The organism is Streptomyces sp. BRA346 (assembly GCF_052851135.1).
The window spans coordinates 114,863-160,453 of the sequence record NZ_JAIWIH010000018.1 but is presented as its reverse complement, the minus strand read 5'-3'; the positions used below and the strand labels follow the sequence as shown (position 1 = coordinate 160,453).

General features: G+C 71.6%; 40 protein-coding genes (1 of these 40 running past the window's edge). 10 read left to right on the top strand and 30 right to left on the bottom strand.

Annotated elements, in window-relative coordinates; genetic code table 11:
- The 3 genes from LCH29_RS21910 to LCH29_RS21900 all read right to left on the bottom strand — a co-directional run.
- Positions 1-1,410, bottom strand: a 1,410-nt coding sequence (locus tag LCH29_RS21910) for a glycosyltransferase (protein WP_446463439.1), incomplete at its 3' end; no start/stop codon positions are given.
- Between the two features lie 363 nt (positions 1,411-1,773).
- Positions 1,774-2,223, bottom strand: a complete 450-nt coding sequence (locus LCH29_RS21905) for a hypothetical protein (RefSeq protein ID WP_446463438.1) — start codon at positions 2,221-2,223, stop codon at positions 1,774-1,776.
- 90 nt (positions 2,224-2,313) lie between these two features.
- Positions 2,314-3,231, bottom strand: coding sequence for an RNA polymerase sigma-70 factor (locus tag LCH29_RS21900; RefSeq protein ID WP_446463437.1), 918 nt, complete (start codon positions 3,229-3,231; stop codon positions 2,314-2,316).
- A gap of 195 nt (positions 3,232-3,426) precedes the next feature.
- Between LCH29_RS21900 and LCH29_RS21895 the strand changes: the two genes are divergently transcribed.
- Entirely contained in the window at positions 3,427-3,912 is a 486-nt protein-coding gene (locus tag LCH29_RS21895; protein WP_446463436.1) for a carboxymuconolactone decarboxylase family protein, read from the top strand.
- Between the two features lie 36 nt (positions 3,913-3,948).
- On the opposite strand, the gene LCH29_RS21890 is transcribed toward LCH29_RS21895, so the two are convergent.
- Both LCH29_RS21890 and LCH29_RS21885 read right to left on the bottom strand, forming a co-directional pair.
- The gene (locus LCH29_RS21890; protein WP_446463435.1) at positions 3,949-4,593 is read right to left on the bottom strand and encodes a dihydrofolate reductase family protein; all 645 of its coding nucleotides are present in this window, start codon (positions 4,591-4,593) and stop codon (positions 3,949-3,951) included.
- Positions 4,594-4,647: 54 nt separating this feature from the next.
- On the bottom strand, positions 4,648-5,226 hold the full coding sequence (locus LCH29_RS21885) for a TetR/AcrR family transcriptional regulator (protein ID WP_446463434.1): 579 nt from the start codon (positions 5,224-5,226) through the stop codon (positions 4,648-4,650).
- A gap of 76 nt (positions 5,227-5,302) precedes the next feature.
- Here LCH29_RS21885 and LCH29_RS21880 point away from each other — a divergent pair, with 76 nt between their 5' ends.
- On the top strand, positions 5,303-5,890 hold the full coding sequence (locus LCH29_RS21880; protein WP_446463433.1) for a dihydrofolate reductase family protein: 588 nt from the start codon (positions 5,303-5,305) through the stop codon (positions 5,888-5,890).
- 13 nt (positions 5,891-5,903) lie between these two features.
- Here LCH29_RS21880 and LCH29_RS21875 read toward each other — a convergent pair whose 3' ends face one another.
- The 3 genes from LCH29_RS21875 to LCH29_RS21865 all read right to left on the bottom strand — a co-directional run bounded on the left by LCH29_RS21875 (position 5,904) and on the right by LCH29_RS21865 (position 9,223).
- Positions 5,904-7,124 carry a serine hydrolase domain-containing protein gene (locus tag LCH29_RS21875; protein WP_446463449.1) on the bottom strand — a complete coding sequence of 407 codons (1,221 nt, stop codon included), beginning with the start codon at positions 7,122-7,124 and terminating at the stop codon, positions 5,904-5,906.
- Positions 7,125-7,283: 159 nt separating this feature from the next.
- A complete protein-coding gene (locus tag LCH29_RS21870) occupies positions 7,284-8,264 on the bottom strand; it encodes an NmrA/HSCARG family protein (protein ID WP_446463432.1) in 981 nt (326 codons plus the stop codon).
- Positions 8,261-9,223 carry an NADP-dependent oxidoreductase gene (locus LCH29_RS21865; RefSeq protein WP_446463431.1) on the bottom strand — a complete coding sequence of 321 codons (963 nt, stop codon included), beginning with the start codon at positions 9,221-9,223 and terminating at the stop codon, positions 8,261-8,263. The genes LCH29_RS21870 and LCH29_RS21865 overlap by 4 nt, the downstream gene beginning before the upstream one ends.
- Before the next feature lie 127 nt (positions 9,224-9,350).
- On the opposite strand from LCH29_RS21865, the gene LCH29_RS21860 reads away from it, so the two are divergent.
- On the top strand, positions 9,351-10,346 hold the full coding sequence (locus LCH29_RS21860; RefSeq protein ID WP_446463430.1) for a GlxA family transcriptional regulator: 996 nt from the start codon (positions 9,351-9,353) through the stop codon (positions 10,344-10,346).
- Between the two features lie 41 nt (positions 10,347-10,387).
- Here the strand turns inward: LCH29_RS21860 and LCH29_RS21855 are convergent, their stop codons facing one another.
- From LCH29_RS21855 to LCH29_RS21845, 3 genes are all read right to left on the bottom strand, one after another.
- Positions 10,388-11,227, bottom strand: a complete 840-nt coding sequence (locus tag LCH29_RS21855) for a DUF1963 domain-containing protein (RefSeq protein WP_446463429.1) — start codon at positions 11,225-11,227, stop codon at positions 10,388-10,390.
- 118 nt (positions 11,228-11,345) lie between these two features.
- Complete coding sequence (locus LCH29_RS21850) at positions 11,346-12,731, bottom strand: IPT/TIG domain-containing protein (protein WP_446463428.1); 1,386 nt, start codon at positions 12,729-12,731, stop codon at positions 11,346-11,348.
- Positions 12,732-13,247: 516 nt separating this feature from the next.
- On the bottom strand, positions 13,248-13,694 hold the full coding sequence (locus tag LCH29_RS21845) for an ATP-binding protein (protein ID WP_446463427.1): 447 nt from the start codon (positions 13,692-13,694) through the stop codon (positions 13,248-13,250).
- 139 nt (positions 13,695-13,833) lie between these two features.
- Here LCH29_RS21845 and LCH29_RS21840 point away from each other — a divergent pair, with 139 nt between their 5' ends.
- From LCH29_RS21840 to LCH29_RS21830, 3 genes are read left to right on the top strand one after another with little or no spacing between them, the layout of a single operon-like run.
- On the top strand, positions 13,834-14,766 hold the full coding sequence (locus LCH29_RS21840; protein WP_446463448.1) for a helix-turn-helix domain-containing protein: 933 nt from the start codon (positions 13,834-13,836) through the stop codon (positions 14,764-14,766).
- A 4-nt stretch (positions 14,767-14,770) separates the two neighbouring features.
- Complete coding sequence (locus LCH29_RS21835; protein WP_446463426.1) at positions 14,771-14,953, top strand: DUF397 domain-containing protein; 183 nt, start codon at positions 14,771-14,773, stop codon at positions 14,951-14,953.
- Between the two features lie 3 nt (positions 14,954-14,956).
- On the top strand, positions 14,957-15,160 hold the full coding sequence (locus LCH29_RS21830) for a DUF397 domain-containing protein (protein WP_446463425.1): 204 nt from the start codon (positions 14,957-14,959) through the stop codon (positions 15,158-15,160).
- A 51-nt stretch (positions 15,161-15,211) separates the two neighbouring features.
- Here the strand turns inward: LCH29_RS21830 and LCH29_RS21825 are convergent, their stop codons facing one another.
- Positions 15,212-16,378, bottom strand: coding sequence for an alkaline phosphatase PhoX (locus LCH29_RS21825; protein WP_446463424.1), 1,167 nt, complete (start codon positions 16,376-16,378; stop codon positions 15,212-15,214).
- A 205-nt stretch (positions 16,379-16,583) separates the two neighbouring features.
- Positions 16,584-16,970 carry a glycosyl hydrolase gene (locus tag LCH29_RS21820; RefSeq protein WP_446463423.1) on the bottom strand — a complete coding sequence of 129 codons (387 nt, stop codon included), beginning with the start codon at positions 16,968-16,970 and terminating at the stop codon, positions 16,584-16,586.
- 130 nt (positions 16,971-17,100) lie between these two features.
- On the opposite strand from LCH29_RS21820, the gene LCH29_RS21815 reads away from it, so the two are divergent.
- Complete coding sequence (locus LCH29_RS21815; protein ID WP_446463422.1) at positions 17,101-18,024, top strand: GNAT family N-acetyltransferase; 924 nt, start codon at positions 17,101-17,103, stop codon at positions 18,022-18,024.
- Between the two features lie 24 nt (positions 18,025-18,048).
- On the opposite strand, the gene LCH29_RS21810 is transcribed toward LCH29_RS21815, so the two are convergent.
- A complete protein-coding gene (locus LCH29_RS21810) occupies positions 18,049-18,789 on the bottom strand; it encodes a VOC family protein (protein ID WP_446463421.1) in 741 nt (246 codons plus the stop codon).
- A 56-nt stretch (positions 18,790-18,845) separates the two neighbouring features.
- Positions 18,846-19,724 carry an NAD(P)H-binding protein gene (locus tag LCH29_RS21805; RefSeq protein WP_446463420.1) on the bottom strand — a complete coding sequence of 293 codons (879 nt, stop codon included), beginning with the start codon at positions 19,722-19,724 and terminating at the stop codon, positions 18,846-18,848.
- A gap of 95 nt (positions 19,725-19,819) precedes the next feature.
- Between LCH29_RS21805 and LCH29_RS21800 the strand changes: the two genes are divergently transcribed.
- Positions 19,820-20,530, top strand: a complete 711-nt coding sequence (locus tag LCH29_RS21800; protein WP_446463419.1) for a TetR/AcrR family transcriptional regulator — start codon at positions 19,820-19,822, stop codon at positions 20,528-20,530.
- A gap of 33 nt (positions 20,531-20,563) precedes the next feature.
- Here the strand turns inward: LCH29_RS21800 and LCH29_RS21795 are convergent, their stop codons facing one another.
- From LCH29_RS21795 to LCH29_RS21770, 6 genes are all read right to left on the bottom strand, one after another.
- Entirely contained in the window at positions 20,564-20,803 is a 240-nt protein-coding gene (locus tag LCH29_RS21795; RefSeq protein WP_446463418.1) for a hypothetical protein, read from the bottom strand.
- A 14-nt stretch (positions 20,804-20,817) separates the two neighbouring features.
- A complete protein-coding gene (locus tag LCH29_RS21790) occupies positions 20,818-21,711 on the bottom strand; it encodes a carbohydrate ABC transporter permease (protein WP_446463417.1) in 894 nt (297 codons plus the stop codon).
- Positions 21,708-23,075 carry an ABC transporter substrate-binding protein gene (locus LCH29_RS21785; protein WP_446463416.1) on the bottom strand — a complete coding sequence of 456 codons (1,368 nt, stop codon included), beginning with the start codon at positions 23,073-23,075 and terminating at the stop codon, positions 21,708-21,710. The genes LCH29_RS21790 and LCH29_RS21785 overlap by 4 nt, the downstream gene beginning before the upstream one ends.
- A 133-nt stretch (positions 23,076-23,208) precedes the next feature.
- Positions 23,209-24,204 carry a chitinase gene (locus LCH29_RS21780; RefSeq protein WP_446463415.1) on the bottom strand — a complete coding sequence of 332 codons (996 nt, stop codon included), beginning with the start codon at positions 24,202-24,204 and terminating at the stop codon, positions 23,209-23,211.
- A 163-nt stretch (positions 24,205-24,367) separates the two neighbouring features.
- On the bottom strand, positions 24,368-25,081 hold the full coding sequence (locus tag LCH29_RS21775) for a response regulator (RefSeq protein WP_446463414.1): 714 nt from the start codon (positions 25,079-25,081) through the stop codon (positions 24,368-24,370).
- 163 nt (positions 25,082-25,244) lie between these two features.
- Complete coding sequence (locus LCH29_RS21770) at positions 25,245-26,864, bottom strand: sensor histidine kinase (RefSeq protein ID WP_446463413.1); 1,620 nt, start codon at positions 26,862-26,864, stop codon at positions 25,245-25,247.
- A 164-nt stretch (positions 26,865-27,028) separates the two neighbouring features.
- On the opposite strand from LCH29_RS21770, the gene LCH29_RS21765 reads away from it, so the two are divergent.
- Positions 27,029-28,471 (top strand): cation:dicarboxylate symporter family transporter, encoded by a 1,443-nt coding sequence (locus LCH29_RS21765; RefSeq protein WP_446463412.1) that lies wholly within the window; start codon positions 27,029-27,031, stop codon positions 28,469-28,471.
- A 132-nt stretch (positions 28,472-28,603) separates the two neighbouring features.
- On the opposite strand, the gene LCH29_RS21760 is transcribed toward LCH29_RS21765, so the two are convergent.
- On the bottom strand, positions 28,604-28,798 hold the full coding sequence (locus tag LCH29_RS21760) for a hypothetical protein (RefSeq protein ID WP_179936868.1): 195 nt from the start codon (positions 28,796-28,798) through the stop codon (positions 28,604-28,606).
- Between the two features lie 144 nt (positions 28,799-28,942).
- Here LCH29_RS21760 and LCH29_RS21755 point away from each other — a divergent pair, with 144 nt between their 5' ends.
- Positions 28,943-32,170 (top strand): AfsR/SARP family transcriptional regulator, encoded by a 3,228-nt coding sequence (locus LCH29_RS21755; protein ID WP_446463411.1) that lies wholly within the window; start codon positions 28,943-28,945, stop codon positions 32,168-32,170.
- Here LCH29_RS21755 and LCH29_RS21750 read toward each other — a convergent pair.
- The 8 genes from LCH29_RS21750 to LCH29_RS21715 form a co-directional block, all read right to left on the bottom strand.
- Complete coding sequence (locus LCH29_RS21750) at positions 32,163-33,593, bottom strand: glycoside hydrolase family 16 protein (protein WP_446463410.1); 1,431 nt, start codon at positions 33,591-33,593, stop codon at positions 32,163-32,165. The genes LCH29_RS21755 and LCH29_RS21750 overlap by 8 nt on opposite strands.
- 101 nt (positions 33,594-33,694) lie before the next feature.
- Positions 33,695-36,016: a 1,4-alpha-glucan branching enzyme gene (gene glgB, locus LCH29_RS21745; protein WP_446463447.1), complete on the bottom strand. Its 2,322-nt coding sequence runs from the start codon at positions 36,014-36,016 to the stop codon at positions 33,695-33,697.
- A gap of 304 nt (positions 36,017-36,320) precedes the next feature.
- Positions 36,321-37,841, bottom strand: coding sequence for a maltokinase N-terminal cap-like domain-containing protein (locus LCH29_RS21740; protein ID WP_446463409.1), 1,521 nt, complete (start codon positions 37,839-37,841; stop codon positions 36,321-36,323).
- 1,139 nt (positions 37,842-38,980) lie between these two features.
- A complete protein-coding gene (gene treS / locus LCH29_RS21735; protein ID WP_446463408.1) occupies positions 38,981-40,720 on the bottom strand; it encodes a maltose alpha-D-glucosyltransferase in 1,740 nt (579 codons plus the stop codon).
- Positions 40,717-42,711 (bottom strand): alpha-1,4-glucan--maltose-1-phosphate maltosyltransferase, encoded by a 1,995-nt coding sequence (locus LCH29_RS21730; RefSeq protein WP_446463407.1) that lies wholly within the window; start codon positions 42,709-42,711, stop codon positions 40,717-40,719. The genes treS and LCH29_RS21730 overlap by 4 nt, the downstream gene beginning before the upstream one ends.
- Before the next feature lie 330 nt (positions 42,712-43,041).
- Positions 43,042-44,238: a S8 family peptidase gene (locus LCH29_RS21725; protein ID WP_446463406.1), complete on the bottom strand. Its 1,197-nt coding sequence runs from the start codon at positions 44,236-44,238 to the stop codon at positions 43,042-43,044.
- A 174-nt stretch (positions 44,239-44,412) separates the two neighbouring features.
- The gene (locus LCH29_RS21720) at positions 44,413-45,207 is read right to left on the bottom strand and encodes a pectate lyase (protein WP_446463405.1); all 795 of its coding nucleotides are present in this window, start codon (positions 45,205-45,207) and stop codon (positions 44,413-44,415) included.
- 41 nt (positions 45,208-45,248) lie between these two features.
- On the bottom strand, positions 45,249-45,591 hold the end of the coding sequence (locus tag LCH29_RS21715) for a rhamnogalacturonan lyase (protein ID WP_446463404.1). The gene runs 1,610 nt beyond the window's last position; only the last 343 of its 1,953 coding nucleotides appear in the window; the start codon falls outside the window, past its right edge; its stop codon occupies positions 45,249-45,251.

The window sequence follows — 45,591 nt, the reverse complement described above, 5'->3', positions numbered from 1 at the left end:
GTCGAGGTTGAAACCGAAGACGTACTCCAGGTGCTGCCACCGGCCCAGCAGGCTGCGCCGGTTGCCGACCTTGGTGTTCCCGCTCACCGCGCCGATGGCGGGCTGCGAGAGCGGCTGGATGAGCTGGCGGATGGCGTCCGGTTCGAAGACGGTGTCGGCGTCGACCATGACCACGATGTCGTGCTTGGCGTGCGCCAGACCGGTGTTGAGCGCGGTCGGCTTGCCCGAGTTGGGCTGACGGATCACCAGCACCCGGGAGTCGTTGCTGGCGGCGGCGATCTCGGCCGTCCGGTCCGTCGACCCGTCGTCGATCACGATGATCTGGAGCTTCTGGTGGGTGGAGGCCAGCAGCGACTGGATGGTCCCCTCGATGCCCGCCTCCTCGTTGTACGCGGGGACGAGCACCGTCACCGGGTCATTCACCACCGGAAGCTCCGGGGCGCCGGGCCGGTAGCGGGTCAGCCGCCGGACATGAGCGCGGGCAAACACGACGAGCAGCACCAGCCGCAGCACCCCCAGCGCGCCCGCGATGCCCAGCACCCACGTCATGATGGTCACGAAAGCGCGGCCGACGGCCGCGAGCGAGATCAGGGCGGTGCCCTCCCAGCGCTGCACGGTGGAGGACCGGGCCTCGACCGGCGGCACCCCGAGCCCGCCCGTCACCGTGGTGAACCGCTGCACCCGCGGGTTCTTCAGCAGCTTTTCCGTCTCCTGGTACGCGGTGTCCGTCTGCGACAGCTGCCGGATCATCCCCTGCGAGGGCCGCCGCGACGGCTTGTCGGCGGCGACCAGCGCGTACCCCTGCGCGGCGACCTTGCGCGCCGCCTGCCACTCGACGCCGCACAGCGTCTCCACGTCGGTGGTCAGCGGCATCCGCATCAGCCGCGGCTCGGCCCCCACGGTGCCCGCGAGCGCCGATTCGGTCAGCGACAGCTCCATCTTGGAGCGGACGGACGACGCCGTGCCCATGTCGGCGCCGGTGTAGGTGTTCGACCCGATCTCATGGCCCTCGGCTCTGATCCGCCGCACCAGATCCGGGTGCTCGGCCGCCTTGGCGCCGTTGAGGAAGAACGTCGCGCGCGCCTTGTTCCTGCGCAGCAGGTCGAGGATGCGCGGCGTCCACTCCGGGTCGGGCCCGCCGTCGTAGGTGAGCGCCACCGTCCCGGCGGGCATCCTCACCGTCTTCACCTGGCCGTTGTTGATCTGCACCACCGGCCCGCCGCCGACGATGTCCTTCGGCACCGGACTGGTGCACGCGGGCCGCGACTTCGCGGCGTCCACCTCGTGGGTGGTCCAGCCCTGGAACATCAGCAGGCCGAACATGAGGGGAAGGCTCAGGGAAAGCAGCAGCCAGTGCGCGCGCGGGTCACGGGACCGCTTGTGTCGGCCTCCTCGGATCGGGTGGCTCATCGGCTGGATCGTCCCCCAGAGGTCAGGGTCGCATGAGCCACGGGGCCAAACGTGGCACGTCTTCGGGCGGGGTCGGAGGATGCCGAAGCCGCCCGGGACGACCCACGCGGCATCGGACGGTCTCACCGTAATGAGGGCGGCTGAGCGCCCCGGCCCAACCGGCGGTAACGGATAAGAATCCGCCGACGCCGCCCTGTTGGGCTGCCGGATCACGTATCGTCTGTCGGCGGCCCACCCACGGCCCGGGAACGGCCCCCTCCGCGTTGACCAGCCGGCACCTTTGTGCCTGTTCCGGATAGTTGGGGATACCGAAAAGGCAACGGTCCGCCGACAGAATCGGCGGACCGTCATGAGAGAGCGAGGTCAGGCGACGGCTGTGGCTGTCGCCTTGTGGGCGGTGTTATTGCCCCAGTATTCGTAGACGACGATGCCGACGGCCGTGTCCTCGAGGAAGAAGTTGCCCTCAATGGATTCGCAGCGTCCATTGTTGGAGGGGTCGGACGTGAACACCCACACCGAGCCGGATCCGTCCCGACCGCTCACCTCGACCGTGATTCCGCGGCCGTCGGATCTGTTGTCGCAGACGGTGACCTTTTCCACGCCGGGGTGACCGTTGAGGTCGGCGTCGAAGAAGGCGGCGCCGCTCTGGTTACTCGTGTAGATCCAGCCGCTGTTCTGCGAGGCCTGTGCCTGGGTGGCGAGGCCCATCGTCGACATCACCGCGATGCCGGCCACGACCGAGGCCTTTCGTATTGCTCGCATGGTTCCCTCCCGTTTCGCCGCGCCTTCAGCCGAGGCGCGCCAGCGCGTCACCCTATGTACGGGATTTCACCGAAGGCAAGATATTTTTTCCAACTCCGTTGACCGAGCCTCCAGTTCGCTGACTTCCGGTGGGCTCCGGGCTCAGCGGTGCAGGGCGGTTTCCCGTCGCATGTGGGACAGCTTCTCGGGGTTGCGCACGGCGTACAGGCCGGTGATGAGGCCGTTGTCGATGCGCACCGCCAGAACCGTGTCGACCGCGTCGTCCTGCTGGAGGATCAGCGCTGGGTGGCCGTTGACGTGGGCGGGGCGCAGCGAGCCCACCTCGGACATCCTGCCGAGACCGGCGGCCAGCAGGCGGCCCACCTTGTCTGCGCCCACGACGGGCCGCGGGACGGCCTGCTTGATTCCGCCGCCGTCGCCCAGGAAGACGACGTCCGGGGCGAGGATGTCGAGCAGGCCCTGAAGATCGCCCGTTTCGGCCGCCCGCTGGAACGCGTCGAGCGCGTCGCGGGTCTCGGTCGGGGAAACGGCCCCGCGCGGGCGGCGCGCCGCGACGTGGGCCCGGGCCCGGTGGGCGATCTGGCGGACCGCGGCCGGGCTCTTGTCGACGGCGTCGGCGATCTCGTCGTACCCGAGGTCGAACACCTCGCGCAGCACGAACACCGCCCGCTCGGTCGGCGCGAGGGTCTCCAGCACCAGCAGCATCGCCATCGAGACGCTTTCGGCCAGCTCGATGTCCTCGGCCACGTCCGGGGCGGTCAGCAGCGGCTCGGGCAGCCAGGGGCCGACATAGGACTCCTTGCGGCGGCCGAGCGTCCGCAGCCGGCTCAGCGCCTGGCGCGTGGTGATCCGGACCAGGTACGCGCGCTGGTCCCGCACCTCGCCGAGATCGACGCCCGCCCACCGCAGCCAGGTCTCCTGGAGGACGTCCTCCGCGTCGGCGGCCGAGCCGAGCATCTCGTAGGCGACCGTGAACAGCAGATTGCGGTGGGCGACGAACGCCTCGGTGGCCGTGGCCGTGTCCGTGTCCGTGTCATGGGAGTGCTGCTCACTCTTCACCGGCTGCTCCTGCCTGCTCGCTCTCGACGATGCCACGCGCACAAGACGCCGGTCGCGGCGGTTGTGTGACACCTCCGGCCGGTGGCGTACGTCACACGGCCTGAGGTGTCACAGGGAGCGGGTGGTCGGCATCTCGTGTTCGCCAGTGCACCACCACGAGAGACACACGAGAAACGCACACGAGAGGACACCGTCATGGACGCACGGTTCAACCTGTTCGAGAACGAGTTCGGCGCCAGGTTCTCCAAGCGGTTCGCGAACGCCGGGCTGCTGATCCACCAGTCGTCGCTGCCGAAGTCCACGCAGGAGCTGGTGTCGCTGCGCGCCAGCCAGATCAACGGCTGCGGCTGGTGCATCGACATGCACACCAAGGAGGCCGCGGCCGCCGGGGAGACCGCGGTCCGGCTGGGCCTGGTCGCCGCGTGGCGCGAGTCCACCGTCTTCACCGAGGCCGAGCAGGCCGCGCTGGCGCTCGCCGAAGAGGGCACCCGGCTCGCCGACGCGTACGACGGCGTGTCCGACGAGACCTGGGCCCGGGTGCGCAAGCACTACGACGACGATCAGATCGCGGCCCTGGTCTCGCTGGTCGCCCTGATCAACGCGGCCAACCGGCTCGCCGTGATCGTCCACCAGCGGGGCGGCTCGTACGAGCCCGGCATGTTCGCCGCCGCGGTCGGCTGACCGCCGGACGCGCCCGGCCCGCGCCCGGGTCCGGTGTCACCTCCGCCAGAACAGGTGGTGCGTCACCCCGCTCGGGCTGGGCACGACGTCCAGGTGGAACCGGTCGCGCAGCTCGTCGGGCGACTCCCAGAGCCGTGACCCGGCTCCCAGCTCCACCGGCGAGACCGTCACATGCAGGGTGTCGACGAGGTCGGCGTCGAGGAACGCCCGGATGATCGTAGCCCCGCCGCCGAGCCGTACGTCCTTGCCCCGCGCCGCCTCCCGCGCTCGGGCGAGGACCGTGGCCGGGTCGGCGTCGACGAAGTGGAACGTGGTGTCGGAGAGCGTGAAGGAAGGTCGCGGGTGGTGGGTCATGACGAACACCGGGGTGTGGAACGGGGGCTCGTCACCCCACCAGCCGCGCCACTCGTAGTCCTGCCAGGGCCCGCGCTGCGGTCCGAACTTGTTGCGGCCCATGATCTCGGCGCCGATGTTCCGGGCATAGTCCCGCGTGAGGTAGTCGTCCAGACCACGGCTCCCGCCCGGGTCGGTGCGCATGGGCCAGCTCGCCGTGGCCCCGGCCCAGGCGAACAGCTCCCCGGGATCGGCGTGGCCGAACGGCCGCTCCAGGCTCTGGTGCTCACCGGCACCGAACCCGTCCCGCGAGACGTTGAAATTCTGGACTCTCAGCAACTGCGTCATGTGGTTCCTCCTGGAGGGGGCTGACGACAGTTGGACCGTCCGGCCCGGCCGAACTCATCGCTGCGTGACGATGCGCTCCACCGCGGCCGCGACCAGGGCGTCCCGCTCGGCTTCCGAGAACATGTCCGGCAGCGTGAGCTGCTCGACGATCAGCCAGTTCAGCGCCAGATACAGCAGCCGGACGGCCGTCGCGTCGCCGGGCAGGCCGGACTCCTCGTGATAGGCCACGTTGGCGGCCATGTCGGCGCGGACGCGCTCGGTCAGGACGGCGCGCAGGGCGGGCCGCCGGGTGGCCTCCAGGCGGAGTTCGAGGAGCGCCAGATAGCCGGTGCGGAAGGCGCTGATCCGGCCGACGAGCTCCCGCATCAGCGCCGTGTACCCCTCCCGGTCGCGGGTGCTCGCCCGCTGCCGGGCGATGGTCGCGTCGTCGGGCTGGAGCCGTTCGTAGACCCGGGCCCCGGCCTGGGTGAGCAGGTCGTCGCGGTTGGCGAAGTAGTTGGAGGCCGTCCCCGGGGGCACGGCGGCCTCGGTGTCCACCGCCCGGAAGGTCAGCCCCCGCGCGCCCTCCGCGGCCAGCACCTCGATGGCGGCGTCCACGAGGGCCGCCCTCCGCTCGTCGTTCCTGCGAACCATTGACACCACTCCAGTTGTAGTACTACGTTCACGCCACCTCAGTCAGAGTACTACGAGCGGAGTGGTGGTTCACGGTATGCGAGAACTCGTCTACTACGTCGCCGTCAGCATCGACGGCTATATCGCCGGGCCCGACGGGGAGTACGACTTCTACCCCGGGGGCGACGAGGCGCAGCACGCCCACTACATGGGGTGGATGAACCAGCGCTACCCCGAGACCGTCCCCACCGCCCTGCGCCCCGCCCACGGCCTCGCCGACGCGCCCAACCGGCACTTCGACACCGTCCTGATGGGCCTCGGCGCCTACCGCCCCGGGCTCGACGCGGGCATGCCGAGCCCGTACGCCCACCTGCGCCAGTACGTCGTCTCCAGCACCCTCGGCGCCGCGCCCGCCCCGGACGTCACGGTGGTCGACGGCGACCCCCTCGCCCTGGTCCGCGACCTCAAGCGGGAGGAGGGCCAGGACATCTGGCTCTGCGGCGGCGGCCGACTCGCGGGGACGCTGCTGCCCGAGATCGACCGCCTGATCGTCAAGAGCTACCCGGTGGTCGCCGGGGCCGGAATCCCCGCCTTCCACGGCGCGTTCAACCCGACCGTCTTCCGCGTGACCGACCGCGAGTCGTTCGACAACGGCGTGACGGTCACCTGGTCCACCCGGCGCTGACGATGGCCACGCCTCAGCCGGCCGGGGTGGCGGGCAGGGGCTTGCCCAGCATGGTGCAGACCGCGGCGTCCACCAGGGCCTTGTTGGCGGTGGCGGCCTTCGCCTCCTTGTCGCCGAAGTTGGTGATGGTCAGGACCGCGACACTGCGGCGGCCGCTCCCGTCGGTGTAGACCTCACTGGAGTAGCCGGGCTGACCACCGGTGTGGCCCCAGACGGTGCCGCAGGGAGTGTCCACCTTCATCAGGCCCAGTCCGTACGCGCCGCGCTCCTCGGGCGCGGTGACCATCGTCCGCATCTGCTCCATCTGCGCCTTCGGCAGGAGCTTGCCGGACATCAACGCCGTCTGGAACCGCTGCCAGTCCCGAGCCGTGGAGACCATGCCGCCCGCCGCCCACGCCCAGCTCGGGTCGATGTCGCTGGTGTCGACGTTGTCGTGCGGCCGCCCGGGGCCCGCGAACCCGGTGCCCTCGGGCAGCTTCACCGTCGGGGCGAGGATGCGCCGGAGGCGTGCGGAGCCCGGCTCGTAGCCGGTGGCGTGCCTCTTCCCGGAGCCGAAGTCGGCGTTCGTGGCCAGGAAGGAGTCGTTCATCCCCAGCGGGCCCGTGATCCTCTGCTCGATCAGGCGGGCCAGGCTCTTCCCGGTGGCCTTCTCCAGGATCAGCCCGAGGGCCGCGTAGTTGGCGTTGCTGTACGCGTACTTCTCGCCGGGAGCGGCCGGAGGATCCTGCGGAGGGGTGATCGCGAGGAGTTCCCCGGGCCGCCACGTGCGCCGCTCCTGCCCGGTCAGGGTGGGCAGGAATTCCGGCGTCAGCAGGTAGTCGCCCAGTCCGCTGGTGTGGTTGAGGAGCATCTTCACGGTGATGTCCCGCCCGCCCTCGACCACGCCCGGCAGCCACTGCTCCACCGGGTCGGCCAGATCGACCTTGTGCTGGGCGACCAGCTGGAGGATGAGGGTCGCGACGACCGTCTTGGTGTTGGACGCCATCCTGAACCGGTCGTTCACGGCCAGACGGTGATCGGCCTTGGTCCAGGCCGTCTGCCGGGCGATCTCCACGGGCTTCCCACGGCCCCGGTCCACCCGGACGATCACTCCTAAGGAGTCCGTGTCCGCCGCGGTTTGCGCGAGCTCCGCCAACCGCCCGTCGGCCGCTGCCGCCACCCTCGTCGTGCCCGAGCCCGCTTCCGATTCCGAGCAACCGACGAGCAACCCGCTGATGCTCGTCACCAACGTCAGCGTGAGTGCCCCTCGCAGGATCCGGCGGCTCGATGCCCTGTATGACGCCACAGTCGTTCTCCCTCGCAGCTTCTCGCCCGGTCGCGGATGGCGATGGTGCTCATCCTTCTCCGCGCGAGATCACAAGGGGATCCGGCCAGCCCGCCGGATCACCGGGGGTTATCCCCCTACCGCTCGGCGGCCCCCATCCCATCCGGTGATGGTCAACCAGTCGCCGAAGGTGGCGAGTTCGGGGTGCAGGGCGCGCAGGGCCTGAAGGTCCCGGTCCCGGGAGAGGAGGTCGCGGTCCTGGAAGAAGGCGAACATCGCGGCCAGGTCGTGGCCGATCCCCGGTAGGGACCGGCTGAACTCGTCGAGGTCCACCGCCCGGTAGACGCTCGGCACACCGGTCGTCCTCTCGAACACCGCCGCGATCTGGTCACCGGTGAGGGCGTCGGCGGCGATGCGCAGGGTCCGGCCGCCCCAGTCGTCCCAGTGGTCGAGCTGATGGCGGGCGAAGAAGGCGATGTCGTCCAGCGCGATCAGGGGCCAGCGACCGGCCTCGCCGAGCGGCAGGGCGAACACGAGGCCCTCACGCCCGTCGGGCAGCCGGGTCCGCTGCGGCGCCATGCCGTACAGGTTCTCGAAGTATGGTGCGGTCACCAGGACGGCGACGTGCCGCGCATACCAGCCGTCGGTCTCCTGCCGCATGGCCTCTTCGGAGCGCTGGAGCGCGATGTGGGCCTCCACCGCGGCCTTCGCGTCGTAGTGCGGGACCGGGATACGCCCGTCGGTGAGGACGGCGGCGTAGTCCAAGGACGACCAGACGAACCGGTCCACCCCGGCCTGCTGTGCCGCGCGCAGGGCCCGCAGCCCCTGTGCGTACTCCTGCTGAGGGCTGGCGGTGGCGAAGAAGTCGGTGTTGCAGAAGACCTGGTCGACACCTTGGAAGGCGGCCTTCAGGGACGGTTCGTCGTCCAGGTCACCGCGGACCGGCCGAACGTCACCGGGGGTGTTCTCGACCAGGGCACGGGCCCGGTCCGAGGACGGGTTCCGCGTCAGCACCCGCACGACGGTGCCGGTCCGTGCGGCGAGGGCGCGGACGACCCGGGTACCCATGGCCCCGGTGCCCCCGACCACGAGCGCGGTCGTCGACGTCACTGCGCCACCTCCAGCACGAGCTTGCCGCGGGTGTGGTTGGTCTCGCCCAGCCGGTGTGCTTCGGCGGCCTGTTCCAGGGCGAAGCCGCGTTCGACCTCGACCCGGACCGCGCCGGAGTCGACCAGGCCGCCGATGGCCGTCAGGGCGGCGGCGTCCGGCTCGACCAGCAGCGGGCTGGTGCGCACACCCGCCTGTCCGGCCGCGGCGGCCAGGCCGTCCGAGACACCGCCCGGGATGGAGATGATCAGGCCGCCGGGCCGGGTCACCGACACCGATCGCACGTCGGTGTCATCCGCGGCGCCCATCAGGTCGATGACGACATCGACCGTCCCGGTGGCCTCCTCGAACCGCTGTCGGGTGTAGTCGATCGTCTCGTCCGCGCCCAGTTCCTTCAGCCAGGAGTGCCGGGGCTCGCGGGCGGTCGCGATCACCTCGGCGCCGAGGTGCTTGGCGAACTGCACCGCCAAGTGCCCCACACCACCGGCCGCGGCGTGCACCAGCACCCGCTGCCCGCCGGTGACGCGCGCCGTGTCGACCAGGGCCTGCCAGGCCGTGAGCGCCGCGAGCGGCAGCGCCGCGGCCTCTGCGTGCGAGAGCGAGGCGGGCTTACGGGCGAACTGGCGGGACGGTGCCGTGACGAACTCGGCGTACCCGCCGGCCGGGCGCGGGAACCACGGCATGGCGTAGACCTCGTCGCCGGGTGCGAGCGTCGTGACACCGAAGCCGACCTCCTCGACGATGCCGGAGACGTCCCAGCCGAGGATCAGCGGCAGCGTCTGTAGCCCGGCCATACCGTGGCCCGCACGGGTCTTCCAGTCCACCGGGTTGATTCCGGCGGCGTGCACGCGCACCAGCACCTCGGTCGGCAGCGGCTCGGGGCGCGCGACCCGGTCGGTGGTCAGCACCTCCGGTCCACCGAACTCCTTGATGGTGACGGCGCGCATCGTCTGCTCGCTCATATGTCCTCGCTCATATCCGCTTCGCGTGTTCTTCGGTCCGGGCCAGGAGCCCAGGCACGATTCAGCCTCGCTGACGCACGGAGACGCCGTGAGTGGCCGGACAGCCACCTGTCGTACCATTCCGGCCATGCCGCATCGTGTTGCCGTTCTCGCCCTCGACGGGGTCATGCCGATGGACCTGGGCATCGCGGCCCGGGTGCTCAACGAGGCCCTCGACCCGACCGGGGCACGGCTCTACTCCGTGACGACCTGCTCGCTCGGCGGCCGGCCGGTCCGCACGAACGAGGGCTTCCGGATCGTCGTCGACGACGACGAGTCGCTCCTGGAGGGTGCGGACACCGTGGTGATCGCCACCCAGGAGCCCGACGAACATCTCCTGGCCACCGGCGAGCTGCCCGCCCCCGTCGCCGCGGCCTTCGCCCGGATCGGGCCCGAGACCCGCATCGTCAGCCTGTGCACCTCGTCATTCCTGCTCGCGGCGGCCGGGCTGCTGAACGGACTGCGGGCCACCACCCATTGGGCGCTGTGCGGCCAGTTCACCCGGCTGTTCCCCGACATCGAGGTCGATCCGGACGTGTTGTTCGTCGACAACGGACGCATCCTGACAGCTGCGGGCGGGGCGGCCGGGATCGACCTGTTCGTCCACCTGGTCCGCAGGGACCACGGCGCGGCCGTGGCCACCTCCGCGGCGCGACGATGCGTGGTGGCTCCCTGGCGCGAGGGCGGCCAGGCACAGTTCATCGAGCACCCGGTGCCGAAGGATGCCGACCGTTCCACCTCGGCCACCCGTCAGTGGGCACTGGGCCGACTGGCCGAACCGGTCACGCTGCGGGAGATGGCCCGCCATGCCCATATGAGCGAACGCACCTTCACCCGGCGGTTCCGCGCCGAGGTGGGCACCAGCCCCCTCCAATGGCTGCTGCACAGCCGACTGACCCAGGCACGCCGCCTACTGGAGTCCAGCGACCTGACCGTCGCGCGGATCGCCACCGCCTGCGGCTTCGGGGACCCCGTCGCGCTCCGCAAGCACTTCCATTCCCACCTCGGCCTGTCCCCACTGGCCTACCGCCGCGCCCACTGCGCCCCTGAACCGGCCCGGACAGAGCCGCTCCAGGTGCCCTGAGCCTGTGCGATGCGAACGCCCTTTGCCGTGGCGGGGTCCGTTCACCAGATGTCCGGGGTCGGGATCGCCCGGGTGAAGTCTCCGGCCCGCAGTGCCTCGGTGGGGATCGACCAGTGCATCCAGCCGCCGTCGCCGCCGAGGTACCACTCGCCCTGCCCGGACAGCTGGAGCAGGTGGTGGTAGAGGTTCGGGTCGTCGTCGTCCGGCAGCATCGGGGAGCTTCCCGTCGGGAATTCCGGTCGGCCGAAGGCGATGTCCTCGGAGTCCAGGGCGCCCGGCCGCTCCGACCAGTCGGTCAACAGGCCGTGGATGGAGGTGTCGGGCATGGCCCGGGCCATGTCGTCGGCGTCGGGCCCCGGGTCGAGGGTCTTCCAGGCGGGGTCATAGGTGTCGGGGAAGGCGAACCCGGGCGACGCCGCCCACGGCACCGGGTCGAAAACGCTCGCCCGGGCGGGCGGGGCCGTCTCGACGGCGCGCGTGGCGCGCGCCGCGATCACCCGCCCCACCTGCGGGTCCATGAAGTCGTACGTCAGCGACAGCTCCATGGCGGCCGGGTCGGCGTCCTCGGAGTCGCTGTCGAGGGAGAAGAAGTTGAGCAGGCCCGTCCCGGCCGGGAGCACGCCGTCCAGCCAAGGCGCCAGGGCGTCGGTGTCGAGGACGGCGAGCAGGCTCAGCGGAAAGCCGTCGCAGGTCGGCCAGGCCGTGCCCGGTTCGAGCATGGCCCGCCCACCGAACCGGCTGTGCCCGGCGGCCTCACCCGGCCCGGCCTCGGTAAGCGCGAACCCCGGCCGGGCGAGGCGGACGAAGCGGTCCGCGAGGTCCGCGCCGAGACGTTCGGCGCAGAAGTCGCGCAGGGCGGTGAGCGTGGCGTTCGGTTCCATGCGGAGGATTCAAGCAGCCGGGTGTGACACCCCCGAGACGCAGCAGGGTTACCCCCGTCGGTCACCCCGCTGGCGGCGTCCTGGGATGAAGCCACGGCGGGCCCGCCGTGCCGGAGTCTCAGATGGGGTTGTAGACGAGGGGGGCGGTGGTGGTGGCGGCGGGGTGGCCGGGGGAGCCGGTGAAGGTGGCGGTGTAGTGGTTGGCGGTGATGAGGGTGGGGAGCACGGTGGTGTTGGTGAGGGTGGCGGTGCCGCCCACGTCGGTGGTGGCGGTGCCGAGGGTGACGGGGCCGGTGACGGGGTTGGCGGTGAAGGTGATGGTCTGGCTGGGGATGGGGGCGCCGGAGACCTGGTCGGTCAGGGTGGCGCTGAGGGTGGGGATGTAGAACTGCCCGGTGGTCAGGTTGAGCCGGATGACGGCCGGGGTGGCGGTGAGGGTGGTGGCGGCGGCGACGTAGGTGTAGCCGCCGGGCAGGCTGGCGCTGCCGATCTGGTTGGTGACGGTGACGGTGGCGAGGCCGGGTGTGCCGGGCGGGGTGGTGGCGATGAGGGCGGTGCCGGCGAGGTTGTAGAAGAGGTTGGTGGCGGGCTGACCGCCGATGGTGACCGTGGCACCGAAGAGATCCGTGCCGGTGATGGTGACCTGTGTGCCGCCGGCGGCGCTGCCCTGCACCGGGCTGATACCGGTGAGCGTGGGCGGCGCGAGCACACCGACGTTGTTCTCCAGGCTGTTGACGACGTAGACGCTCCCGTTGGGCGCGACCGCCACCCCGACCGGGCCGTTTCCGACGGGGATCGTGGTGATGACGGTGTTGGTGGCCGTATCGATGACCGACACGATGTTCAATACGTCGTTGGTGACGAAGGCGTGGCCGTTCGGTGTGAACGCCACCTCGCGCGGATCGCCTCCGACGGGGATGGTGGTGATGACGGTGTTGGTGGTGGTGTCGATGACCGAGACGGTGCCCGAGCCGCGGTTGGCGACGTAGGCGCGTCCGTTGGGCGCCACCGCCACCCCGGCCGGGGAGTTCCCGACCGGGATGGGTGAGCCGAAGACGGTGTTGGTGGCGGTGTCGATGACCGACACATCGTTGGTGAGCTGATTGGCGACGTAGGCACGCCCGTTGGGCGCGACCGCGATCCCCCGCATATAGGTTCCGACGGGGATGGTGGTGATGACGGTGTTGGTGGTGGTGTCGATGACCGAGACGGTGCCCGAGTCGCGGTTGGTGACGTAGACGTGTCCGTTGGGCGCGACCGCCACCTGGAACGGGGAGAGTCCGACGGGGATGGTGGTGATGACGGTGTTGCTGGTCGTGTCGATGACCGACACGACATTCGCGCCGAAGTTGGCGACGTAGGCGCGCCCGTTGGGCGCGACCGCCACTCCGCGTGGGAAGTACACGACGGGGACGGTGGCGATGAGGGTGTTGGTGGCGGTGTCGATGACCGACACATCGCTCGAGCCCTCGTTGGTGACGTAGGCGCGCCCGTTCGGTGCCACCGCCACAAAGATCGGGCTGCTTCCGACGGGGATGGTCGTCTGGGCTGCCAGTGATGCCGTGACTGTGGGCCGCGGTGTGCTCGCGACCGCTGTGAGGGCGGCCGGTGCCGGCAGCGCGGGCAGTGAGAACGGTGGTGCGATGGCGTTCATGTGAAAGCCCCCTTCAAGGGTACGGGCGGGGGCCGTGTGGCCTGCGGTCGGCAACGCTGAGCAGCGTCGGCCGAGGCCGGAACCTCCCCGGAGGGGACCCATGGGGCGGCCACGGGGTCATGCACCACCGGCACGCGGCGGGCCGCCGACTCCGAGGAGGGTGGGCGGCCCGCCGAATCAGTTCACCCGACGTATCCCCCGCGCGCCACCACACCAGACATGCCGTCTCGAACCATCGGTGGCACCAGGAGCGTTGTGGGGGTGCGTGATGCCCGGCATTCCCCTTCGCGCGCGCCCCGCCCGCATACACGGAACCGTGGTGGAGCCCGGCGCCCCCTCGTCGCTCTCCGGAATCCATTCGCCTCGTTACGGCTCGTCCGAGCATCGGCCGGTAGCGCGCGAGCTGGTCAGATCCAGCTCGGCCCAGATTTCCTTGCCGACGGTGCGCTCGCGTACGCCCCAGCGGTCGGCGAGCGCGCGGACGATGAGCAGGCCACGGCCGTGCCGGTCGTCCGGGGACGGCTGCCGGGGCCGGGGCAGGCGTTCGCCCCTGGGGTCGGCAACGGCGATGCGCAGGCTGGTCTTGGTGAGGGTGAGGTGGACGCGGAACAGTCGCCCGGGAACGTGGCCATGCCGTACGGCGTTGCCCGCCAGCTCGGAGACGATGAGCGCGGCGTCGTCGGCGAGGGCGGGGTGGCCCCACTCCGCGACCATCCGCGCGGCGTGCTGCCGGGCGCGGGTCACGTTTATCGGCGTCGGGACGTAGTCGATGCGGTCCTCGTGGACGACGGGGTCTTGGGGTGCGATCGGCATCGCGTACCTCCGTGCGGGCAGGGCGGAGCGGATCCGCCAACTGGTGCCCCTGTGCGAGCGGTTCATCACGGAAGGTAGCCCCGTGGCGGTGATCAGTTCAACTCAACTGAGGAAAATTCAACCGATCTCGGTTGCGAGGGTGCGCCCTCGCGCATCAGACTGGCGGCATCTCACTGAGGAGAGGTGTCTGGTGACAGAGGGTCAGTCCACCCAAGCGAACAGCACGTCAAGCGTCTTGGGGCGGAGGTTGGGCGGCGAGCTGATGAGGCTCCGGACCGCAGCGGGCTTGACGCAGACGCAAGCGGCGAAGGCGCTCAGCGCTTCGACGGGCAAGGTCGCCAAGATGGAGGGCGGCTGGGTACCGATCCGCGACCCGGATATCCGCGCCTTGTGCACGTTGTACGGCACCAACGACCCCGCGACCACCGGCGGGCTCTTGGAGCTGGCGCGCATCGACCGCGAACGCCGCAAGGCCAAGGGCTGGTGGAATGACGCCGCGCTCACCGGAACCATGAGGGAGTACGTTCCGCTGGAGAGTGCCGCTACCGCGATCAAGGCGTGGCAGGTTTCGTTTATCCCGGGCCTGCTCCAGACCGTCGGCTACGCGCGCTCCTTGCGTCGTGTGACCGTTCCGGAAGAGCACCCGGACCGGACGGAGGAGTTCGCCGCCTCCAGAGCTGCGCGGCAGCGCAGACTCTCGGGCGAGTCGCCACTCTCCCTCTGGGCGGTCATTCCGGAGGCGGCGCTACGCATTCCCGGGGCCGAGCCTGAGGTGGCGCGGGAGCAGTTGTTGAGCCTCCTTGACTGGGGAGAGCGGCCGAATATCGCCATCCAGGTACTCCCGTTCAGCGCCGGACTTGTCGCGGGTCTGACAGGCTCTTACAACGTCCTCTCGTTCGCAGCACCTGGAGCCATGGACGTGGTCTACATGGAGCTGCCGTTCTCCGAAATGTGGGTGGAGGGTGGCGATGGTGCCGCGCAACACGCAAAACTGTTCGACGAGACTGCGAGGATTGCCCTCTCCGAGGCCGAGTCCCGAACTTTCATCGGGGCGCTGATCAAGAAACCGTGAGCTCATGACGACCTTCGATTTCCACAAGTCGAGCTACAGCAACGGAACGCAGGAGTGCGTTGAGGTGGCTACGAACGTGCCCGGCGCCGTGGCGATACGCGACTCCAAGAACCCGGACGGGCCGATACTCCGTTTCACGCCTGCCGCATGGGCGGACTTCCAGAGCGCGGTTGCGCGGGAGGGGTGAGCGGTGGCCAGGTTGATGTACCGCAAGTCCAGCTTCAGCACTGCTGATCGTGAGTGCGTTGAGGTGGCCACCAACATGCCCGGCGCCGTGGCGATACGTGACTCCAAGAGCCCCGGCGGGCCGATACTCTGCCTCACCCCCGCCGCCTGGGCGGACTTCCGGGGCGCCGTCGCCGCCGGACGGATCGAGGCGGCACCTCGGGCGTGAGCGAATGGTTGGGCGGCACCGCCGCGCCGCCCAACCATCACCGCATCAGGATCAGGCCGTGGCGCGGAACGGCCCGGTGACCTCGTAGGTGATGCCACCCGAGGAGCTGCCCGTCGTACCGCGCTGGCTGGAGAAGTACAGCCGCTTGCCGTCGGGGGAGAAGGCCGGGCCGGTGATCTCCGAGCCCGACTGGCCGGAGATGCGCAGGAACGGCGCGACGATGTCGTCCGGGGTGATGATGCAGATCTCCATGTTGCCGCCGTCCTCGGCGATGAACAGGTCGCCGGAGGAGGAGCCGGTGACGTTGTCGACGCCGGTCAGCGGGGCGGGGCCGGGGTTGACCAGGCTGTCGTCGTAGGCGAGTTCGTAGGTGCCGTTGGCCAGGTTGAGCTGCCAGACGCGGTTGTCGCCCTTGGTGGTGAACCAGACGGTGTCGTTGGCGTAGTGGCAGCCCTCGCCGCCGTTGAAGATCTTGGCGGCCGAGACCTGGTCGCGGGTGGCGGTGGGCGAGCCGTCGGGGTCGGGCACGTTCGCCCAGCGATACGACCCGGAGGTGGCGGTGCCTGCGACCAGCACCTGGAGTTGGCCGGAGGACAGGTTGCCCCAGGTGGTCGGGATGAACCGGTAGAAGCAGCCGTCCGTCTCGTCCTCGGTCAGGTAGATCACCCGGCGCACCGGGTCGGCGGCGGCCGCCTCGTGCTTGAACTTGCCCATGGCGTCCCGGCGGACGGCGGCGTCACCGCCCCACGGGTCGGTCTCGTAGACGTAGCCGAGGGACACCTCCTCGCAGGACAGCCAGGTGTTCCACGGGGTCGCGCCGCCCGCGCAGTTCTGCCGGGTGTTGGACAGGATGCGGTAGGCGCCGGTGATGGTGCCCGAGGCGTTGAACTTGACGGCGCTCGCGCCTCCACTGGGGTTGATCTCCGAGTTGGAGACGTAGATCCAGCCCGTGCCGTCGGCGAAGCAGGCGCCGCCGTCGGGGGCGCTGTGCCAGGCGTACGAGGTGCCCGGCACCGTCTGGCCGGACCGGGCGATCACCCGGCTGGTGAAGCCGCTGGGCAGCGCGATGCCGTTGGCGTCGGCGGCGAGCAGGGCACCGTACGGGCCCGGGCCCTTCTGGGCCGGGGCCGCGTAGGCGGCGCCGCGCATGAGGGTGCCGCCGAAGGCGGCGGCGGACGCTCCGATGACTGCTCCGCGCAGGAAGACGCGACGTTCCACAGCTACTCCTTCATCAAAGAAGGTCGATGGATGGCTAATTGGGCAACGCCGACTGGTCACGGAGAAGAACCTAGGACCGCCGCACCTGGCCGATCAGGTCCTTGTAGGCGAACTCTTCACGGCCAACCGGTGAGTCGGTGCCGGGTGAGCGCGCCAGAGGCCCGTGGCGTCTGCTCTGGCAGATGCCACGGGCCATACGCAGAGGTCACCACCACCTGGTGCAGGCGACATCCGGATAGTTGCTTGCCTTGCCGCAGGCCCGCATCAGGTTGCCCTTGTTGTTGAACGCGTCGGTGTGGTTGCTGCCGCCCGTGTTGATTTTGGTGACGCTGAGCTGCGTCCAGGTCCGGCCGCGGTCGAAGCTGCGGTCGACCCACACCAGGTCGCCGGGGGAGCCGAAGATCCGGCCCCAGGCGCAGGTGCCGTTGTACCGCAGCTCGATGCCGCGGGAGTGGGTCGAGGCGGACGCGACCGTCCGGGCGTTGTTGGTGTTGCAGCCTTCGGCGGCCTGCGCCGGAGTCACGGTGGTGAGCAGGGCTCCGGTGAGCCCGGTTGCGGCGAGGGCTCCGAGGAGAGTCTTGCGAGCGCGCATGTCTGACGTCCTTCCGGTTGAGTGAATCGCTCATGCAGCGACAAACCGGGTGTACCGCGAGCGCGCCGGGACCGGTCCCGTCCCGCGGAATCCGATGGCGCGACGCCGCGCAGGCGTCAAGAATCGCCGGATGCAGGAAGTGAAGCTGTCCGACGGGGTCGTCACGCTGTCCCCGCTGCACCTGGAGGACGCGGAGGCGCACCTCGCGGGGGAGGACGAGGCGCTGGTGCGCTGGCTCAGCGGCGGTCGCAGCACGCTCCAGGGCATCGCGACGTACTTCCGGCACTGCCGGGAACAGTGGGACACGGCCGGTCCGCTCCGCGCCTTCGGCATCCACACAAACGCAGACGCGGCACTCGCGGGGACGATCGACCTGCGGTTCACCGCCGAGGGTCTGGCCCCCGGCCAGGTGAACATCGCGTACGGCCTCTACCCGTCCTGGCGGGGCCGCGGCCTGGCCACCCGCGCCGTCCTCCTGGCCACCCGCTACGCGGCACAAGAGGGCGGGAAGGAGGCGGTGATCCGGGTGGAGCCGGAGAACGCCGCGTCCGCCGCGGTCGCCCGGCGGGCGGGGTTCACGCCCAGTGGACACACGCGCGGCCAGGACGGGACACGGCTCGACTGGTACGTACGGGACCTGCGCGTCCAACCCTCGGAGGGATCCCACTGGCTCCGGCGCCACACCGCCCGGTGGCACCGTTTCGCGCGGGTGACCGTACGGGTCGTACCGGCGGCGGGGGAGACGACCGTCGAGATCGGGGACGATCCGTACGGCTGGCTTCGGACCGCCTACGGGCCGGACGCCCTGCCGTACGCCAACGACGGCGGCCTTCGTCAGGAGGCGGTCGACGGGGTCCGGTACGCCGTGGAGCGGCTCGCCGCCCCGGGGCCGCCGCTCCGCGTCACCGTCACCGAGATCATGGACTACCTCGTGGACACCGGGCCCGGCGACGTGAAGTACGCGGCGGCCTACGCGCTCTGGGACGCCCTGGGCGTCGAGCCTCCCGTCCATCCGTACATCGACGAGGACGGGACTCCCGTCTTCCCGGACTGATCGCGGACGGGCCGCCGCAGGGCGTCAGAGCGGGGTGAGGACGCAGAACTCGTTGCCCTCCGGGTCGGCGAGGACCGTCCACCGCACGTCGCCCTGGCCGATGTCGAGGTCGGTGGCGCCGAGGGCGCGCAGCCGGTCCACTTCCGCCGCCTGATCGTCACCGGGGTACGGCCGGAGGTCGAGATGGATGCGGTTCAACCCGGCCTTCGGGGCGTCGGGTGTGCGGAGGAACTCGAGATACGGGCCGAGCCCCTCGGCGGAGCGCATCACCGCCTGATCGTCGGTCACCTCGTGCACGGTCCAGTCCATCGCCTCGCCCCAGAACCGGGCCATGGCCCGCGGATCCGCGCAGTCGACCACCACCGCGGCCATCGGCCCGGTGTCCCGGTAGATCTCCCGGGGCTCCAGCACGCAGAACTCGTTGCCCTCCGGGTCGGCGAGGACCGTCCACGGGACGTCGCCCTGGCCCACGTCGGCGGGCGTCGCGCCGAGCGCCTGGAGGCGCGCGACCAGGTCCGCCTGATGGGCCGCGGAGGTGGTGGCGAGGTCGACGTGCACCCGGTTCTTCACCGTCTTGGGGTCCGGGACGGCAAGAATGTCGATGTAGACGGCGCTGGGGTCGGGATAGGCGAGGCCTTTGGGCTCCAGATTGGTCACGCCGGGCCCCTCGCTGGACATACCCCAGTCGAGCGCCTCCGCCCAGAACCGGCCGAGCGCCGAGTCGTCCCGGGCCTTCATCGCAATCTGCACCAGCCGCGTCGCCATGGCGCAGATCCTATGTCCGTGCCGCGCGCTTCGGGTTTGATTTTCCGGCCGGGGCGTCAGCCGGTGGCCAGGGTGCGGCCGAGGCTCGCCTTCAGCACGTCCGCCAGCGTCACCGTGGGCCGTCCGAGCAGGCGGGCGAGCGTGGGGTCCGCCGGGGCGAAGTCGCCCCGGCGGCTCGCCGCGAACAGGCCGACGAGCAGGTCGGCCCGAGCCTCCGGCAGGCCGTGGTCCAGCAGGTGTGCGCGGTATTCGGCGTCGGAGACGACGACCCTGCGGACCGGGCGGCCCGTCAGCCGCGTGGCGAGCGCCGCGATACCGGCCAGGTCGATCGCCTCGGGACCGGTGAGGGCGGGGGTCTGCCCGTCGAGGTCGTCGCCGCCCGTGGTGAGGGCGAGCGCCGCCGCGTCGGCGAGGTCGGCGTGGTCGGTCCAGGCGACCGGCCCGTCCTCGGGCGCGATCAGTTCGCCCGTGTCGAGCGCGGCGCCGAGCAGCATCACGGCCGAGGAGGCGTAGAACCCGTTGCGCAGCGCGGTGAAGGGGACGCCGGACGCGCGCAGCGCGGCCTCGGTGGCGGCGTGGTCGGGCATCGGGGCGAAGGGGGAGGCGGGGTGCGCGCCCATGTGGCTGGTGTAGACGATGCGGCCCGCTCCGGCCGCCGCCGCGGCGTCGACGGCCGTGCGGTGCGCGCGCAGGGCCGTCTCGCCGGTGGCATCCGTGGAGACGATCAGGACCTGTGAGGCGCCCTCGAAGGCGTGGGCGAGACTCGACGGGTCGGCGAAGTCGCCGCGGCGGACGCGTACGCCCCGGGCGCCGAGGTCGCGCGCCTTCTCTACGTCGCGCACGCTGACGCCGAGCTCCTCGGCGGGGACGCGTTCCAGCAGCCGCTCGGCGACCGCGCGGCCGTACCTGCCGTTGGCTCCGGTGACGATGATCATGAGGCTCTCCCTGATCCGATGTTTCCAGTGATAACGGATGGAGCGTATCATCGGAAACAGATAAGCGATAACGCGAAACTGTTATCGTTGGAAACATGGAGAACGACGACGTCACCACCGCGGACGGAAACCGGGAGCGCATCGTCGCGGCGGCCGCCCGACTGCTGGCCGAAGGCGGGACCGACGCGGTGTCGACCCGGGCGGTGAGCGCCGCGGCCGGGGTGCAGCCGCCGACCATCTACCGGCTCTTCGGCGACAAGCAGGGTCTGCTCGACGCCGTCGTCGCCCATGGCTTCGCGGCCTACCTGGCCGACAAGACCGCCGCGGAGCCCACCGACGACCCGGTCGCGGACCTCCGCGCCGGATGGGATCTCCACGTCGGCCTCGGCCTGGCCAACCCGGAGCTGTACCTGCTGATGTACGGCCAGCAGCGCCCCGGGTCGTCGTCGCCCGCGGCCCTCGACGCCTTCGACGTGCTCGCCGGGCACATCCGGCGCATCGCGGAGGCGGGCAGGCTGCGCGTCCCCGAGGACCGGGCCGCGGCCCTCGTGCACGCCGCCGGATCCGGTACGACGCTCGCGCTCATCGCCACGCCCGAGGAGCGCCGCGACCCGGAGCTGTCGCACACCGCCCGCGAGGCGGTCCTCGCGGCGATCACCACCGACGCCCCCGCCGCTCCCGAACCCGGGCCCGCCGCGGCCGCCGTCACGCTCCGCGCCGCGCTGCCGCGGACCGACGCCCTGACCGCGTCCGAAAGCGCCCTCCTGCGCGAGTGGCTCGACCGGATCGCGAGCCGGGCCCGCTGATTCCGGGCCGCTGGATCCGCGCTGTGACGCGCGTCACCGGAACTCACCCGCCCCCGGCGGCCAGTTGAGAGTGTGACCACAGATGCGCGAACCCGGGTACGGGCCGGGCAGATGCCCGCGGAACAACAGGCGGGCTGACGCGATGCCGTCGAAGAGGCCGTCGAAGACCGCCACGGCGGCGGTGTGCACCCTGCTGATCTCGGCGGTGCTGACGGGGGCCGCGCTCGCGGCCCCCGGGTCCGGCTCGGGCGTACGGACGGAGGGCCCCGCCACCACCGACAGCGGGCTCAGACCTCCTCGCGCATCAGCCGCAGATACACCACCGAGAACGCCGCCCCCACCAGCAGCAACAACAGCGCCACCGCCGTGCCGTAGCCGATCAGGGATTTGTTGAACGCCTGGTCGTACATGAACACCGGCAGCGTCTGGCTGCGGTTGCCGGGGCCGCCGCGGGTCATGGCCCAGATGAGGCCGAACACTGACAGCGTCTGCAAGGTGTTGAGCATCAGATTGGTGCCGATGGAGCGGCGGATCATCGGCAGGGTGACGTGCCAGAAGCGGCGGAGACCGCCCGCGCCGTCGACCTCCGCCGCCTCGGTGATCTCCTGGGGGATCTCCGACAGGGCGGCGGAGTACACGAGCATCGAGAAGGCCGTGCCGCGCCAGACGTTGGCGAACGACACGGCGAGGATGGGCAGGGTGTACAGCCAGTTCTGGGACGGCAGGCCCAGCCCGTCCAGCAGCGCGTTGAGCGTGCCCTCGCGGCGGAAGAAGGCGTACAGCAGGAAGCCCGCGACGATCTCGGGGACGACCCAGGCCGCGACCACGATCGCCCCGATCAGCGTGCGCACCGGCTTGGACGCGCGCCGCATCAGGGCGGCCAGGGCCAGGCCCAGGGTGTTCTGGCCGAGGAGGGAGGAGACGACCGTGAAGACGAGGGTGAGGACGACCGCGTTGCGGAAGTCGTCGTCCCCGAACGCGCGGCGGAAGTTGGCGAGGCCGGTGAACTCCGTGGTGGAGGTGCCGGTCAGCTGCATGTTGGTGAAGGCGATGTAGCAGCAGTACGCGATGGGCCCGCCGAGGAAGAGCAGCAGCAGGACGGTGGCCGGGGCGAGCGGGAGCCAGCGCGGGGGGCGGCGGCGACGCCCCCCGCGGACCGGGACGGCGGGCGCGGTGGTCATCCGCCCACGGCGCCGTCGGTGACGGACTTCAGCTGCTCGTCGTAACGCTTCGCGGCGGCGCCCGGCGAGGAGTCACCCGCGGTCGCCGCCTCCATGGCCTCGCCGATGGCCGAGGACACCTGCGGGTAGACGGGGAGCGCCGGGCGGTAGTGGGTGTACTTCACCAGGCCGGTGAAGAAGCGGATACCGGGCATGGAGGAGAGGTATTCCGGGTCCTGCGCGACGTCCTTCCGGACGGCGATCTGGGCGTTGACGATGTCCCACCGGACCGCGTTCTCCTTGGTCTGGAACTGTTCGATGAACTTCCAGGCCAGGTCGGGGTTCTTGGACTTCGCGCTGATCGCCCAGGCCCAGCCGCCGGACATGCTGACCTTGCCGGGTGCCTGGCCATGCTCGGTGGGCATCGGGGCCTGGCCGAGGGTCTTCGACCACTCGGGCCATGGCTTGCCGCCGGTCTTCAGCCAGTTCTGGCCGAGCCAGGAGCCGTCGAGGGCGATGGCGAGCTTGCCTTCGGGGAGCCATTCGCTGAAGACGGTGGTGCCGACGTTGGGGTCGAGGGCGTCGGAGATGTCCGGGCCGAGCTTCTCGCCGTACACGGTCTTCAGGAACGCCAGCGAGTCCCGGAAGCCCTGGCCGCCGGTGACCCACTTCTTCGTCTTCGGGTCGTAGAGCGGCTCGTCGCCCGCCGCGCCCGTCCCGTACAGCAGCATCTCGAAGCCCTGCATGACGGACGTCTCGCCCGGGGCCTTGCCGGTGTACACGTTGAGCGGGGTGACGCCGGGGACCTTCTTCTTGACGGTGCGGGCGGCCTCCAGGATGTCGTCCCAGTTCTTCGGCGCCCAGTCGGCGGGCAGCCCGGCCTTCGCGAAGATCTCCTTGTTGAACCACAGCCCGCGGGTGTCGGTGCCGTCCGGGACGCCGTACGTCTTGCCGTCCTCGGCCTTGGCCGCCGTCTTCGCCGTGTCGACGAACTGGTCCCAGCTCTTCCACTTGGCCAGGTAGTCGTCCAGCGGCCGCAGATAGCCCGCCTTGATGTCCGCGTTGATCCGGAAGGTGTCCTCGTAGACCAGGTCGGGGGCGGTCTTCGGGGACCGCATCATCTGCTGGACCTTGGTGGCGTAGTCGTTGTCCTGCGCCTGGATCGGGATCAGCTTGACCTTCTTGCCGGGGTTCGCCTTCTCGAACTGCTTCTTCACCGCGGCGAGGTGGTTGTCCTTGAAGCGGATCTTGTTGTCGGTGCTGCGGTTGTACGCGACCTTGACGGTGTCCGGATCACTGCCCGAGCCGCCACCGCAGGCGGTGAGCCCGGCGGTGGCGACGAGGGTGGCGGCGGTGAGGATCAGTGTGGCGGGTGTGGGGCGCACGGCACGACCTCCTTGCCGGCCTCTATGGCCTGCGGGCCGACCGTAAGGTCGCCTTCAACGCAAGGTCAATCCCCGTGTAGCGGGGTGTGGTTGGCGTACCGGGCGCTCGAAAGCGGGTTCAGTGGAGGGAAGTTCAGCCCGTGTAGCCCGCGAGCGCCTTCGTGAAGTCGTACGTCCCCTGGTTGATGCCGCTGCACGCGTCCGCGTCCGTGCCGGAGCCGCACTTGCGGTCGCGGTTGAGGGACCAGAAGCTGACCCGGGCCAGGTGGTGGCTCTTGGCGTACGAGATCATGGAGTTGAAGTTCGCCAGGGTCACCGTCTCGCCCGCGACGTCCGTCTTCCCGTTCATCGAGGAGAAGCCGACCTTGCGGTAGGCGGCGTCGGAGGAGAGGCCGTAGGCGCTCGCGACGGTGTTCTTGAGTCCGTCGACCGCCGTCCTGGTGGCCGCCGCCATGTCGACGGAGCCCTGTCCGAAGTCGAACGGCATGACCGTCCAGCCGTCCACGTCGAGCCCGGCCCTGGCGCCGCGCTTGACCAGGTCCGTGCCGTTGGCGTCGGGCCCGGTCGTGGTGGTGCCGAAGGTGACGTAGACCTTGATGCCGCTGTTCTTCTGCTTGACCGTCTTCAGCGCGTCGATCACCCGCTGCCGGACCGTCGCGTTCTCGAACTCGGTCGATTCGATGTCGATGTCGATCGCCTTGAGCCGGTACGCGTCGATGACCTTCTGATACGCGGTGGCGAGCGCGGAAGCGGACGAGCACTTCTCGCCGAGCTTGTTGCCGCTCCAGCCGCCGAAGGAGACGGTGACGTCGCCACCGGCCGCGCGGATGGCGTTGATGGTCGACTGGTCGGTGCCGCCGGTGAGGGCGCGGGAGCCGTCCCACTTGGGGGTGCAGCCGCCGTCGGAGAGCATGAACGCCATCGTGAACTGCGTCGTCCGGGTCGCCGACATCACGTCCGTGGCCTTGGGCGGACTGCCCCAGCCGAGGTAGAGGTACGGGCCGGTCTGGCCGATGGCCGCGGCCGCCGTGGCGTGGGGCGAGGGGGTGGCCTGGGCGGTGGTGGCCGCGCCCGTGGTGAGCAGGGCGACCAGCCCGGTGGCCGCGGCCAGGGTGCGTCTGTGATGCATGACGGGCGTCCTCCTGGGGGGTGAGGGGAGGGGTGCGGCTGAACGCTAGCGAGTCGCCATGACCGCGACAAGACGCCCGGATAGGAAACTTTCCTAATGGTCGCTCCGCAGGATTGCCCCATGCTCGCCGAGGCAGGCGCTCAGTGCCCGCCCAGGCAGGCGGTCAGTGCTCGCTGAGCCAGCGGTAGACCAGCTCCGGGCGGCCTATCGCCCCGTAATGCGGCGCACGGTCGGCGCGGCCCGCCTCCACCAGGTGTTCCAGATAGCGGCGCGCGGTGATCCGGGAGATCCCGACCGCCTCCGCCGTCGCCGCCGCCGAGATGCCGCCCTCGGCGGCGCGCAGCGCCTCGGTGACCGCCTGGAGGGTGGCCTGGGTGAGCCCCTTGGGCATCGACGCGGGCTGCGGTGCGCGCAGGGCGGCCAGCGCCCGGTCCACCTCGTCCTGCCCGCTGGCCTCGCCCGCGGTCGACCGGAACTCGGCGTACCGCTGGAGCCGGTCGCGGAGGGTGGAGAAGGTGAACGGCTTCAGTACGTACTGGACGACCCCGAGTGAGACCCCGTCCCGGACCACGGCGAGGTCCCGGGCCGAGGTGACGGCGATGACGTCCGCCCCGTGCCCGGCCGCGCGCAGCGCCCGCACCAGCTGGAGGCCGTGCCCGTCGGGGAGGTAGAGGTCGAGCAGGACCAGGTCGGTGGGGGTGCGCTCCAGCAGCCGCTGGGCGTCACCGCCGGTGCGCGCGGTGCCGACGACGGCGAATCCGGGGACGCGCTCGACGTACATCCGGTGCGCGTCCGCCGCGACGGGGTCGTCCTCGACGACGAGCACCCGGATCGGCTCCGGGGTCGGGGTCGCCGAGTTCGCCTGCGGCGGGCTCATGGTCGGGTTTCCTCTCGGGGACAGGGCGGGGTGCGGCGGGGCATGCCGGGGGCCGGGCAAAAAGCTCGGGGGCCTAATTTACGGAGCGTAATGAAGAGTGGCCAGGGTTACGGCCCTGTGAATCCGTCGGACGTGGTCATCGGTGCCCGCCCGGCCCGGGTGCTCATGAGGTGGGGGCCGCGGTGGCGAGCGGCAGCCGGACGGTGAACTCGGCGCCCGAGCCGGGCGCCCCGGCCACGTCCACGGTGCCCGCGTTGCGCCGTACGGCCTGCTGGACCAGGGCCAGCCCCAGGCCGCGGCCCGACGACTTGGTGGACCAGCCGCGGCGGAACGCGTCCTCGGTCGCCGCCGGGTCAAGACCCGCGCCGGTGTCCGCGATGTGCAGGGTCAGCTCGCCGTCGTCCGCACGGACGGCGACCGTGACGCGGGCGCTGCGGGCGGCGCCGCTGCCGACGCCTTCGGCGGCGGCGTCGATCGCGTTGTCGACCAGGTTGCCGACGATGGTCACCAGGTCGCGGGCGGCGAGGCCGGGCGGCAGCAGACCGTCGTCGATGCGGCTGTCGGGGGTGAGGACGAGTTCGACGCCGCGCTCGCTGGCCTGGGCCGCCTTGCCCAGCAGCAGCGCGGCCAGCACGGGTTCGGCGACGGCCGCCACCACCTGGTCGGTGAGCGCCTGGGCCAGCTCCAGTTCCGCGGTCGCGAACTCGACCGCCTCGTCCTCCCGGCCCAGCTCGATCAGCGAGACGACGGCGTGCAGCCGGTTGGCCGCCTCGTGGGCCTGTGAGCGCAGCGCCTCGGCGAAGCCGCGTACCGAGTCCAACTCGCCGGACAGCGCCTGGAGCTCGGTGTGGTCGCGCAGCGTGACGACCGTGCCGCGCTGCTCGCCGCTGCTCACCGGGGAGGTGTTGACCACCACGACCCGTTCCGCGGTCAGATGCAGTTCGTCCACGCGCGGCTCGGCGGCCAGCAGGGCGCCGGTGAGCGCGGTGGGCAGGCCCAGCTCGGAGACGTAGGCCCCGACCACGTCCTCGGGCAGCCCGAGGAGTTCCCGGCCGCCGTCGTTGATGAGCGCGATCCGCCGCTGCCCGTCCAGCATCAGCAGTCCCTCGCGCACCGCGTGCAGCGCCGCCTCGTGGTAGTCGTGCATGCGGCTCAGCTCGGTGGCGTTCATACCGTGGGTGTGGCGGCGCAGCCGGGCGTTGATGACGTACGCGCACAGACCTCCGGCGGCGAGCGCACCGGCCGCGACGGCGAGCAGCGCGAGGAGCTGGCGCCGCACCTGGGCGCTGATGGTCTCCACCGTGATCCCGGCACTGACCAGCGCGGTGATCCGGCCTCCGGCCCGCGCGTCGCGCACCGGGGCGATCACCCGCACCGAGGCGCCGAGGGTGCCGGTGTAGGTCTCGGGGAAGATCCGGCCCCGCAGCGCGGGCTCGATGTGGCCGAGGTAGCGCTCCCCGATCCTGTCCGGATCGGGGTGTGTCCAACGGATACCGCGCGGGTTCATGATGGTCACGAAGGTGACGCCGGTGTCCCGGCGCACCTTCTCCGCGTACGGCTGGAGCCGGGCACTGGGGTCGTCGGTCCGTACGGCGTCGGCCACCGAAGGGGAGTCCGCGACGGCAGCGGCGGCGGCCGTGGCCTGGCTGCGCGCGGCGACCGTGGCCTGGTCGCGGTCGGTGATGTACGCGAAGACGGCGCATCCCGTCACCAGGGCGGCGACCAGCACGACCTGCATCGCGAAGAGCTGCCCGGCCAGGCTCCGCGGGTGGGGGATGTGCATGTCCATCAGTCTGCACACGCATCTTTGTGTGAACGAAATGAACGGAAGGGTGACCCCCGTCACAGCCCTGGGGCATAGTCGCCGGAACCGTTCAAGGCGGTGTGCGAGCCGCACACGGTACAGCGCCGGGACAGTTGGACGGCCGAAGAGAAGGAGGCAGCACCGTGGCTGCGGAGATCACGCCGCCCGCATCGGGACGCAACGAGCCGGAGCGGCCGAAGGCGAAGAAGGAAAAGATCCACTACCTCTACCTCGCCGTCATCGGCGCGGTGGCGCTCGGGATCACCGTGGGCTTCGCCGCCCCCGACACGGCGGTCGAGCTGAAGCCCATCGGTGAGGGCTTCGTGGACCTGATCAAGATGCTGATCTCGCCGATCATCTTCTGCACGATCGTGCTCGGCGTCGGCTCGGTACGGAAGGCCGCCAAGGTCGGCAAGGTCGGCGGTCTCGCGCTCGGCTACTTCATGGTGATGTCGACCGTCGCGCTCGGCATCGGCCTGATCGTCGGCAACATCCTGGAGCCCGGCAGCGGGCTGCACTTCAGCCAGGAAGTGGCGAAGGCCGGTCAGGACCAGGTCGACAGCGCTGCGAGCGAGGGCCTGTCCGGGTTCGTGCTGAGCATCATCCCCACCACCTTGCTCTCCGCGTTCACCTCGGAGCAGGTGCTCCAGACCCTGTTCGTCGCCCTCCTCGTGGGCTTCGGCCTCCAGGCCATGGGCACGTCCGGTGAGCCGGTGCTGCGCGGCATAGGCCACATACAGCAGCTCGTCTTCAAGCTGCTGTCGATGGTCATGTGGCTGGCCCCGGTGGGCGCCTTCGGCGCGATCGCCGCGGTGGTCGGAGAGACGGGTCTGGACGCGCTCAAGGCGCTCGCCGTCATCATGATCGGCTTCTACACCACCTGCTTCCTCTTCGTGTTCCTCGTGCTCGGCACGATCCTGCGCCTGGTGGCCGGCGTGAACCTGTTCCTGCTGCTGAAGTACCTGGCGCGGGAGTTCCTGCTGATCCTGTCGACGTCCTCCTCGGAGTCGGCGCTGCCGCTGCTGATCGCCAAGATGGAGCACGCGGGCGTCAGCCGTCCCGTCGTCGGCATCACCGTGCCGACCGGCTACTCCTTCAACCTGGACGGCACCGCGATCTACCTGACCATGACGTCGCTGTTCATCGCCGACGCCATGGGCAAGCCGCTCGCGATCGGCGAGCAGATATCCCTGCTGCTGTTCATGATCGTCGCCTCCAAGGGCGCGGCCGGTGTCACCGGCGCCGGTATGGCCACCCTCGCGGGCGGCCTCCAGTCGCACCGGCCCGACCTGGTCGGCGGTGTCGGCCTGGTCGTCGGCGTCGACCGCTTCATGAGCGAGGCCCGCGCCCTCACCAACTTCGCGGGCAACGCGGTCGCCACCGTCCTGGTCGGCACCTGGACCAAGGAGATCGACAAGGACCGGATGAAGGAGGTCCTCGCCGGACGCCTCCCGTTCGACACCGCGGCCTTCGCGGCGAACGGCGGCGGCCACGGCCCGGCCGCCGACGACTCCGAGGACGCCGACACCAAGGCGCTCCCCGAGCAGCGTGACGGTGACACGGCCAAGGAGCACGTGCCTGCCTGACCCCTCATGCCCCCGCGGCCCTGCCCTCCTGAATCGGGGCAGGGCCGCGGTCGTGTTTTTTTGTCAGGGTAGGGGTGCCCCGCGTCCTCCCCCCGTGGCAGGACACGGGACACCGGCACAGGGAAGGGCCGGTCAGCCCTCTCCGTCCGCCGCCGGACGAAGCTGTTCCGGGAGCGCGGTCCATTCGGGGCCGCCGTGCCGGGGCTTGATCCACGCGATGTTGCCACCGGCGTCGATATACGCCACGCGGCCGATGGTCTCGCGCTCGATGTCGTAGACGAGATCGCCTATCCGGGGTCTGCGGCGAGTGTGTCCGGCCGTGGTCATGACGCCAGCGTCCTACGAGCCGCTGATGTACGGCTGATGCCTCGCTGACCTGGCCCCGTGGGTAGGCTGCGGGATTGTCACATGAATCTCTGGTACCGACGGGGGCAGCGCGTGGACGGGACCGGGTTACGCCTCTTGGGGCCCGTGGGGATATGGCGGGACGACCAGCTGCTGGGCCCGACCGCCGCGCAGCAGCGTTCCGTTCTGGCGATGCTGCTGATGGAACCGGGCCGGGTGGTCTCCGTCGACCGGCTGGTCATGGCCATCTGGGGCGAGAACCCGCCGGGCTCGGCGCGCAACGCCGTACAGGTCCAGATCTCCAAGCTGCGCCGCATCCTCGCCGCCCTGCCCGACACCGAACTCACCACCTCCGCCAAGGGCTACTGCCTCACCACCCCGCGCACGGCCGTCGACCTGCACAGGTTCCGGGACCTGGTGCGCGAGGCCCGCAACGAGCACGACGACCGGGCCGCGGAACTGCTGCGCGCCGCACTCCAGTTGTGGCGCGGACCCGCGCTCGCCGATGTGGCGGGCGGCTGGCTGTCCGACACCGTCGGGGCCGGTCTGGAGGAGGAGCGGCGGGCCGCGGTGGAGGAGTGCGCCGCGCTCGACGTACGGGCCGGGCGCCACCACGAGGCCGTCGCACAGCTGTCCGCGCTGGTCGCCGAACACCCGCTGCGCGAGCGCTCGGTGGCGCTGCTGATGGAGGCGCTGTGCCGGTCCGGGCGCCGGGCCGACGCCCTCGCGCTGTTCCGCGCCACCCGGCAGCGGTACGCGGAGGAGCTGGGCATCGAACCGGGGGAGGAGCTGCAACGGCTCCACCGCCAGGCGCTCGAGGCGCGCAGCGGATTCGGGCTCGTGCCCGGGCCGAGGGCCGGGCGGAGGACCGGGCCCGTGCCCGAGGGCCGCGCCGGGTCCGGGGCGGGGTACGCGTCCGGGGCCGGGCATGCGCCTGGGGACGGCGCGGGGTCCGCGGCCGGGCGCGAGGCCGGGGCCCGTACCGCTCCCGGGGCCGGGTACGACCCCGGGGCACGGCCCGGGTCCGGCGCAGGGGATGCCGCCGGGTCCCGCCCCGGTCCCGGGGACTGGCATGCGCCCGGGGAGCGCGCCGGGTACGCGTCCGGCGCTGGGCATGCGCCTGGGGACGGCGCGGGGTCCGAGGCCGGGCACGTGCCCGAATCCCGGCCCGCGTCCGGCACCGGGCACGCCGCCGGGGCCGGGCACGCGGCCGGGCCCGGGACCGCGGGAGCCGCCGGGCACCCGGCCGAGCCCCGTACCGCCGCGGAGGCCGCCGAGGCGGGCAGGATGGCCGCCTATCCCGGAGCCATCCCCCAGCAACTGCCCCCCGACGTCGCCCACTTCAGCGGACGCGAGCGCGAACTCGCCGGACTGGACGCCCTGCTGCGCACCGGCGCCGCCACCGTCGGCCGGTCGCCGACCGCCGCCGTGATCGGGGTGATCGCGGGGAGCGGCGGCCTCGGCAAGACCACCCTCGCGGTGCACTGGGCGCACCGGGTCCGCGACCGCTTCCCCGACGGGCAGCTGTACGTCAACCTGCGCGGCTTCGGCCCCACCGGCTCCGCGATGACCGTGGCCGAGGCGGTCCGCGGCTTCCTCGACGCCTTCCAGGTGCCCGCGCACCGCATCCCCGCCACCGTGGAGGCGCAGACCGCGCTCTACCGCAGCCTGCTGGCCGACCGCCGGGTGCTGATCCTGCTCGACAACGCCCGCGACGCCGAGCAGGTGCGCCCGCTGCTGCCCGGCTCGCCCGGCTGTCTGGTGGTGCTGACCAGCCGTAACGAACTCACCGGCCTGGTCGTCGCGGAACAGGCCCGGCCGCTGCCGCTGGATCTGCTCGGCCGGGCCGAGGCGCGCGAGCTGCTCGTCGGCCGTATCGGCGCCGAGCGTGCCGCCGCCGAACCGCAGGCCGTGGAGGACGTCGTCACGGTGTGCGCGGGGCTGCCCCTCGCGCTCGCGATCGTGGCCGCCCGGGCCGCCACCCACCCCCGCTTCAGCATCGCCGCGCTCGCCGATGAGCTGCACGACGCCCGCGGCAGCCTGGACGCGTTCGAGGGCGGGGACGCCACCACCGATGTCCGGGCCGTGTTCTCGTGGTCGTACCACACCCTCGGTGACGACACCGCCCGGCTGTTCCGGCTGCTCGCCGTCCACCCCGGCCCGTACATCGCCGCTCCCGCCGCGGCCTCCCTCGCCGGGGTGGGCCTGTCGCAGGCGCGCAGGCTGCTGGGCAGGCTCACCCGGGCCCATCTGATCGCCGAGCGCAGCCCGGGCCGGTACGCGTTCCACGATCTGCTGCGCGCGTACGCCATGGAGCTGACCCAGGAGTACGACTCGGCGGACGACCGCCGGTCCGCGCTGCACCGGGTGCTCGACCACTATCTGCACTCCGCCGTCGCCGCCGGGCGTGCCTTCACCCCGCACCGGGAGCCGATCGCCGTCGCCCCGGCGCGGTCCGGTGTCACCGTCGAGACGTTCGACGAACACGCCCAGGCGCTCACCTGGTTCACCCTGGAGCACCCGGTGCTGATCGCGGCCCTCCAGCAGGCCGCGGACGCCTCATTCGAGACCCACGCCTGGCAACTGGCCTGGTCGCTCATGGAGTACCTGGACCAGCTCGGTCACTGGCACGACCAGCGCACCGTCCACCGCATCGCGCTCGGCGCCGCTCACCGCATCGCCGATCCGGCCGGGCAGGCCTACGCCTGCCACGGGATGGGCCTGGCCGATCTGCGGATGGGGCGGTACGACCGGGCCCGCGGCCATCTGCTGCGCTCGCTCAACCTGCACGGCGAGGTCGCCAACCACATCGGCCAGGCCCGCATCCATGTCGCGCTCAACATGACGGCCGAGCGCCAGGGCCGGGACGAGGAGCTGCTGTACCACGCCCGGCGCTCGCTGGAGCTGTACCAGGTGGCCGGTCACCGCAAGGGCGAGGCGTACGCCCTCAACAACCTGGGCTGGGCGTACGCCAGGCTGGGCGACTTCCAGCAGACCCTGGTGCACTGCGCCCAGGCGCTCGCCCTGCTGCGGGAGGCGGGCGACGGGCGCGGGGAGTCGGCCGCCTGGGACAGCCTCGGGTACGCCCACCACCACCTCGGCGACCACCAGCAGGCCATCACCTGCTACCGGCACGCGGTCGCGCTGCGCCGCACCCTGGACGAGCGGGTACGGGAGGCCGAGTCGCTGCACCGGCTCGGTGACGCCCAGCGGACCGCCGGGGACCTGGCCGGGGCGCGGATCAGTTGGTGCGCGGCGCTGAGCCGCTTCGACGCCCTCGGCCACCCGGACGCGGACCGGGTACGGGACGAACTCGCCCGGCTGGGCGAGCCCGAACCCGATAGCACTAGTTGAAGGGGATGCGGACGAAGGACTGGTTGCCGGTGCCGAGGGTGCTGGCGCCGTTGCCGATGGCGTTCCACACCTCGACCCGGACCTTGCCGCCCGTCATGTTGCCGAGCGAGCCGGTGGCGGATTTGAGGCCGCGGGCCTGGGTGTAGTGCTCGTAGCCCGGCACCGGATCGGTGGCGAAGTACTGGTAGGTCTCGGTGCGGTCCCAGCTGCCGTCACCCGTGAGGTCGTAACTGACCCTCACCTGCTGCCCGTTGGCGACGGTCGTGCCCGCGTCCACGAACAGGTCGAAGGCCGTCGAGCCGCCGCTGTACGTCCGGGTGATGCCGGACGAGGTGAAGGTCTGCGGCTGGTACGGCGTCCCGTCGTGGTTGGCGCCGCCCGCCGGGGCCAGGGTCGTGGCGGTCGCGGACGAGGAGGCCGCGCCGAGGGCGCCGCCCGTACCCGGGTAGAGCGTGGCGGAGCCGGTGCCGGGGTCGGTGCCGCCACCGCCGCGGGTCCAGACCGCCACGTAGTCGACGAGCATGGGGTGGCCGGGGACGGTGGCCGCGGTGGGCGTGGCCGAGCCGTGGACGCCGTTCGGGAACGCGCCGCCCATCGCCACGTTGAGGAGCAGGAAGTAGCCCGCGTGGTCGGTCATGTTCGACCAGGTGGTGGCGTCGACCTGGCTCTGGCTGATGCTGTGGAACTGCTGGCCGTCCACGTACCAGCGGAGCTGGTTCGGGGTGGTCGAGCGGTCCCATTCGAAGCGGTAGGTGTGGAACGCGGACTGGCAGCTCGACCCCGGGCAGGCGCGGCTGGCGCCGAGGCCGGTGCTCTCGTTGCAGGCGCCGCCGGGGTTCACGCCGCAGTGCAGCACGCCCCACACGGAGTCGATCCCGTTGACGTTCTCCATGATGTCGAACTCGCCGATGCCCGGCCAGTTCTGGTAGTTGCCGCGGTACGGGCTGCCGAGCGCCCAGAAGGCGGGCCAGTAGCCGAGGGCGGCGGTGCCGGTGACGTTCGGCATCTGGATCCGGCCCTCCATGCGCAGCACCCCGCCGGCCGGGGCCTTGAAGTCGGCGCGCCTGGTCTCGATGCGGGCCGACGTCCAGTTGCCCGAGCCGTCGCGGAGCGGGGTGATGCGGAGGTTGCCGCTGCCGTCCTGGCTGAGGTTGCTCGTGGAGTCGGTGTAGCGCTGGATCTCGCCGGTGCCCCAGTTGCCGGGGCCGCCGGGGTAGCTGTAGCCGGTGTCGATCTGCCAGTTGGCGGCGGAGGGGAGGGTGTTCGCCGCGCCGGTGAAGTCGTCGCTCCACTGGAGGGTCCAGCCGGTGGGCGTGGGCGGCGCATCGGCCCGTGAGGACGTGGCGCCGAGGAGGGCGACGGCGGTGGCGGCGAAGGCCGCCACCGCCGATCTGAGGACGGATCTGTGTCTGCGGGGGCGCATGGACGTACCTCCTGAAGGGGGTGTGAGAGCGCTCTCACACTCTCTTTAGGCGTGTCCACGTCAGTCGTCAACCTTTTGAACGCGGCCTTGTGCGCTGTGGCTCAGGCCGGGCGCAGCCAGATCGTCGCCAGCGGCGGCAGCACCGGCAGCAGGCTGGCCGGTCGGCCGTGGGCGGCCGTCGGCTCGGCCTTCAGCGGTTCCGGATTGAGCACGCCGCTGCCGCCGTACCGCGCGTCGTCGGTGTTCAGCACCTCCCGCCACAGCGGGACCGTGTCCGGTACGCCCACCCGGTACGCATGCCGCACCACCGGCGAGAAGTTGCTGATCGCCAGCAGCGGGGAGCCGTCCGCGTCGAAGCGGAGGAACGCGAACACGTTGTCCTCGTGCCCGTCCCCCTCCACCCACGCGAACCCCTCCGGCACCGTGTCCCGCTGCCACAGCGACGGCGTCGCCACGTACACCCGGTTGAGGTCGCGGACCAGGTCGCGCACGCCCCGGTGGTCGGGTTCGGCCGAGTACGAGGGGTCCAGCAGCCACCAGTCGGGGCCGTGGCGCTCCGACCACTCCGCGCCCTGCGCGAACTCCTGCCCCATGAACAGCAGTTGCTTCCCCGGATGCGCCCACATGAAGCCGAGGTAGGCCCGGTGGTCGGCGCGCTGCTGCCACCAGTCGCCCGGCATCTTGCTCACCAGCGACCGCTTGCCGTGCACCACCTCGTCGTGCGAGATGGGCAGGACGTAGTTCTCGCTGTACGCGTACACCATCGAGAACGTCATCTCGTGGTGGTGGTACTTCCGGTGCACCGGCTCGTGCGCCACGTAGCCCAGCGAATCGTGCATCCACCCCATGTTCCACTTCAGCCCGAAGCCGAGCCCGCCGAAGCCGCTCGCCCCCACGTGGTGGGTGGCCCGGGTGACGCCGTCCCAGGCCGTGGACTCCTCGGCGATGGTCACGACGCCCGGGCAGCGGCGGTAGACCGTCGCGTTCATCTCCTGGAGGAACGCCACCGCGTCCAGGTTCTCCCGGCCGCCGTGCGCGTTGGGCGTCCACTGGCCGGGCTCGCGGGAGTAGTCGAGGTAGAGCATGGACGCCACGGCGTCGACGCGCAGACCGTCGATGTGGAACTCCTCGCACCAGTAGACCGCGTTCGCCACCAGGAAGTTCCGCACCTCCGTGCGGCCGTAGTCGAATTCGAGCGTCCCCCAGTCCGGGTGCGCCGCCCGCAGCGGGTCCGACGGCTCGTACAGCGGCCGCCCGTCGAACTCCGCCAGCGCCCACGCGTCCCGCGGGAAGTGCGCGGGCACCCAGTCCACCAGCACCCCGATCCCCGCCCGGTGCAGCGCGTCGACCAGGTACTTGAAGTCGTCGGGCGGGCCGAGGCGGGCCGTGGGCGCGTAGAAGCCGGTCACCTGGTAGCCCCAGGAACCGCCGAAGGGATGCTCGGCCACCGGCATCAGCTCGACATGCGTGAAGCCGAGATCCTTGACGTACGCGGGCAGCTGCTCGGCGAGCTGCCGGTAGGTCAGCCCGGGCCGCCACGACGGCAGGTGCACCTCGTACACCGAGAACGGCCGCTCGTGCGCCCGCCCGCCGTCCCGCCGCGCCATCCAGTCGTCGTCGCCCCAGCGGTGGTGCGAGGCGTGCACCACCGACGCCGTCGCGGGCGGGCACTCGGTGCGCCGCGCCATCGGGTCCGCGCGCAGCGTGCGGCTGCCGTCGGGCCGGGTGATCTCGAACTTGTACAGCGCGCCCTCGCCCACACCGGGCACGAACAGCTCCCACACGCCGCTGGAGCCGAGCGAACGCATGGGGAACCCGGTGCCGTCCCAGTAGCAGAAGTCCCCGGTGACCCGGACGCCGCGCGCGTTCGGCGCCCACACGGTGAACCGCGTCCCGGCCACCCCGTGGTGCGTCATCGGCTGCGCGCCGAGCGCCCGCCACAGCTCCTCGTGGCGGCCCTCGCCGATCAGGTGCAGATCGAGTTCGCCGATGGCGGGCAGGAAGCGGTACGGGTCGTGGACCCGCACCTCGGCGTCGTCGTACGCCACGAGCAGCTGATAGTCGGGGATGGCGGCCAGCGGCAGCACACCCGAGAACAGCCCGTCCCCCTCGGCCCGCAGCCGCGCCCGCAGCCCGTCGGCGACGACGGTGACCGCCCGCGCGTACGGGCGCAGCGCCCGGAACCGGATGCCGCCGCGGACCGGGTGTGCGCCGAGGAGCGCGTGCGGGTCGTGATGCGCCCCGGTGAGCAGCCGCTGCCGGTCGCCCTCGCCGAGCGGACTCGCGGCCCGCACCCCGTGGTCGTCGTACGGGGCGGGCTCGGGCGGGGGCGGTTGCCGTACGGCCGCGGGCGCGGCCTCCGCCGCCCGCGGCGCCCGCGGCTCGGGCGGCGCCCCGTACGACGGCCGCGAGGTGGGCTTGATGCCCGCGGACTCCGGCGAGCGGGGATCCCGCCGCGGGGACCCGGACTCCCGCAGCCCGGCCTCGACGTCGGGTTCGGTGGCCGGGGCGGCGGATTCGGGCGCGCCCGCGCGCGGGCGCTCCGGCCGGGCGGCTCGGCCGGGGAGGAACGTGGGCGGGACCGCCGGGCCCGTCCTGGTGCCGGTGGTGGCCGGGTCGGGGCCCGGGCCCTCGTCGGACGGGTGCTGGCCGGACGGCGGTCGTGCGGTCACGGGGTGGTCCTCCCGGGGGTGTCGGAGGCGGGTATTGGAGGGGGCTCGGCGGGGGTCAGCGGACGGCGGCGGCCAGTCGGCGGATCGCGGTCATCGGGACCGGCAGCCAGTCGGGGCGGTGGCGGGCCTCGTAGAGGACCTCGTACACCGCCTTGTCGGTCTCATGGGCGCGCAGCAGCTCCGGCTCGTCGCGCGGATCCGTTCCGGAGGCCTCCGCGTACCCCGCGCAGTAGGCGCCACGCATGCGCCCGGCCCAGTCCTGCGGCGTGTCGTGGCCGCCCACGGCCGCCGCGTAGTCGAACGAGCGGAGCATGCCCGCGATGTCGCGGACCGGCGGCTGCGGGCGGCGGCGTTCGGCGAGCGGACGGGACGGCTCGCCCTCGAAGTCGATCAGTGACCACTGCCGTTCCGCCGTCAGCAGGGCCTGCCCGAGGTGCAGATCGCCGTGGATGCGCTGGGCCGCCCAGGTGCGCCCGGTGCGGCCGAGGGCGGCGACGTCCTCGTACGCGGCGTGCAGCGCGGCCCGGTACGGCTGGAGCGCGGGCACCGCGGCGGCGGCCGAGTCGAGGCGTTCGCTCATGGCGGCCGCGAGGTGTTCGATCTGCGGGCGGCGCAGGACGGAGACGGGGAGCGCTTCGGCCATCGCGAGGTGCACCTCGGCGGTGGCGTGGCCGAGGGCGTGCGCGGCGTCGGTGAAGTCGGCGCGTACGGCGAGGGCGTCGAGGGCGAGCTGCCAGCCGTCGGTGGACCCGGCGAGGTAGGGCTGGAGGACGCCGAGGGTGAACGGCTCCGGCCGCGGACCGGGGCCCTCCGGCGGCGGGGCGGCCTCGAACCAGGCGGCGGGGGCGGGCACCCGGGTGCAGCCGGTGCGGGCGAGGGCGAGGGGGAGTTCGAGGTCCGGGTTGGTGCCGGGGCTGACCCGCCGGAAGAGCTTGAGGATGAACGTATCTCCGTACACCACCGAGGAATTGGACTGCTCGGCCGTCATCAGCCGCGGCGGCAGGATGGAGGGGATGGCGCTGGAGGGTTCGCGTACGAAGCGCAGGGGGTCCAGGCGGCCGGGAACGCGGAGCCGCTCCAGGAGGAGCGAGGCGAGGCGGGGGTCCGCCAGCGCCTCGTACACGGTACGGCCGTCCAGCGGGCCGCCGCTGGGGCGGCCGATGAGCGCGGGGGCGAGGGAGGGCGGCAGGGTCGTGCGGACGCCGAGCAGGATCTGGTAGCAGTCGCTGGCGGCCGCTCCGCGGCGGTGGCCGCAGCCGAAGCCGTGGCGGTGGCCGGGCGGTTCCGGCTGCTGGGCGCGGATGAGCAGATGGAGTAACCCGGGGGTCGTGCCGCCCGGCGGGCTGGGCAGTATCTCGGTCGCGGAGACGAGGGCGAAGCCGGTGACGGGGCGGCCCTTGCCCGCGAACCAGCGCTGCCGGGGGAGCCACTCGGCGAGCAGCGGCGCGAGCGAGCCGAGCAGCCCGGCCCCGGCCCCGGGCCCGTCCGGGCCCCGGGCCGCCGTGCTGGCGGCGGCGGTTGGTGCGGTAGCGGTCGGCGGGTGGTGTGCCCCCCGGGAGAATGAAGCTTCCGGCATGGCGTCGCGTCCTTTCCCCGGGCACACGACAGATCAGGGCAAAGTGTCCCGGATTGCGGCATTGACTGTGCGACGGTGCGGGACGTGTCGGGCGAGGATCGTCCGTACGGCGAGTACGGAGTACGCGATCGGCTCCGCCGGTGGCGGTAGTAGTCAGAGTGCCCATGAACCCATGCCGAAAACGCCGCCTCCACCCAAAGGGGCCACTTTCCCCCACCCCGCCCCTCCTCGACCCCGGGACTCCGCCCCGGCCCCCACCGGGGCTGCGCCCCGGACCTCCACCGGGGCTGCGCCCCTGGACCCCGCCTTGGACCCCGTCTTTGCCTGGGGCTGCGCCCAAGCCCCGTACCGGGGTTGCGCCCCGGCCCCGCTTTGGCCTCGCCCCCCACCCGGGACTCCGTCCTGGACCCGCCTCGGAGCTGCGGCCCGATCCCCGTCCCGGGGCTGCACCCCTCGACTCCACCTCGGGGCTGCGCCTCCAGCCTGAACACGAGGCTGTGTCCCGGCCCGAGCGCGGGGCTGCGCCTCTGGCCTCCGCCCTGGGCCGCGCCCCTTGGTCCCGCTTGGAGCTGCGCCCTCGGCCAAGTTCTGGGGTTGCGCCCTCGGCGTGAACCCGCGGTTGCGCCCCTGGGCCCTTGCCGAACTGCGCCCCGGGCCTCGCCCGCGGGCTGGCGCCCCCGGCCCTGCCCTGGGGTGCGCCCCTTGGTCCCGTTCTGGGGTTGTGCCCCCGGGCCACGCGTGGGTTTGCGTTCCTGGGCTCCTGCCGAACTGCGCCCCGGACCTGGCCCGCGGGCTGGCGTCCTCGGCCCTGCCCTGGGGTGCGCCCCTTGGTCCCGTTCTGGGGTTGTGCCCTTGGCGCGAACCCGGGCCTGCGTCCCGGCCCCAAACCGAGGTTGTGCCCCTGGCTTCCGCCCGGGGCTGCGCCCGCAGTCCCCGGCTCGGGGTCTGTCCCCGCCCCCTGACTCGGGGCTTCGCCCCTCGCTTCGCACCGGGGGCGGGTGCCCAAGCCGTGGCGTTGGTGCGGGCGTTGCGGGTCCCGGCCCGCCGGGTGTGTACGGCAGCCCGGTGGGGGGCCGGGGCCGGGGGCGGAGGCTCCGGGGTCGGGTAGGGGCGGGGTGGGGGACAGCTCCTCGGCCGGGTCAGAGGGGTGGGCGGGGCGAGACGGGGTCGGCGCGGCGTAGGCGGAACCAGTAGAAGCCGTGGCCCGCCAGGGTGAGCAGGTAGGGGAGTTCGCCGATGGCCGGAAAGCGGACGCCGCCGATCAGCTCGACCGGGTGGCGGCCCGCGAAGGACTGGAGGTCCAGCTCCGTGGGCTGGGCGAAGCGCGAGAAGTTGTGCACGCACAGCACCAGGTCGTCCTCCCCGTCCGGGGTCCGCGGGGCCTCGCGGAGGAAGGCGAGGACGGCGGGGTTGGAGGAGGGCAGCTCGGTGAAGGAGCCCAGCCCGAAGGCCGGGTTCTGCTTGCGGATCTCGATCATCCGGCGGGTCCAGTGGAGCAGGGAGGACGGCGAGGACATGGCGGCCTCGACGTTGGTGACCTGGTAGCCGTAGACCGGGTCCATGATGGTGGGGAGGAAGAGCCGTCCGGGGTCGCAGGAGGAGAAGCCCGCGTTGCGGTCGGGGGTCCACTGCATGGGGGTGCGCACGGCGTCGCGGTCGCCGAGCCAGATGTTGTCGCCCATGCCGATCTCGTCGCCGTAATACAGGATCGGCGACCCGGGCAGCGACAGCAGCAGCGCGGTGAACAGCTCGATCTGGTTGCGGTCGTTGTCCAGCAGCGGGGCGAGCCGCCGCCGGATGCCGATGTTGGCGCGCATGCGCGGATCCTTGGCGTACTCCGCGTACATGTAGTCGCGTTCCTCGTCGGTGACCATCTCCAGGGTCAGCTCGTCGTGGTTGCGCAGGAAGATGCCCCACTGACAGCCGGAGGGAATCGCGGGGGTCTTGGAGAGGATCTCCGAGACGGGGTAGCGCGATTCGCGGCGCACCGCCATGAAGATGCGCGGCATGACGGGGAAGTGGAAGGCCATGTGGCATTCGTCGCCGCCCGCCTCGTAGTCGCCGAAGTAGTCGACGACGTCCTCCGGCCACTGGTTGGCCTCGGCCAGCAGCACGGTGTCGGGGTAGTGGGCGTCGATCTCGGCGCGGACGCGCTTGAGGAGCTGGTGGGTGCGGGGGAGGTTCTCGCAGTTGGTGCCCTCCTCCGCGTACAGATACGGGACGGCGTCGAGCCGGAATCCGTCGATGCCGAGGTCCAGCCAGAAGCGCAGGGCGGCCAGTACCTCTTCCTGGACGGCCGGGTTCTCGAAGTTGAGGTCCGGCTGGTGCGAGAAGAAGCGGTGCCAGTAGTACTGCTTGCGTACCGGATCAAAGGTCCAGTTGGACGTCTCGGTGTCGACGAAGATGATGCGGGCGTCCTGGTACTGCTTGTCGTCGTCGGCCCAGACGTAGTAGTCGCCGTACGGTCCGTCCGGATCGGTGCGGGACTCCTGGAACCACGGATGCTGATCGCTGGTGTGGTTCATGACAAAGTCGATGATGACGCGCATCCCGCGCTGGTGCGCGGCGTCCACGAACTCGACGAAGTCGGCGAGATCGCCGAACTCCGGCAGCACGGCCGTGTAGTCCGAGACGTCGTAGCCGCCGTCGCGCAGCGGGGAGGCGAAGAAGGGCGGCAGCCAGAGGCAGTCGACGCCGAGCCACTGGAGGTAGTCGAGTTTGGCCGTGAGTCCCTTGAGGTCCCCGATGCCGTCGCCGTTGCTGTCCTGGAAGGAGCGCACCAGGACCTCGTAGAAGACGGCGCGTTTGAACCAGTCGGGGTCGCGGTCCTTGGCGGGGGTGTCTTCGAACGTGTCCGGTACGGGCTCGTTGACGATCATGGTGTGGGTGACCCTCCGATCGGTGAGGACGGTCGCAGGGAGAGCACGTGCGCGGGAGCCATGTCGCGCCCAGGCTCCAGGCGTACGTAGTTGTCCCTGCCCCAGTGATAGGTCTCGCCGGTGAGCTCGTCGCGCACCGGGACGGACTCGTGCCAGTCGAGGCCGAGTTCCGGCATGTTCAACGAGACCGTCGCCTCCTGGGTGTGGTGGGGGTCCAGGTTGACGACGGTGAGCACGCACGAGTCGCCTGTGCGCTTGGAGTAGACGATGACGGAGTCGTTGTCCGCGTGGTGGAATCGCAGGTTGCGCAGCCGGCGCAGGGCGGGGTGCCGCCGGCGCAGCCGGTTGAGCCGGGTGATGAGCGGGGTGAGCGTGGTTCCCGTACGCTCGGCGTCCGCCCAGTCGCGGGGGCGCAGCTGGTACTTCTCCGAGTCCAGGTACTCCTCGCTGCCGGGGCGCAGCGGGGTGTTCTCGCACAGCTCGTAGCCCGCGTAGACACCCCAGGTGGGGGAGAGGGTGGCGGCGAGGACGGCCCGTACCGCGAAGGCCGGGCGGCCGCCGTCCTGAAGGTAGGCGTGCAGGATGTCGGGGGTGTTGACGAAGAAGTTGGGGCGCATCCAGGCGGCCGCGTCCCCGGACAGCTCGGTGAGGTAGTCGGTCAGCTCCTGCTTGCCGTTGCGCCAGGTGAAGTACGTGTACGACTGCTGGAAGCCGATCATGCCGAGCGTGTTCATCATCGCGGGCCGGGTGAACGCCTCGGCGAGGAAGATGACGTCGGGGTCGGTGCGGTTGATGTCCCCGATCACCTTTTCCCAGAAGGCGACGGGCTTGGTGTGCGGGTTGTCGACCCGGAAGATCCGCACCCCGTGGGACATCCAGAACCGCAGCAGCCGCTCGGTCTCGCCGACGAGGCCGGAGAAGTCGGCGTCGAAGGCGATGGGGTAGATGTCCTGGTACTTCTTGGGCGGGTTCTCGGCGTACGCGATCGTCCCGTCGGCGCGCCGGTGGAACCACTCGGGGTGCTGGGTGACCCAGGGGTGGTCGGGCGAGCACTGGAGCGCGAAGTCCAGCGCCACCTCCATGCGCAGCTCGTGCGCCCGGGCCACGAAGTGGTCGAAGTCGTCCAGGGTGCCGAGGTCGGGGTGGATCGCGTCGTGGCCGCCGTCCGGGGAGCCGATCGCCCAGGGGGAGCCGACGTCGAAGGGGCCCGCGGAGAGCGTGTTGTTGGGGCCCTTGCGGAAGGCGGTGCCGATGGGGTGGACGGGCGGCAGATAGACGACGTCGAACCCGGCGGCGGCGATCGCGGGCAGCCGCTCGGCGGCGGTGCGCAGCGTGCCGCTGACCGGGCGCCGTCCCTCCTCCACCTTGGCGCCCTCGGAGCGCGGGAACAGCTCGTACCAGGAGCCGAACAGCGCGCGCTCCCGCTCGACCTGGAGCGGCATCGGGCGCGAGGCGGTGACCAGTTCGCGCAGCGGATGGCGGTCGAGGGCGGCGGTGACGTCGGGGGCGAGGGCCGCGGCGAGCCGGTCGGCGACCGGGCGGCGCTCGTCGCGCAGCCCGTCGACGGCGCCGAGCACCGCCTCCCGGCCGTCGTTCTTGGGCACTCCGGCCGCGGCTCTCTCGTGCAGCCTGGCGCCTTCCTCCAGCACCAGGTCGGTGTCGATCCCGGCCGGGACCTTGATCCGGGCGTGATGGCGCCAGGTGGCGACGGGGTCGCTCCACGCCTCGACCGTGTACGACCAGCGGCCGGGCGCGGTGGGGGTGACCTCGGCGCCCCAGCGGTCGGTGCCGGGGGCGAGTTCGCGCAGGGGGGTCCACGGCCCCGACCGTCCGGCCGGGTCGCGGAGGACGACATTGGCGCTGACCGCGTCGTGGCCCTCCCGGAACACGGTGGCACTGACCTCGAAGGTCTCGCCCACCACCGCCTTGGCGGGGCGGCGGCCGCAGTCGATCAGCGGACGGATATCCAAAAGGGGAATACGACCGATCATAGGATCACCTGACGGCGTTGCGGGCTGATGTGCGGAGGGCGCTTGAGAGTCGGCGGCGGCCTGTGTCCTTTGTATAGGCTTTACCGCCGGGCGATGGGTTGCGGGCATGACAGCTCCTGTCCGCGTTCACTCTGGTGGGCGGATGGGGTCGGCCATGGGGGGCGCGTTCGGGAAGCCTTCCCACCGGACACCGGGAGACAATCCGGGTTCCCGTTAACTACCGGTTCGTAACGCGGGGTGCATGGTTCGGCCCCGCGCGTATCCGTGCGGGGCCGATGATATGACCGCAATCTCGGGTTGTGTCAGATGCTCCGTGCGTCAGATGCTCCGTCAGCCTCCCGCGCGCAGCAGCCGGTTCGGCGAGCCGCGGCCCGCGTTCCGTACCGCGCCCTTGGTCGACTCCGCCGCGAGCGCCGTGCTCACCCGGGCCGGGGTCGCCGAGCGGTGGGCGGCGAGGTAGAGCGCCGCCGCGCCCGCGACATGGGGCGCCGCCATCGACGTGCCCGACAGCGTCGCCGCCGCCGTATCGCTCGCGGGGGACGCCGACACGATCCGGTCGCCGGGTGCGAACAGGTCGACCGCCGGGCCCCAGTTGGAGAACGGCGCGCGGCGGTCCGCCCGGTCCGTCGCGCCCACCGTGATCGCCTGCGGCACCCGGCCCGGCGAGAAGGAGCCCGCGGACCGGCCCGCGTTGCCCGCCGCGACCGTGAAGGTGAGACCGGCGCGCACCCCGGCCCGTATCGCGGCGTCCCACTCCGGGACCGGCCCCGCGATCGCCGACCCCAGGCTCAGATTGACCACCGACGGCTTCCGGGCGTGCCGCAGCACCCAGTCCAGACCGGCCAGCACCTCGGCGCTGGTGCCCTCCCCGCGGTCGTCCAGCACCCGTACGGCGACGACGTCCGCCCGCTTCGCCACCCCGTACTGCGTGCCCGCGGCGGTCGCGGCCACATGGGTGCCGTGGCCGTTGCCGTCCTGCGCCACCGGGTCGTCGTCCACGAAGTCCCAGCCGGAGCGGGCCCGGCCGCCGAAGTCCCGGTGGCCGGTGCGCACTCCGGAGTCGATGACGTAGATCGTCGTCCCGCGCCCGCCGCCGGCCGGTGCCGTGTACGCGCCGTCCAGCGCCGCCCCGGCGGGCTGGTCGATGCGGTCCAGGCCCCACGACGGCGGATACGGCTGGGTCGCCGTGGCGGCGGAGGTGCCGCGCAGCGACACCTCGGCGTCCCGGGTCACCGAGGCGACGCCCGGGTCCGCCGCGAGCCGTCTCGCCTGTGCCTCGTCGGCCCGTACGGCGAAGCCGTTCAGCGCCCTGCTGTACGTACGGCGCACCGTCGCCCCGTACCGTTCGACGATGTCCCTGCCCTGGCCGGACCCCGCCGACGCCCCCCGTTGCAGCGTCACGATGTACGTGTGGGGCGCCGCCGCGCCCGCGGCCTGGGCGGGCAGCGCCACGCCCGCCAGCACCACCGCGGCGGCGGCCAGCGCCCCGGCCGTGCCGAGGCGGCCTCTGCTTCTCCTGTGCGCCATGGACGATCCCTCCCCGACCCTCCCCGTACGCGAGGGCGCCAGCGTCTCGTGGGGCGGGGACCCCGACAAGTGCGCATCGGGGGGCGGAACCGGCGCGGTTCCGCCCCATGGGGACGCGCCGCGCCCATCCCCGGTGAGGGGCGGGCACGGCGCGCGGTGGACCCGTTCCGACGCCTACTTGTAGGTGATGTCGGAGCTGCTGTACTTGCAGTACGTGCCGTCGGCGTTGCTGCCGTTCTTCGTCGGCTCCTTGCCGGTGTTGTTCCCGATGTACTTCTGACACGGGACGATCTTCTTGCTGCTGTCCTTGAGGATCGTGATCTTGCGCAGGGTCAGCGAGTCGCCGTAGTTGGTGTTGATCCCGCCGATGACCTTGCCCGGCGCGGTGATCTCGGTGTTGGTCACGTTGATCGTGCGCTTGTACTGGCTGGAGCAGTTGCCGCAGGAGCGGACGAAGGTCGAGAAGTCCTGTCCGGCGAAGTTGGAGATGTTGAGCATGCCGCCGCCGTTGAACTGGAAGATCTTGTCCTCGGCCTTGCGGGCGCCGCCGCCGATGACGTTGTACGTCTTGCCGGTGCCGCGGAAGGTGGCGGCGTCCTCGCCGACGTCCTCCCACCAGACGTTCTGGAGCGTGCAGCTGCCCTTGCAGTGCACGCCGTCGGCGGCGGGGGCGCCGATGATGACGTTCTTGAGCGTGGCGCCGTCGGCCAGTTCGAACAAGGCGGGTTGGTCCTCGCCCTGGTTGTCCGAACCGAGGTCGCCGTCGCCGTAGTAGCGCTTCATGCCGCCGTCGGTGGTCCCGCTGACGGGGATCGTCTTGGTGACCGCCTGCGGGGTGCCGCTGGGCGAGGGCCAGGTGGCGGCCGACGCGGCGGGCAGGGAAAGACCGGTGGTGATCGCGCCGGCGGTGAGGGCGATGGCGCCGAGGGCGCCGCCGATCGCCCGCCGTCTCATGCGTAATTCAGCCATGTCACAGCTCCTTGTGCGGAAGGGAGTGATGCAGGGGTGATTCAGGGGGTCTTGACGGATGGCCGCGGAGGGGTGGCCATCTTGTTGCCGATGAAGAAGCTGGGGTGCGGCGGCTGGTTGTAGCCGGTGTTCTGCCAGGCCAGCGCCTCGCGGTACTGCCGGTCGTGCAGCAGCGTGGTGATCCGCCGGTCGGTCTCGTACGGCGTGGAGTAGATCCGCAGCGCCTTGTTGTCGCTGGTCGGCCAGATCACCTCCTCGCGCCAGTCGCCGAGGATGTCGCCCGCCAGCGACGGGTTGGCCTTGGTGCCGTTGTTGGAGTGCGCCCCGGAGGCGGTGAGCTGCCGGGTCTCGCCCGACGTCCCGTACTTGTCGATGCGCGTACCG

Excerpts from the sequence above, each read along its gene's own strand:
- LCH29_RS21895 (WP_446463436.1), top strand. The coding sequence starts at position 3,427 with ATGGACGCACGGTTCAACCTGTTCGAGAACGAGTTCGGCGCCAGGTTC.
- LCH29_RS21890 (WP_446463435.1), bottom strand. The coding sequence starts at position 4,593 with ATGACGCAGTTGCTGAGAGTCCAGAATTTCAACGTCTCGCGGGACGGG.
- LCH29_RS21885 (WP_446463434.1), bottom strand. The coding sequence starts at position 5,226 with ATGGTTCGCAGGAACGACGAGCGGAGGGCGGCCCTCGTGGACGCCGCC.
- LCH29_RS21880 (WP_446463433.1), top strand. The coding sequence starts at position 5,303 with ATGCGAGAACTCGTCTACTACGTCGCCGTCAGCATCGACGGCTATATC.
- LCH29_RS21865 (WP_446463431.1), bottom strand. The coding sequence starts at position 9,223 with ATGAGCGAGCAGACGATGCGCGCCGTCACCATCAAGGAGTTCGGTGGA.
- LCH29_RS21860 (WP_446463430.1), top strand. The coding sequence starts at position 9,351 with ATGCCGCATCGTGTTGCCGTTCTCGCCCTCGACGGGGTCATGCCGATG.
- LCH29_RS21855 (WP_446463429.1), bottom strand. The coding sequence starts at position 11,227 with ATGGAACCGAACGCCACGCTCACCGCCCTGCGCGACTTCTGCGCCGAA.
- LCH29_RS21845 (WP_446463427.1), bottom strand. The coding sequence starts at position 13,694 with ATGCCGATCGCACCCCAAGACCCCGTCGTCCACGAGGACCGCATCGAC.
- LCH29_RS21835 (WP_446463426.1), top strand. The coding sequence starts at position 14,771 with ATGACGACCTTCGATTTCCACAAGTCGAGCTACAGCAACGGAACGCAG.
- LCH29_RS21820 (WP_446463423.1), bottom strand. The coding sequence starts at position 16,970 with ATGCGCGCTCGCAAGACTCTCCTCGGAGCCCTCGCCGCAACCGGGCTC.
- LCH29_RS21815 (WP_446463422.1), top strand. The coding sequence starts at position 17,101 with ATGCAGGAAGTGAAGCTGTCCGACGGGGTCGTCACGCTGTCCCCGCTG.
- LCH29_RS21810 (WP_446463421.1), bottom strand. The coding sequence starts at position 18,789 with ATGGCGACGCGGCTGGTGCAGATTGCGATGAAGGCCCGGGACGACTCG.
- LCH29_RS21805 (WP_446463420.1), bottom strand. The coding sequence starts at position 19,724 with ATGATCATCGTCACCGGAGCCAACGGCAGGTACGGCCGCGCGGTCGCC.
- LCH29_RS21800 (WP_446463419.1), top strand. The coding sequence starts at position 19,820 with ATGGAGAACGACGACGTCACCACCGCGGACGGAAACCGGGAGCGCATC.
- LCH29_RS21790 (WP_446463417.1), bottom strand. The coding sequence starts at position 21,711 with ATGACCACCGCGCCCGCCGTCCCGGTCCGCGGGGGGCGTCGCCGCCGC.
- LCH29_RS21780 (WP_446463415.1), bottom strand. The coding sequence starts at position 24,204 with ATGCATCACAGACGCACCCTGGCCGCGGCCACCGGGCTGGTCGCCCTG.
- LCH29_RS21775 (WP_446463414.1), bottom strand. The coding sequence starts at position 25,081 with ATGAGCCCGCCGCAGGCGAACTCGGCGACCCCGACCCCGGAGCCGATC.
- LCH29_RS21770 (WP_446463413.1), bottom strand. The coding sequence starts at position 26,864 with ATGCACATCCCCCACCCGCGGAGCCTGGCCGGGCAGCTCTTCGCGATG.
- LCH29_RS21760 (WP_179936868.1), bottom strand. The coding sequence starts at position 28,798 with ATGACCACGGCCGGACACACTCGCCGCAGACCCCGGATAGGCGATCTC.
- LCH29_RS21750 (WP_446463410.1), bottom strand. The coding sequence starts at position 33,593 with ATGCGCCCCCGCAGACACAGATCCGTCCTCAGATCGGCGGTGGCGGCC.
- LCH29_RS21740 (WP_446463409.1), bottom strand. The coding sequence starts at position 37,841 with ATGCCGGAAGCTTCATTCTCCCGGGGGGCACACCACCCGCCGACCGCT.
- treS (WP_446463408.1), bottom strand. The coding sequence starts at position 40,720 with ATGATCGTCAACGAGCCCGTACCGGACACGTTCGAAGACACCCCCGCC.
- LCH29_RS21730 (WP_446463407.1), bottom strand. The coding sequence starts at position 42,711 with ATGATCGGTCGTATTCCCCTTTTGGATATCCGTCCGCTGATCGACTGC.
- LCH29_RS21725 (WP_446463406.1), bottom strand. The coding sequence starts at position 44,238 with ATGGCGCACAGGAGAAGCAGAGGCCGCCTCGGCACGGCCGGGGCGCTG.
- LCH29_RS21720 (WP_446463405.1), bottom strand. The coding sequence starts at position 45,207 with ATGGCTGAATTACGCATGAGACGGCGGGCGATCGGCGGCGCCCTCGGC.